This is a genomic window from Luteimonas rhizosphaerae (genome assembly GCF_002849595.1).
Taxonomy (GTDB): Bacteria; Pseudomonadota; Gammaproteobacteria; order Xanthomonadales; family Xanthomonadaceae; genus Luteimonas; species Luteimonas cellulosilyticus.
The window spans coordinates 55,534-112,742 of sequence record NZ_NRQR01000012.1; the positions used below are offsets into that span (position 1 = coordinate 55,534).

Here is a 57,209-nt window from a genome sequence, read left to right on the forward strand (position 1 = left end):
GCCCGAACGGCCAGCGCTTTACGCTGACCCGCCCGTGGTCGCTGCTGCTGCTCGACGATGCCCGGGTGATCCACGAATCGACGCCGATCCAGCCGATTGATGCCAGCGGCCACCGCGACACCCTGGTGCTGACCTACCGCAGCGGCGCGTTCCAGGGCGAGGACTGAGGCGGGTCGCCGCGGTGATTCGTTACACTGGAAACCGAAAGCAGACGCCAACGGAGTACTTGCGATGAAGCTGGGTTCACTGAAAGAGGGCGGCCGTGACGGCACGCTGATCGTCGTCTCGCGCGACCTTGCCACCGCGGTCCGCGCGACCGGCATCGCCCCGACGCTGCAACGCGCGCTGGAGGACTGGACGAACACCGCACCGCGGCTCAACGCCCTCTACGAATCGCTCAATGCCGGCGACGCCGACGGCGTGTTCGACATCGAGATGGCGCGGCTCGCTTCGCCGCTGCCGCGCGCCTACGAGTTCGTCGACGGCAGCGCCTATCTCCCGCACGTCGCGCGCGTGCGCAAGGCCCGTGGCGCGGAGGTGCCGGAGAGCTTCTACACCGATCCGCTGATGTACCAGGCGACCAGCGCGTCGTTCTACGGCCCGCGCGACACGGTCAAGGTGGTGAGCGAGGATTACGGCATCGATCTGGAAGCGGAGATCGTCGTCATCACCGACGACGTGCCGATGGCGGTGACGCCGGAGCAGGCGGCCGGCCATATCCAGCTCGTCGGCCTGGTCAACGACGTATCGCTGCGCAACCTGATTCCGGGCGAACTGGCCAAGGGTTTCGGTTTCCTGCAGTCGAAGCCGCGTTCGACGCTGAGTCCGGTGTTCGTCACGCCTGACGAACTGGGCGGCGCCTGGCGCGACAACAAGCTGCACCTGCCGTTGCTGACCCACGTCAACGGCGACTGGTTCGGCGCGCCCGAAGCGGGCGTGGACATGCAGTTCGATTTCGCCCAGCTCGTTGCGCACGCCGCGAAGACGCGGCCGTTGTCGGCCGGCACGATCGTCGGCTCCGGCACGATCGCCAACGAAGACACCACGAAGGGCGCGTCCTGCTTCGCCGAGAAGCGCACCGTCGAAGCGCTGGAGCACGGCGCACCGCAGACCCCGTTCATGGCCTTCGGCGACACCGTCCGCACCGAGATGTTCGACGCCGACGGCGCCAGCATCTTCGGCGCGATCGAGCAGGTCATCGAACGGCAGGCTCCGCCGGCGTGACCGCGGCCGCAGGCGATGGGCTGACCCTGTTGGGGTACTGGCGCTCCAGCGCGGCCTACCGGGTGCGTATCGGCCTGCGCCTGAAAGGACTGGAGTACTTCGACGCGCCGGTGCACCTCGTCCGCGACGGCGGCGAGCAGCGCCAGCCCACGTTCGCGGCGCGCAATCCGCAAAAGCTGGTGCCGGCCCTGCAGCACGGCGACGTGGTGCTGACCCAGTCGCTGGCGATCCTGGAATACCTCGACGAGGTCTGGCCGACCGTCCCGCTGCTGCCCGCCGTGCCGCTCGCGCGCCAGCGCGTGCGTGCCCTGGCGCAGCTGATCGCCGCCGACGTGCATCCGCTCAACAACCTGCGCGTGCTGCAGTGGCTGGAACACGACGGCGCGCTGCCGCCCGACGTGCGCGCGCAGTGGATCGCGCGCTGGATCGTCGATGGCTTCGACGCGTTCGAGGCGTTGCTCGCGCAGTGGTCCGACGACGCGGGTGTCTGCATCGGCGAGCGCCCGACGATCGCGGACTGCGCCCTGATCCCGCAGGTCTACAACGCGCGCCGCTTCGACGTCGACCTGACGCCGTATCCGCGCATCCGCGCGATCGAGGACGCCTGCCTCGCGCTGCCTGCGTTCGCGGCAGCGCGCCCCGAGGTGCAGCCCGACGCACCTGCCGCCGGCTGAGGCGAGCCCAGCCTCAGTGCTGGGCGGTATCCGCGAAGACGTCCGCGTACGGGTCGTGCTCGCCGACCCCGCCTTCGGACAGGCGGAACTTCAGGTCCAGGCCGTCACGCGAATCGGCCGCGCGCAGCGCGGTCTCGCGCTCGATGCGCCCTTCGCGGTGCAGCCGGAACAGGCACTGGTCGAAGGTTTCCATGCCCGATTCGAGCGTCTCTTCCATCGCCTGCTTGATCTCGTGGACCTGGCCGCGGCGCAGCAGGTCGCGGATCATCGGCGTGTTGAGCAGCACCTCGGTCGCCGGCATGCGGCGGCCGTCGATGCCCTGCACCAGACGCTGCGAGACCACGGCGCGCAGGTTCAGTGCGAGGTTCATCAGCACGTTCTTGTGCGCGGCCTCGGGGAAGAAGTTGAGGATGCGCTCGATCGTCTGGTCGGCGTTGTTGGAGTGCAGCGTCGCGAGGCAGATGTGACCGGTCTCGGCGAACGAGATCGCCGCTTCCATCGTGGTCGCGTCGAGGATCTCGCCGATCAGGATGACGTCCGGCGCCTCGCGCATCGCATTCTTCAGCGCGTTGTGGAACGTCTGGGTGTCGAGACCGACTTCGCGCTGGTTGACCAGCGACTTCTTGTGCCGGTGCAGGTACTCGATCGGATCCTCGATGGTGAGGATGTGGCCGGAGGTGTTGGCGTTGCGGTGGTCGATCATCGACGCCAGCGTCGTCGACTTGCCGGAGCCCGTGGAACCGACGATCAGCACGAGGCCGCGCGGCGCCATGATGATGTCCTTGAGCACGTTGGGCAGCTGCAGCTCTTCGATGCTCGGGATGTTGCTGCGGATCGCACGCACGACCATGCCGACTTCGCCGCGCTGCTTGAACACGTTGACGCGGAAACGGCCGGCATCCTGCACCGAGATCGCCATGTTCATTTCCAGGTCGCGTTCGAACTGCGGGATCTGGCCCTCGTCCATCAGCGAATACGCGATCTTCTTGACCATGCCCGGCGGCAGGCCCGTGCTGCCCAGCGGATACAGCTTGCCTTCGACCTTGATGTAGACCGGCGCGCCCGTGCTCAGGAACATGTCCGACGCGTTTTTCTCGGTCATCAGCTTCAGGAAATAACCGATGTCCATGACCCCACCCCCAATGAACGCCGGGGAGCGTTGCGCATCCCGGGCCTGCTGACGACAATGACCCGGACCGACGCCGAGGCACGATTTACATGATGAACACAAGCTTCGCACAGTTCCGACGATTGCAGCAGGCAGTGCTGCTCGTTTCCGTACTCGCCCTGGGCGCGTGCGCCAGCCTGCCGCCACCGACCGAGGAACTCGCGGCGGCCCAGCTCTCCGTCGCGCGCGCCGGCGATGCCGACGCCGACCAGTACGCCCCGACCGACATCGCCCAGGCACGCCGCGCACTGGAGCAGGCGCAGGCCGCGATGGGCAGCCAGCGCAGCGACGAAGCGCGCACGCTGGCGCTGTCGGCGAGCGCACTCGCCGACCTGGCGCATGCCCGTGCCCGACAGGCCGCCACCGACGCCGAACTGGCCCAGCGCCGCGGTGAGATCACCAGCCTGCGGCAGCGCCTGCAGGTGGAGGAATGAGCATGCGACGTCCCTTGATCGTGTTGCTCGTCGCCGGCCTGTTGTCGCCGATGGTCCATGCCCAATCCGGCGACGTCGGCGCGCCGCAGCTGCAGCAGCGGTTGCAGGCCATCGACGCCGATCCGGATACCGCCGGCCTCGCGGCCTACGAGCGCCTGCAGGCGCGCCAGGCCGTCTCGGCGCTGGCCGAGGTGCGCAGCAGCCAGCGTGCGTCCGCGCTGCAGGTCGCGCAGTGGCGGGTCGAGACCGCGGAGATCGCGTCGCGCACGGAAGCCATGCGCCGCGAGCTGATCGAGCTCGAACGCCAGCGGTCCCAACTGCTGGTCGAGGCGAGCCGCCAGGATGCGGTGCGCGCGCGCCGCGAGGCCGAGCGACTGCGGGTCCAGGCGCAGATCCAGGCTGAAGAGGCCAACCGTCTGCGCGTCGCCGCGGAAGAGGAGTCGTCTGCCCGGCAGCAGGCCGAGACCGTGCTGCAGGGCGTGGCCAGCGACGAGGCGGCGAAACTGCGCGCGGCCCGCGAGCGCGATGCCGAGTTGCGTCGCCGCGAGGCCGAACTGATGAAGAGCCTCGAGCCCTGAGCGCGCGCAGTCAGCAACGTCAAAATGAATCCATTTGGAATCAATGACTTGGCGTCGACCGTGTACTGGAACCGCGCTGTGGCGCGGCGCGGGTCGGGTCACACTGGAAGCGATTACCCGGCGCGGAAGGCGTGGCGACCGCGGGTCGCCCGGCAGCTCTTGTCGACCTGATTTGCGAGGAGTAGGGTCAAAGCCCCGGACGGCACCGTTCCCCAGTTCCCGCCGTCCGGTCCAAGAGCCAGGCCGATGACCGAGATGATCCCCCACGAGGTACCCGACGCAGGCGACGCCTGCTGCGTCAGCCGCCAGATCGGATCGTCTGCTGCCCGTTCCTGGATGGTGTCCCCGTAACGCCCCTGCCGTCGCCGGTTGGGGCGTTCGCATTTCTGTCAGGAGGATTTCATGTTCGAAGCGCAACCACAGGCGGAACTCGAAGAAATCATGAAGGGAAATGTCGAGTTCCGGCAGCTCTACTACCGGCACAAGGAGTTGGACAAGAAGGTGTTGAATGCAGAGCTCGGGGTGCTCGCCGTCGACGAGACCACGCTGTCTCAGATGAAGCGCGAGAAGCTGGCCGCCAAGGATCGGCTCACCCACATGTACGACACGCTTCAGAACTAGCACCAGGTTTCATCAGTCGCGGGCGGTGGCGGTCATCCTCGTCGATCGTCACCGCCCGCGAATGTCTGGCGACGCCGTCGCCGTGATCGGCGCCCCGCGCGGCGCAATGCGATAATCCCGTCCCGTACCTTTCCGGACCCGGACCGCATGCCGATCGCCTCTTCCGTCCTCGACCTCATTGCCGACACCCCCATCGTCCGGGCGGGGCGTCTCGACACGGGCGTCTGCGAGCTGTACTTCAAGCTCGAGAACCAGAACCCCGGTGGCTCGATCAAGGACCGCATCGGCCTGAGCATGATCGAAGCGGCCGAGACGCGCGGCGACCTCCAGCCGGGCGCGACCCTCGTCGAAGGTACCGCCGGCAACACCGGCATCGGTCTGGCGCTGGTGGCCCAGCAGAAGGGCTACAAGCTGATCCTCGTCGTGCCCGACAAGATGAGCCGGGAGAAGATCTTCAATCTCAAGGCGATGGGTGCCGAGGTCGTGCTGACCCGCTCCGACGTCGCCAAGGGACACCCGGAGTACTACCAGGACCTCGCCGAGCGCATCGCGCGGGAAACGCCCGGCGCCTACTTCATCAACCAGTTCGGCAATCCCGACAATCCGGCGGCGCACGAGTTCGGCACCGGCCCGGAGATCCTGCGCCAGATGAGTGAGGTGGGTGGGCTGGATGCGATCGTCTTCGGCTGCGGGAGCTCCGGCACGATGACCGGCCTGTCGCGCTGCTTCGCCGAGCACGCGCCCGACGTCGCGCTGGTGCTGGCCGATCCGGTCGGCTCGATCCTCGCCGAATACATCAACGATGGCGTGCTCAACGACAAGTCCGGCAGCTGGATGGTCGAGGGCATCGGCGAGGATTTCCTGCCGGGGATCTCCGATTTCTCGCGGGTCAAGCAGGCCTACGCGATCAGCGACAAGGAAAGCTTCCTCGCCGCGCGCGAGCTGTTGCAGGCCGAGGGCATCCTCGGCGGCTCGTCGACCGGCACGCTGCTGGCCGCCGCACTGAAGTACTGCCGCGCGCAGACGACGCCGAAGAAGGTGCTGATGTTCGTCTGCGATACGGGCAACAAGTACCTCAGCAAGCTCTACAACGACTACTGGATGCTCGACAACGGCTTCATCGAGCGCGAGCAGTACGGCGACCGTGGTGCTGGCGCCGACCGACCTGCTCGTCACCGCCTACCAGCGCATGAAGCTCTACGAGATCTCGCAGCTGCCGGTCATGGACGGGGACCGCATCGTCGGCATCCTCGACGAGAGCGACGTGCTGCTGCACGTATACGGCGACGAGGCCCGATTCCTCGAGCCGGTCGCCTCGGCCATGGTCACCAAGCTCCGATTTCCTCGATGTCCGCTCGCCGGTCGAGACCCTGCTGCCCGTGTTCGACCGCGGCCAGGTGGCGATCGTGACGGATGGCGACACGTTCCTGGGCCTGATCACCCGCATCGACCTGCTGAACTATCTGCGGCGTCGGGTGCAGTAAGGCGGTCCGACGGTGCGCGCGTGGGGCGGATAGATGGTTCTCGTCCGCGACCTGCGCCGAACATGGCCGAAGCCATGCCGCGCGCCCACCGTTCGGAATCGTTCAGGATCCATGTCGCGTCGCCAGCGGCACGAGGCTGAACAGGGCTCACGCAGAGGCGAATCCGCCTGCATGACGCAGCGACGTGGAAACGGGACCCTGCGGCCGCGATGCTAGAATCGCCGGCTTGTTTGGACAGGATCTTCACATGACCGATGACCGCACCGCGGCCGATCCGGCGTTGTGGGCACTCGGCACCAAGGCGATCCACGCCGGCCAATCGCCCGACCCCAGCACCGGCGCGGTAATGCCGCCGATCTATGCAACGTCGACCTACGCCCAGTCCAGTCCGGGCGAGCATCAGGGCTTCGAGTACTCGCGCACCCACAACCCCACGCGCTTCGCCTACGAGCGGTGCGTGGCGGGGCTGGAAGGCGGCACGCGCGGCTTCGCGTTCGCCTCGGGCATGGCCGCGACCGCGACCCTGCTCGAACTGCTCGACAGCGGCGACCACATCATCGCGATGGACGACCTCTACGGCGGCAGCTACCGCCTGTTCGAACGCGTGCGCACGCGCAGCGCCGGCCTGTCCTTCAGCTACGTCGACATGACCAACGCCGCTGCGTTCGAGGCGGCGATCACCGAGAAGACGAAGCTGGTCTGGATCGAGACGCCGACCAACCCGATGTTGAAGATCGTCGACATCCAGGCGATCGCGGATATCGCGCACAGGCGCGGCCTGATCGTCGTCGTCGACAACACCTTCGCCTCGCCGATCCTGCAGCGCCCGATCGAACACGGCGCCGACATCGTCATGCATTCGGCCACGAAATACCTCAACGGCCACTCCGATATGGTCGGCGGCATGCTGGTCGTCGGCGACAACGCCGAGCTCGCCGAGCAGCTGGCGTTCCTGCAGAACTCCGCCGGCGCCGTGCAGGGACCGTTCGACAGCTTCCTCGCGCTGCGTGGCCTCAAGACGCTGCACCTGCGCATGAAGGCGCACTGCGACAATGCGCAGGCCCTGGCCGAGTTTCTCGACGCGCATCCCGCAGTCGAACAGGTCATCTACCCCGGCCTCGCCTCGCACCCGCAGCACGCGTTGGCCAACCGCCAGATGGACGGCTTCGGCGGCATCATCTCGGTCCGCATCAAGGGCGGCTTCGAGGCCGCGAAGCGCTTCTGCGAGCGTACCGAACTGTTCACGCTGGCGGAGTCGCTCGGTGGCGTCGAAAGCCTGGTCAACCATCCGGCGGTGATGACACATGCGTCGGTGCCCGTGGAGCGGCGGGCGGCGCTCGGGATCCACGACGATCTGGTGCGGTTGAGTGTTGGGGTGGAAAACTACAAGGACCTGGAAGTTGACCTTGCCAATGCGCTGCTGGCTTGAAGCGGTTGCTACCGCAATGAACGAGTCGTCGGAGAGCCGAGTTGAATAATTCGTTCATGCAGCAACTGCGCAACAGCCTGCGGCAACCCGAGTTCTGGGCCTACTCCAGCTGGCTCGATCTCGCCACGAAGCATAGGCGGACACGCCTGGGCGTGCTTTGGCTCGTTCTGCCGACGCTGATGTTCCTGCTGGTGCTGGGGAATGTGTACTCGCATCTGATGGGATATCCAGTCGCCGAGTATCTTCCCTATCTCGGACTGGGCTATATCTGCTGGCGATTCATGATCCAGTGCGTCAACGATTCCAGTTCGGTGTTCCGCACCCACAAGGCCTTCATCATGGATGGGCGTGTGAGGCTGACCGATTTCATCCTGCGCGGCATTGCCAAGGCACTCTTCAATTTCGCGTTCGCATTCATAGTCGTGGTCGGCGTACTGGTCTGGTCGCCAGCCGTGGAGTGGACGGGGCTCGCAAGCCTGGTGCTCACCGTGCCGATTCTTCTCATCAATATGATCTGGCTCTCGTTCTGCATTGGCCTGGTCGGCGCGCGTTTCCCCGACACCAGTGAGTTCATTCACACGATATTGGTCGTCGGCTTCCTGCTCACCCCCATTCTTTGGCATGTCGATCGATTCCCGATCGACACCACCCGTGGTCTGGTCGCACGTCTCAATCCCGCGTTTCACCTGATCGAGGTGGTGCGAGCGCCTGCTCTCGGTCAGATGCCCGAGTTGTCCAGCATTGCGGCAGTCGTCGCAATGACGGCTGGAGGCTGGTTGATGGCGATGTTTCTTTACAGGCGTTATGCGCGCTTTGTACCGCTGTGGATATGAGGAGCGCCGTGACCGACGTAGGGATCGATGTCAGAGGCTTGACGCTCGAAGTGCCGTACTTTCTCCAGGAGAACAGCACGGCGGAGCGCGGCTGGTTTTCAACGTTGCTGGGAGCTGCAACGTCGCCTCCGAAGCGTCGCTTCGCGCGGTTGCTCGATGACGTTTCGTTCCAGATCAAGGCGGGGGATCGGGTTGCGCTTCTCGGGCGCAATGGCGCGGGCAAGACGACACTCCTCCGTGTCCTGTCGGGCGCGTTCGCACCCACATCCGGACAGGTGGACGTCACAGGCTCGCGGCAGGCGCTGCTGAATCTGGGTCTTGGATTCAATGGCGAAGCAACTCTCGTGGAGAATATCTTTCTGCGCGCGACCGCAATGGGGATCGCCCCGGCGCTGATCCGGGGCATGGTCACATCGATCCTGCGTTTCGCAGAGCTTGAAGATGTAGCGGGTCGAAGGCTGTCGACGCTTTCTTCGGGTCAACGTATGCGACTTGGCTTTGCGATCTCCACGTCGATCCAGCAGGACATCATGCTGATGGACGAATGGTTCGGGGCGGGCGACGCTGCCTTCATCGAAAAGGCGAGGAAGCGAATGAACGATCGGGTTGCGGGCAGCCAGATCGTGGTGCTCGCGAGCCATAATTTCATGATGTTACGCAAGGTGTGCACCAGCGGCCTCGTGATGGAAAAGGGCAGGCTTGTCTACAGCGGCCCCGTCAGCGACGCGATCCAGGCCTACAAGGACGTCTATCACGCACGAAAAAAGGAAAAGCCGAAGCCGGTCGCAGGCTCGGAGTGATGCCATGGCGCGTGGACCAGACGCGTGACGAAATTCCGAAAAAAATTCAGGTGAATGAAAATGAGTGAAGGCGAGAAAGCGGGCTCGGACGCGAATCCGGTCGGGACCCTGTCGGTGATCGGTCTGGGCTACATCGGGCTGCCGACCGCGGCCATGTTTGCGTCCTCGGGTATCGACGTCGTTGGCGTCGATATCAGCCAGCGCGCCGTGGATGCCGTCAACAGCGGCAAGGCGCACATCGAAGAAGGCAATCTCGACGAGCTCGTCGAGCACTGCGTCGCCGCCGGTCGACTGCGTGCGACGACCACTCCCGTCGCTGCGGATGTCTTCATCATTGCGGTACCGACACCGGTCGCGCATGACGAAACGCGCGCGCCTGATGTGTCATTCGTGCAGGCTGCGGGGCGGGCGATCGCCCCCTTTCTTCGTGCCGGAAATCTGGTGATCCTCGAATCGACGTCACCAGTCGGCACGACCGGAATGCTGGCCGAGCTCCTCTCGTCCGAGCGTCCGGACCTCACGTTTCCCCAGCAGGCCGGGGAGGATTCGGACATCTGCCTTGCCTACTGCCCGGAGCGCATCATTCCAGGGCAGATGCTGAAGGAGCTCGTCGAGAATGACCGGATCGTGGGCGGCATGACGGCGCGTTGTGCCGAGCGCGCCGCTGCGGTTTACAAGGTGTTCGTGCGAGGCGTGTGCCATCTCTCGACGGACCGGACTGCCGAGATGGTCAAGCTGACAGAGAACGCGTTTCGTGACGTCAATATCGCGTTCGCGAACGAACTGTCGATGATCTGCGACGATCTGGATGTCGATGTGTGGAAGGTGATCGACTTTGCGAATCGCCATCCGCGCGTCGCGATCCTTCAGCCTGGCGCCGGCGTCGGGGGGCACTGCATCGCAGTGGATCCCTGGTTTATCGTGTCGAGCGCGCCGGAGCGATCACGCATCATCCGTGTCGCGCGTGAAGTGAACGACAGCAAGCCCCAGTTCCTCATTCGACAGGTCGAGGCGGAACTCGCAAATAGTCCGGGGAAGAAGATCGCGTGCCTTGGGCTTAGCTACAAGGCGGACGTGGACGACTTCCGGGAGAGTCCTTCTTTGGAGATCGCGACGACGCTTTCCGCTCGCTACCCGGGGCAAGTGCTCTGCGTGGATCCGTTCGCGCACGCGTTGCCTGCGAGCGAAGCGCAATCCCGTGGTCTGACCTTCGTGGATATCGACGTTGCGATGGAGCAGGCGGAGGTTGTGCTGATCCTGGTCCCGCACAGTGCGTTCCGTTCCCGTCCAAGGCCGGAAGACAAGACCGTCATCGATCCCGTCGGTTTCTGGCGTTGATCGCAAGCGCAGCTGGAGCAAGTGATGTCTGACCGTCAGATTCCCGTGGACGCCGTACAGCTGGAAACACAGCCGGTCGATCGTCCGGCTGTGCTTGCCATGGAGCCGACTGAAGTCGACCAGGACAGGTGGCCACGGCTGCTCTGGGCGAGAGACCGTGCTCGGGGTGCCCGCAGTGTGCTGCTGATCGGCGGTGGCGTTTCCCCGCTGGCCGTTCTGCTGGCTCGGGAAGGCGCGCGCGTGACGATGCTGGACGCCAAAGGGGAGGCGCTGGAAGAGCTGGCGGAAGAGCTCGAGGCGGAAGGTCGCGTAGCGGGAAGTGACCATATCCTTCGCAGGTTGAGCTCCGAGGCGTTGCGCGAAGTCCTGTCGACGGAACCGTACGACGCGATCGTCGTGCTGGACGGTTACTGGTTCGAGTTGCCTTCGTTGCTGCCGTTGCTGACGTCCAGCGTTGCCGGCCAAGGTGCCGTCATCATTTCGGTCGCATTCGACGGGCGCGACACACGCGATGGCGCCCCGGTGTTTCCAAGCACTCTGTTGGAAACGCTCCCGGCATTCGCAGCGGAGCAAATGGACTTCGTCAACGGCCAGGTCGAAGCGGTATTCAGACACGCCGGAGTCGACCCGGTTCGGAACCCTGGTGACGCGTTGGCGTTGACAGAGCGGATTGCCTGTCACGAGATGCAGCGTCTTTCTACGGAGGCCAGAGCTGCCGTCCGGGAACTGCAAGACACGCGCGAATCTCTCGCTGAGTCGGAGCAGAAGGCGAGTGAACTCAGAGAGAGCACTGCGTTTCGGCTGGGGCTGGCACTCGTATTGGCTGCGCGCTCGCCTCGTGAGTTCTTCAAGTTGCCCTTGACGGTCATGAGGCTGTTCAGGGGGCGCAGAACTGTCGCTCGGTCGCTGCCAGTCAATCAGAAGCGCACCGGATTCAGCGATTGGGATAAAGAAAGCATCCGGAATCTTGCGCGACAGGTTATGGAAGGTGGCAGCAATGCTGTGATGCAGGCTGTCCGGAATCATCTGGTCGACGCTTCTGATTCGACGCTGTCGTTCGGTTACCTCATCGCTGCCCAAGCCTGCGGTTCCGAAGGGCGACATGACTTGGAGTTTGAGATCGCGTCACACGCAATTGCTTTGAACCGTTCGGTCGGAATGTTGCGCGGCTTCCTCCACGTCGCGCTTCGCTGCCGCAGAATGGTTGAGGCCAGTGAAACCTTGCGAGAGCTGCATAGTTCCGCACGTAGCGGGAACCGAATTGCCAAGGACTTCATCAAGCAGTTTAAGAACACTTCGTCCTACAAGATTGCAGTGCTCGAATCGATTCCGCCGCGACCAACGGAGTGGGCGGCTGCTGATGGTGATCGGTTCGTCTATGTGCTGCATAACAGCCTGCCGTATTCTTCCGGCGGATATGCCACCCGTTCCCATGGCGTCGCTGCCGGTTTGCATGAGCGCGGCCACAACATCGTTTGCCTGACGAGGCCAGGCTTTCCGCTCGATATCAGGAAGGATCTAGCGCCGGTCGACGCGCCTATTGTTGATGTTATAGACGCGATTCCCTATCAGCGCATTCGGCTCCCGAGCCGCGAGGGGATACCCGAATACAGGTACGTACTCTCCTCGGCGAAACAGATGGAAGAGGAACTCCGCCGGCTCAAGCCCGCTTATGTCCAGGCGGCGTCGAACTACGTCACCGGCCTGCCGGCCCTCATTGCGGCACGTCGAATTGGCGTGCCGTTCTTCTACGAGGTGAGAGGCCTCTGGGAGATAACCCGCATGTCGCGGGACCAGCAGTTCGGTGAAAGCATCTCGTTCGATGTCCAGCGTCACATCGAGGGCACCCTTGCCAAGGAAGCGGATCACGTGTTCACGCTCACCGAGCCGATGCGGGAGGAACTGATCGAGCGTGGCGTCGATCCTGAGCGGATTACGCTTCTGCCCAACTCGGTGGATGCGGATCGATTCCAACCGGTGCCAAAGGATCTCGCGCTGTCGCAGGCGCTCGGCCTGCCCGATGGTGTCCCGGTGATCGGGTACATCGGCACCTTCGTCATCTACGAGGGGCTGGAGCATCTCGCCGAAGCCTGCGTGATGCTGCATGCGCGCGGCCATGACTTCAGGCTGCTGCTTGTTGGCAACGAAAACGCGTCGGGCCAGGAACGTGGGCCGATCACGGAGGAGGTGCTACGGATCGCGCGCGAGGGCGGGATCGAAGACAAGCTGATCATGCCCGGACGTATTCCGCACGAGCAGGTGGAGTCCTATTACTCGATGGTCGACATCTGTCCCTTTCCCCGCAAGCCGTGGCCGGTCTGCGAGATGGTTTCGCCGATGAAGCCACTCGAAGCGCTCGCCATGGAAAAGGCCGTCGTCGTCTCGAGCGTGCGCGCGCTGGTCGAGATGATCGAGGATGGGGTGACCGGCCGCGTGTTCGAGAAAGGCAACGTGGAGAGCCTCGCCGATGTCATGGAGGAGCTCATCCTGGATCCGGGTAAGCGCAGCGCCTACGGGCGGGCGGGTCGGGACTGGGTGGTGCGGGAACGGTCCTGGAACCAGATTGCGGACAAGATCGAAGGCGTCATCGCGCAGCACGAAGCGGTGCGCGCCAACGCATCGACCGCAGAGGCCGTGACGTCGTCGTCAACTACCGCGCTGTAGGCGTGTGCGTCAGCGTCGGTAGATAGCCCATGTCAGAAACGGAGCGCGAGCGCGCGGATCGAATCAACCTGCTGCAAGCGCAGGACAGATCCGAGCGCCTGTATCTGGACAAGATCGACGCGGAGCTTTCGCTGGCCAGGTTGCAGCATCGCGTCGCGCTGCTTGAGGACTCGGGTGCATTTCGCCTGGGCGTTGCGCTGGTGGCGGCTTGCAGGTCCATCCGGGGTTTGCTGGGACTTCCCGCGGCGTTGCTGGCGATCTTGGCGCATCTGCGGCAGAAGAGCGGACGGAATATGCCGGACGCCCTGACCGACGACGCGGTGCCCCTGGCGGATCTGTTGCGCGTGCTGCCACCTGCCGATCTGCGACATCCCTTGCGGGAAACCCCGCCGCCGCAGGTTGGCAACCTCAGGGTCGCCGCTGTCGTCGATGAGTTCACCGAGTTCGGTTTCTCGCCCGAATGCGACTTCGTCAATCTCCCTCCTGTCGGCTTCGAACAGGTGCTGGACGACCTGCGGCCGCACCTGCTGTTCGTCGAATCCTGTTGGCGGGGCTCCGGCAACGGTTGGTTGCGGAAGATCCACCCCGTGTCCGGGGCACTGGCGCACCTGATTGGCTGCTGCAGGCGTCGAGGGATCCCGACGGTCTTCTGGAACAAGGAAGATCCTTCGCACTTCGCGCATTTCATCGACGCGGCACGGTTCTTCGATCATGTGTTCACGACCGATGCGGACTGCGTGCCTCGTTACCAGGCGGAACTCGGGCACGCGCGCGTCCATGTGCTGCGCTTCGGTTGCCAGCCGCGGATCCATAATCCTGTGACGGGCGTAGCCCGGCGCGTGGCGGCCAGTTTTGCAGGCTCCTGGTATGCCCAGTACCCGGAGCGTTCCGAAGATCTCCAGCGACTGATTGGCGTAGTCGCGCATGTGATGCCGGTCGAGATCCACGACCGCAACGCCGACAGGGGCGACCCGAAATTCGCGTTTCCCGCGCAGTTCGCCCCGATGATGAAAGGGGCCATTCCGTATGCGGAGATCGCAGTCGCCTACAAGGCGTGCTGGTTCGGGATCAACATCAATACCATCAAGGGCTCGCCGACGATGTTCGCCAGGCGCGTCTACGAACTGCTTGCAAGCAACACGCTGGTCATCAGCAATCGCTCCGTCGGCATGGAGGCGGAGTTCGGCGACGTGGTGCTATCGGAAGCGACCCCCGGACTGCCTGCACGTCTGGCGCAACTTCGTGACTCGGAGCGCGAGCGGAGCCGGCTGCAGGTGGCCGGCTTGCGCAAGGTGTTGTCGTCGCACACCGCCCAGGCAAGGCTGGGCGAGCTGGCATCGATCGTACTGGGCGTCGACTATCGACCCGCACGCGCCCTCGTGATCATGCTCGCGATCGTGCGGAGTCCCGTGGAGGCAGCCCTCGCGCTCGAGACCCATTCGGCGCAGCGATGGCCCCACACGCGTCTGATCCTTCTGGTGCCATCGGAAGACGCTGCATACAGCAGGTTCCTGGCGCCGGCTGTTACGGTGATGACCGCCGACGAGGCCGTGACGCTGCGTACGCCTTGCGCGGATGAAGAGGCTTGCTGGTTCGCGCCGTTAGACATCAACGATTATTACGGACCGCACTACGTGTCCGATCTGGCGCTGGCCACGCTCTATGCCGAGGGGCGGCCGGTCGGAAAAAGCCGGGCGTTCGCGTGGCAGGACAACGCTGGTCTGCAGGTGTTGGACGGTGTCGTACATGCGCCGGCGACGCTGCGCATGCGGTCATCACTGGTACCCGCCGCGTGGCTGGACGGTCCGTCAGGGGACTGGGTCGGAAAGCTGGACGGGGATTTGACGCTTGAGGGGATCGCGACGGATGCGTTCAATTACTGCAGGATGGGGGCGGGGCAACATGTTCAGGATGTCGTGGTGGCTTGACCGGCTCTCACGTCGGTCAGGCGCGAGCGCACCCGCCAGTCCGGTACTGGAAAAAAGCGACTTCGCGATCTTCCATGCCGGTTACGAGGCGCAGCAGGCCAGCGGGTTCCGGCCGCGGAACGGGATGAAAGCGGTCAGGATTGCGCTTCCACTGGACTGGAATGCGGATCCTCTGCACGACCGCAACTGGCGCTTCCAGCTCCATGCGTGGCGCATGCTCGGTCCTGTCTGGGAGAAGTTCTACGATCAGGACTGGGGGCGCCTGCGCGAGGAGGTGCTGCCGTGGATCGAGGACTGGTACCGGTTCCACATCGTGGAAGACAACGCGTCCGAATTCGCCTGGTACGACATGGCAGTGGGCATTCGCTGTCAGCACCTGGCCCTGATCTTGCATCTGCACGACACCCGCCGCATGCCGCTTGGTCACGATCATCTGAAGATGGTGGAGCACCTCTGCCGGCTGCACCACGACAAGCTGCGTGTCGCGGGCTTCATCGCAAGAAACAACCACGGCATTTTCCAGGTGCATGGCCTGCGCCTGCTGGGCGTTGCATGGGCGCATCGGGAGGGCTTCGCCGGGGAGGCGGCCTATTCGTCCAAGATGATGCTCGCGCTGTTACGCACGCAATTCGATTCGCACGGGATACATGTCGAGAACTCGCCTGATTACCACGGGTTGATTCTCAAGCAGTTCGCGAGGATCAGACCGGCGCTCTTTCCTGCAATCGCGTCGCACATCACCCGCACTGTGCGCCTGGCGCGGGAAGCCCTACCTTGGTTCACGCTGCCTGACGGACGGATGGTGCCGCTAGGCGACAGCGAGGGATTGGGGACTGCACTGGGCGCGGCAGCAAAGGCCGACCTCGTCATCGGTGAGGTGGGAGCAGGTGCCACGCTGGTGCGCGACATGAGTGCGAGTGGCTATGTGGTGGTGCGAAGTGAACCCGGTACGGCCGATGAGACCGCTTCAATGCTCGTGGCCAAGGGGGTGGGTCGGTCAAGGACGCATGCGCACGCGGATGATCTGAGCTTTTTCCTCTACGAAGGCGGTAAGCCGCTGCTGGTCGATCCCGGCAAGTACAGCTACGGCCAGGACAAATGGCGGCATTACTTCACCAGCGACCGCGCGCACAACGTCGTGGGCCTCAAAGGCGTGGCCATGGGACCGCAGCATCTGCAGGAAGCAAGAGGAGACTTCTCTGTGGCTCAAGAGCCTGATGGGGTGTTGCGGATCGAAGGCGAGGTAGGGCGCCGCGATTTTTTTGTGCATGCCCGCTCGATCCGGTATGCACCGGGTCGCTTCGTCGAGGTCGACGACCGGATCCAAGCGCGCGAAGACGATGCGCCCATCGTGTACTGGCATCTGTCACCCCATCTGGACGCGGAGCGCTTCAACGGCGGCGTTGCTGTCTACGACAATGGCAGGATCGTGGCCCGGCTGCGGGTCGACGACCCGCGCGTCAAGGCACGACTGGTGCACGGACAGGAAAAGCCGGTGATACAGGGCTGGGTCAGCCCTAGGTACAACGAACGCGTCGCGGCCACCGTCATCCAGTTCCAGGGATCGAGCGACGTTCGCCACGTGCGCACCATGATCGAACTGACCAATCGCAGTAGACTTCCTGCCCACAGGCTGCCGCGGCGACTGACGCACGATGTCAGGTTCCGGTTTCCGTTCGAATTTCGGAGAGACCGCGTATTCCTGCTGCCATCGGGCGCCACCCAGCGCCGCGTTGTCGTGGGGGTGCAGGGCGTCGAGCCGGGCACCGTGGCAAAGCGCCTCGCGAAGGAGCTGGACGGGGCCGGGTTCGTACCGCAGGGGCGTGGAAGGATCGGCTTCGGAGACGTGGGCACCTATGCGCATCCCGACGGGACACGCGTGACCGTGAAGCTGAAAGAAGGTGTTTGTACCGAGGGACGTGACGCGACGCCTCCAACCCTGTATTTCGCATGGTCACGGAGCGGTGCCGCGACGAAGATCGATTGATGCGGATGCGGGCCAGCCCGCGACGCGCTATTAAATCCAATGAGCAGCGCCAAGGGGCATGCGAATGAAATCCGGTGTCATCTCTTACAGGCCAGAAATCGACGGTCTTCGCGCGTTGGCGGTTCTTAGCGTCGTACTATTCCATCTCGACGAACGCCTGCTTCCCGGTGGTTTCGTCGGTGTCGATATTTTCTTCGTGATCTCCGGATTTCTGATCACAGCGATTCTCCGGCGCGAAATGCTTGCTGGCCGATTCTCCTTCGGAACGTTCTATCGCCGGAGAATCCTGCGCATCGCGCCTGCGTATGTTGCCGTCACGCTTGCGACGCTGGTCGCGGGTTGCGCCTTGCTGTTACCGGCGGATATTGCAGAACTCGCAAAATCGGCGTTGTGGAGTGCGCTGTCGCTTCCAAACGTTTACTTCTGGCTGTTCCTCGACACCAGCTATTTCGCGCCCGCGAGCAACCAGATTCCGTTGCTGCACCTTTGGTCGCTCGGGGTGGAAGAGCAGTTCTACATGTTGTGGCCTGCGTTGTTGCTGCTGCTCGTGCGGTGGACCACGCCACGTATCACCATGGCGATCACGATCCTGATCGTGATCGGATCGTTCGTGCTTGCCCAGAGAATGCTGCCGACGGATGGCGCGTTTTCGTACTACATGCTTCCCAGCCGGGCGGGCGAGTTGCTGCTTGGGGCCTTGCTGGCGCTGGCACCTCGGGCGGAGGTGGCCGCTTCGCATCCGCGCGGACTGCGTCGCGCCGCTGCATCCGAGTTGCTCGCGGTGGCCGGGTATGCATTGATCGCGTACAGCCTGTTCGCCCTTGATGGGGAATCGCCTTTCCCGGGGGCGAATGCCATCTACCCGTGTCTGGGCGCGGCGCTGCTGATTCTTGCAGGCGGGATGGGCGCCAGCGTGACGATGGCGCCGCTGCGATGGAAGCCCGTGGTGTGGATTGGACTCATCTCCTATTCGCTTTATTTGTGGCACTGGCCGATCCTCGCGTTCACCCGCTATTTCCTGACCTCGATCGATTTCCAGACCGGAATGATCTGCCTGCTCGCGATGCTGGTCGTTTCGACGCTGAGTTATCGTTTCATCGAGCTACCTTTCCGCGATGGGAGACACTTGCTTTCCGGGTCGCGGCCGTTTGTATTCGCTGGCTACGCGGCGACGGTCGTCGGACTGGGCGTGGTGGCCGGCGTGCTGATCAGGACGGATGGACTGGAGGCACAGGTCGCCGCCGTGACCCCTGGTTACGAGGCCGCCCAATCTTCTATTGATGAGAGGACGCGCGCTGCGCTTTCCTTCGGCTACAACTGCCAGCGGGCCAAGATGGATCGCGCGCTGTTCCGAAGCGACCGCTGTGTCGTGGGGCCGGCGGGAGCGCCAGTCAGGGGAGTTCTCGTCGGCGATTCGAATGCCGCACATTACGTCGGTGTGCTGGGGGCCTTGTCGGAGCCGACAGCGTTCGGCATACGCAACGTGACCCTGTCGTCGTGTCCTCCGCTGTTCGGTGCGAAGGATCGCTACGGCAAGTCGACGGACGTACGCGGTTGCACCCTCTATCGGAACCGGTTGCGGCGCGAGACGGCCCGCTACGAATACGTGTTCCTTGGTGCCCAATGGACAAGTCACGCCAAGCGTGAAGGATTCGAAAGGGATCTGCGACGCACCCTCCACGAGCTGACGAGACAGGGCAAGAAGGTTGTCATCCTGGGGCAGGTCCCGCGGTTCCCGTCGTACGACCGGTCCTGCGAGTTGCGGCGGGTGCGACTGCCCATGGTGGACTGCAGCACGCGCTCTGCGGTGGGGGGGCGCGTCGACAGCAAAGTCAACGCGATCCTGCAGGCGGCGGCACGTCGCAGTCCCGGGGTGGAGTACATGGACGTCAGTGACCTGCTCTGCCCATCAAGACAGCAATGCTCCCCATACCTTGATGGCCAGCCGATCTATTACGATCCGGGCCATCTGAGCATGACCGGCTCATGGGAAGTCGGACGCGCCATGCTGACGCACGGCATGGTGCCGCGCCCGATCCTGCGCACCTTCCAGAGCCCGGCTGTCGAAGGTCGTGTCGCGAGGTAGCCCCATCGGGGCGCAGGCGACGTAGCTGACGCCTGCCTCAGTGCCGGAATCCGGAGCCGCCTGTGCCGCGGGCTCTGTAGAGGATCAGGCGGCGGGGCCCCCGCCAGTTCCTGCGGGCGCGTGTCCCGTCCGTGGATCGGGGCGTAAGCAGGGGTCGACGCCCCGTCTGGCGGTGTCTGTCGACGCCTCGCCGTCGTCAGGTCAGTTGGCGCCGGGTCTGGCGTCCAACAGCGGAGCGAAAGTGCGGGGACGCCTCGCGCCGAGCCCAGCTGAAGTCCGCGGCACAGGCTAGCCCCCGACGGTGGATGGGGGGGCGCTGTCACCGATCCGGCGTGCGTTTACTTGGAAGCGTGCACGCGCCTCGGGAACCAGATCTCGATGTACGACGCACGCTGCCAAGACATTGCCGTTCTGGTCACGTTGGATTCGAGCGTGATCGACATGGTGTGGCAGTCGCCCGACATCCCGCTTGCAATCGCGTTGTCCACGCGGATGCGCTGCATCGTGTCGCGGCGATTGCGGTAAGGAATCGGGACGCGCCTGAGGGCCTGACCGTCGACAGACAGGGTCACGGTGAACGCTTCGCGCACGCCGACGCGCTGGTAGGGCGCAAACAGGAAGAACTCGATCCCGTTACGCGTCTCGACGTCACAGAGGGCACGTTCGATCGAAATGCGATCTCCTTTGGAGATGGGCGCAGCGAGCTGCAGTGCGGTGTAGAGCCTGTCGGCACGCTCGTGGATCCGTGCGCCGTCCTGATCGGCGCCACGGAGCACGAAGCTCCGGCGGTCGTCCACGTAATGCTGGGGCAGGAACGCCTGTGTCTGGGCGGAAAGAAGCGTCTGCTCCCAGGCATTCGGCGGCGTCGATTTCTGTGCGATTTGCATGTCCCAGCCGTCTATGACAAGCCCCCTGTCCTCGTCATAGGCGAGCTTTGGCAGCGCCCAGACGAGCAGTCCGGCGACGCACAGCACCAAAGCGCCTGCGGCCAGCGATCGCAGGATGCGCCATCCCGTCGCGCTCACAGGGCTATCGGCGCCCGGCATTGTCGGTGCCGAGAATGCCCAGGCGATGATCCAGCAGTAAACCAGCCACGCCGGGAAGAGGTTGGAAGGCTTGTTCTCGAATGCCGCAAGCAGCATCAGCGACAGGGCGCAGACAAACAGCATGCCGAGAAGGATCGGGAACGGCGGCGCCGTCCTGGCGCCTGCCAGGCGAAGCAATGCGTAGATCAGTGCGAAACCGAACATGGTTCCGAACACGCTGATGTGAAAAAGCAACGCGCCGCGGGTGGCTGTGCTCATACCTTCCGGACGCCGCAGGACTGTGTCCCAATCATTCGGATAGCCGAGATCGAAGAGCCGGCCGGCATGGCTGAACATGCTCTCGAGTTTGCCCTCCGGCTGGATGACCCAGGTCGACAATGCGACGGATCGGGAAAAGTCGCTGGCGTCCTCTGCGCTCGCGCTCTCGTAGGTAGGAAACCGGTCGCGAAACCTCGCGTACCACGCGCTCTGGGCCGTCCCCATGGAGCCGGCGTGCGCCGCAAGCTTCATGGAAAGCTGCGATGACTGGGCCGGTTGGGCCGTGGCATGGAGACCGGAGCGTGTTCCAGCCTCAGCCAGCGCAAACTGCAATAGGAGGCATACGCCGGCGACGATGACAAGGTCGCGCGCGCCATGCGGTGATGCCGAGTGATACGTTTCGCCGCTGTATTTGCAGAGGAAGAAGAACGCGATCGCGGCGATCAGCAGGACCAGCGCATAAAGCGTGCCGATGCTGCGCTGCAGTTCGAGGCAATAGGCGGACACGGCGCAGAGCAGCGTCAGCGCACCAAACAGAGGCAGTCGCAGAGCACCTAAGCGAAGATGGAGGACGCGGGTTGCCGACCACGCGGCGATGCTGAAGAGCACCAGGCCCCAGAGATCGTGGCTGGGAATCAGGGCGGAATAGGCCACCATCGGCAACGCGAGCATTAGGATCGAGGTCGACTGCGCAGCTTGATGATTGCGGACAAGGCGCATGACGTCGTACGCGATGAGCTGCGTGACCAGCAGCATCAGGACGTTTCCCCACTTCAGCGCGGTCGTCGCATCGGGACCGAACAGCTCGACGATGGGATAGGGCACCAGCAATGCCCGCTGATGGTAGATTCCCGGGACGCGCAGCTGATCCTGTGCTGCCATCTCGACGGCACGCTGCCAGTAGCGCAGATAATCGGTACTCCAGGCAGGCTCGACCATGCCGATCAACAGCGCCCGCGCCACGAGTGTCGCGAGTACCAGCAGGCCGAGGAACGCGGCTGGCTTCACGGGCGTACGTCGAGTGCCCAGCCACCAGGCGAAGGCCAGGCACAAGGCGGCCACCAGGATGGCCGCCAATCCCTGCAGTGCACCAATGAGGGTGCTGAACTGCGCGCCCGCCTGCGCCGTCAGTTCCAAGACGGTCCGGCGCGTGCCCAGTACGACGCCCAGGATCAGGAATACGGCGGCTGCGCTGACACCAAGCCGCATCAACGCCGCTGACGCGGAGGTGGCCCACGGCACGGCCCTCGCGGGCCACGCGGCAGGACGCGTCAACATGAGGGGTCGGCGAGTGCGTTGTGGCAAGCCGCGATCACGCTATCCAACTCGTTGGCCAGATCGAGACCAGGCCACAGAGGTAGACGCACCAGCTGCCTGCTGGTGGCATCCGTGACTTCCATTCCTCCGTGGCTGCGTCCATAACGTGTGCCGGCCGGAGAAGAATGCAGTGGGATGTAATGGAAGACGCTTGCCACTCCCTGCGCTTTCATGGACGCGATGAGCGCATCCCTCGACGCCTCGGACGGCAGGAGCAGGTAGTACATGTGCGCGTTGTGCGTGCAGTGCGCCGGGATGGTCGGACGACGCAACCTGCCCGCACTGTCGAATGGCGCCAGAGCGTCATCGAAACGTTGCCAGCTGGCGAGCCGGCGCGCCGTGATCGCCTCGATCTCCTCCAGCTGCGAATAGAGCAGCGCTGCGACGACCTCGCCGGGCAGGAACGAAGAGCCGATGTCGACCCAGGTGTACTTGTCGACTTGGCCGCGGAAGAACTTGCTCCGGTCGGTGCCCTTCTCACGGATGATCTCGGCGCGTTCGACCAGATCGGGCCGATTGACCAGCAGAGCGCCGCCTTCTCCCGAGATCACGTTCTTGGTCTCATGAAAGCTCAGCGCGCCGAGATGCCCGATGCTGCCCAGCGGCTTGCCCTTGTAGGCGGCATTCACGCCCTGTGCCGCGTCCTCGACCACGGCGAGTCCGTGGCGTTCGGCAATCGCCATGATGGCGTCCATCTCACAGGCAACGCCGGCGTAATGGACCACACAGATCGCCCGGGTACGCGACGTGATCGCGGCTTCGATCAAGGTCTCGTCGATGTTGAGCGTGTCCGGCCTGATGTCGACGAAGACCGGAACCGCACCTCGGAGCACGAAGGCGTTGGCGGTCGATACGAAGGTGAAGGAGGGCATGATCACCTCGTCCCCGGGGGCCAGGTCGAGCAGCATCGCCGCCATCTCCAGTGCGCCGGTGCAGGAATGAGTCAGCAGCGCCTTCCGGCAGCCGGTCGACTGTTCCAGCCAGAGGTGGCATTTCTTGGTGTAGGGGCCATCGCCCGATAGATGGCCGCTCTCCAACGCGGTGCGGATGTATTCCAGGGCGTTGGGACCGACGTAGGGCTTGTTGAAGGGGATGCGCATGCGTGGATTCCAGGTGCGTGGGACGAGGCCGATCGTGTCGAGCGGGTGACAGGTGCCGGATCCCGATTCGGGCGGATGCCCGGCGCGATCGGCTAACGACAGGGCGTTCCTGCCCGCCGTCGGCCTGCGCGCGGTCAGAGGCGCGAAGCGGATTCGTCGGATCGGGCGAGCTGCGCCGCCGCGAGGATTCCGGCGATGCGGGCGGCGGCGTGTCCGTCACCGTACGGGTTGTGCGCGCGGGACATCGCGGCATAGGCCTCGGGCTGATCGAGGAGACGCGTGGCCTCGGCGACGATCCGCGCATGCGAGGTGCCGACGAGCACTACCGTGCCTGCTTCAACTGCTTCCGGTCGTTCGGTGGTGTCGCGCATCACGAGGACAGGCTTGCCAAGGGACGGAGCCTCTTCCTGGATACCCCCTGAATCGGTGAGGATCAGGTGCGCACGGGACATCAGATAGACGAATGGGAGGTAGTCCTGGGGCTCGATCAGGTGGATGCCCTGGTGTCCCGAGAGGATCCGGTTCACAGGCTCCTGGACATTGGGATTGAGATGGACGGGATAAACCACCTGGGTGTCGCCGCGATCGGCAAGATCGGCAAGTGCGCGGCAGATCTGCTCGAATCCGTCGCCGAAATTCTCACGCCTGTGTCCGGTGACCAGGATCAGTCGTTTGTCCGGGTCGAGAAATGGAAACGCGTTCGCAAGTGTCGCGGCCAGCGCTGCGTCATCGCGGATTTTGGCCGTCACGTCCAGCAGCGCATCGATCACGGTGTTGCCGGTGATGTGCACCGTGTCGGGAGTCGTGCCTTCGGCGTGCAGATTGGCTGCCGCCATGGACGTCGGTGCGAAGTGGAAGCTGGCGAGCGGGGCGACGAGCTTGCGGTTCGCCTCCTCGGGCCAGGGCGCGAAGATATCGCCCGTGCGCAGGCCTGCCTCGACATGTGCGACCGGTGTCCTGGCGTAGAACGCCGCCAGCGCGGTGGCGAGCGGCGTGCTCGTATCACCATGCACGAGCACGAGATCCGGCTGGCGACGCGCGATCACCTGCGACATGCCGAGGAGGATCCTGCTGAAAAGATCGGGCAGCGTCTGGCCCGGCTGCATCACGTCGAGATCTTCGTCCGGGACGATGCCGAAGAGGTCGAGGACCTGGTCCAGCATATGGCGGTGCTGCGCGGTGACCGCGACGATGGTTTCGAAACCGGGGGTGGCTTTGAGCGCCGCGACGACGGGCGCCATCTTGATTGCTTCCGGGCGGGTGCCGAACACCACCATCAGTTTCGTTGTTTTCACTGGGATACCTAAATCGCGGAATGGGTCGGGAGGTCACGGGCCAGGTTGCAACGCAACGGCCCGGTGGTACGGCGTTACTCGCTGCTGATCACGATCAGCCCCGCGATCACCAGGAAGATGCCGATGATCTTGTGGCGGGTAATAGCCTCCCCGAACAGCGGAATCGCGATGATACCGACCAGAAGGAAGTTGAGCGCCATGAAGGGATACGCGCGGCTCAGCTCGAGGCGGGACATGGCCACCATCCAGCACAGCGACGCGAGAAAAGCGGATGCCAGCGCTGAAATGACCCACGGTCGGAAAAGCAACAAAAGCAGCGGCGGCCAACCATTCATGGCCTGAAACGGAGGCGCGGCGGCAGTCATGACCTGCCATTTAAGGACGATCTGGCCGTACGTGGTCAGCACGACGGTTGCGGCCACCATCAGCCAGGGAAGTGCTGCATGCATGTCTAGACACCTGAAGTGGATGCGGGTCGCGAATCACGCTGAACTGCGTACGGTCGTGACGTCAGGCGCGCTCCAACGCGCGCCTCAAGGCGCGGCCTGTACGCCGGCAGGCGCGCGGGACGTGTCACGCCAGCCCCAGATGAAGTCCTGCGCCGCGTCTCCGACGTTGAAAAGAAGATCGAGAATGCTGACGTCATGCAGGAACGGGGCGTGCTTCTGGGGATATTCCGGATAACCACCGTAATCCTTGTAGACAAGCGACGTGCCGATCGCGGCGAAACGATCCGCATCGATATAGCTGGCAGCGGATGGTCCCGAGACGTACGTGCTGGCGCCGGACTTGACGACAAGGTCGACCAGGCGGTCGAGCTTCTTCCCCGTCGCGTTGTACTCGCGCGAGTCCCGGAACTCTGTGGTGATCCCGAGGATGTCCCTTGAAATCATCTTGATGAGTTCCTGGTTCAGCTCTGAAAGGGAGGTCCACGTCCTACCCAGGTAAACGGATTCGAGCCTGTCCTTGTAGAGTGGAAAACAAGGTGCCCTGGCATAGGATTGCTGGATCGAGCGCCAATGTTTGGCCTGCCAACGCCCATCCTTGATTTCGACTTCGTGGATCAGTCGGTCGATGTCGCTGCCCGTCGGGACGGTCAGCCAAAGTGGGCCGTTGGGCGTGACGATCCGGTTGCGCGAGCGCCAATCCTGATAGGTGAATTGCACGTCATCGTAGAAAATAAACGTGTCAACATCGTGGATGATGTCGAAATAGCCCTTCCACGGGATGTAGCTCGACTGCAGGATCGCAATGCTTTTTTTATCGGTCATTTGCCGCTCTCCTGCCAATACGAGTGCCGGCCTTGACGAAGGCATGCGCATCCAGTGAGGCGCCATCAACGATGACGCTGCCGGCGCCGATGAAACTGGAATGGCCGACGTGCGCAAAGCCGCAGATCGTGGCATTGGGGCTGACGAAGGTGTTCTCCCCGACTGTCGTGTCGTGGCTGACAATCGCGCCGGGCCAGAGGACGCATGCAGCGCCCAGCTTGGCGAAGGCGTCCACATTGCAGCCCGCCATCAGGAAGCTTCCGTCGCCGATTGTCGCCTCCGCACTGACGATCGCGCGCGGGTGGACAAGAGGCGGAAACGAAAATCCAAGCGAAGTCGCGTCGCGATAGAGCTGGATCCGGGCATCGAGATGCCTGTAGCCAATCGCCAGCGCGAGACAGACATTTTCCGGCTTGAAGCGTGTGCCGAGCGCATGGCGCGTGCCGACGATCGCTTCGCCTTCGTTGAAATCGTCAAGGAACCCAAGACAGTCGTAGCCTGCGTCCCGTGCCAGGAGGCGGATCAAACGTCCGAAGGACGATGCGCCAATGACGAGGAGGGGCTTCAACGACCGCACTCCCTGTCAATGAGGAACAACGGCATGGAGCCCGTCCTGAAGTTGATGCGCGCCAAGTATTCTCCGAAGATTCCCAGTATCAGCAACTGGATACCGCCGAAGAACATGATGGCAGCCATCAGCGAGGTATATCCGCTGACGCTGACGGCGCCCGTGAGTCGGCTGATGAGGATGAACACTCCCCAGATGCCGCCCCCCACCGAGGCGCCGATCCCAAGCCATGTGGCGAGTCTCAACGGCAAGTCCGAGAACGTGACGAAGATATTGACCATGTGCGTTACCAGCTTGCGCAGGTTGTAATTGCTGCGCCCCTCGCCGCGCTGGCTATGTGGCACAACCACCGTGCCGTAGTTTGTCGTGATCCAGGACAGATAGCCGTCCACGAAGGTAAAGGGCGACTGGAACCGGCTGAGCGCCGTGGCGGCGGTCTTGTGGATGGCACGGAACGAGGTGTACTCGCGATTGAGCGAAGGAATAGCGAACTTGAACAACGAGCGCCCGATTTCGGAGGTCGCGTTGCGCCAAGCGGCATGCGTCCGCGATTCGTAGACGCCGTAAACCAGTGCGAAACCTTCCTCGCCTTTCATGATGAGGCCTGGTACGGATTCCGGCGGCTGCTCGAGGTCATCATCAATCGTGACGACCCATTCGCCCCGCGATCGGGAAATCCCGCATAGCGTCGCGGCGTGCTGACCGAAGTTCCGACTTAGTTTGATACCGCGCACGCGCGGCGACGAGGTGGCAATCGACTGGATCACGTCCCAGGATTCGTCTCCACCGCAATCGTCTACGAAGATGATCTCGTGGGTCATTCCGGCTCCATCCAGGGCCGTGGTGAGACGTTCGAAAAGCCGCTCGATCGTCTTTGCGCTGCGATAGACCGGCACCACGACCGAAACGAGGAGAGGGGCAGCCGCTTGCTCTGAATTCATGATCTGTTGGTCCAACTGCACAAATCCCCAAACTGGCCGCGAAACCAGCCGTTCCCTTTACAGGGCCGCTTCCAGCTCCGGCAACACCTTGAACAGGTCGCCAACCAGTCCGATATCCGCAATCTCAAAGATCGCCGACTCGGGATCCTTGTTGATCGCGACGATCGTGCCCGCGTCCTTGATGCCGGTCAGGTGCTGGATCGCACCGGAGATGCCGATGGCGATGTAGAGCTCGGGTGCGATGATCTTGCCGGTCTGGCCGACCTGCATTTCGTTGGGCACGTAGCCGGCGTCGACCGCGGCGCGCGAAGCGCCGACGGCGGCGCCGAGCTTGTCGGCGAACTCGAAGATGATCTTGAAGTTCTCTTCGGAACCGACGCCCCGGCCACCGGAGACGACGCGCTTGGCGCTCTGCAGGTCGGGACGGTCGCTGCTGCCCGCTGCGAGGCCGACGAAACGGGTGTGGCCCGGCAGAGTCGCTTCTACGGCAGCCGTTTCGACCGTGGCGCTACCCCCGCGCGCGGCTTCCTGCCAGGACGCGGTGCGTACGGTGGCGACCACCACCTGATCGGCCGGCGCTTCGACAGTGATGATCGCGTTACCGGCGTAGATCGGGCGCTTGAAGACATGGCTGCTCTCGACCGTCATCAGGTCGGACACCTGGTTCACGCCCAGCAGCGCAGCGACGACCGGCATCAGGTCCTTGCCGAAGGTCGTCGAAGGCGCGAACACGTGGCTGTAGCCCTCGGCGAGCTTGGCGATCTGCGGGCCGAGCACCTGGGCGAGGGCCTGGGCATTGGCCGGATTGGCGACCGCGAGGACCTTCGACACGCCGGTGATCGTGGCGGCCTCGGTCGCGGCACCTGCCGGATCGGCGGCGAAGACCGCGATGTCGATGGAAGCGGGTGACAGGGCCTGCGCGGCGGCGACCGTTTTGGCGGTGGCGCTGGCATTCAGGACGCCGTCGAGATGTTCGGCGATGACGAGGACGTTGGACATGGTGACAGTTCTCCGGATGACATCGGGCGGGTCGCGCTTCGGTTCGTAACGTCGCGCCCTCGCCTCGGCCCTCTCCCGCTTGCGGGAAAGGGGGCTGGACGCGTTACAGCAGGCCCTTGGCCTTCAGGGCTGCGACCAGTTCGGCCGCGTCCTTGACCATGACGCCCTTGCCGCGCTTGGTCGGCGCTTCGTAATGCGTGGTCTTGAGGGTATCGGCCGAGTCGACGCCGAGGTCGGCGAACGGGATCGATTCCATCGGCTTGCTCTTCGCTTTCATGATGTCGGGCAGCTTGATGAAACGCGGCTCGTTGAGGCGCAGGTCGGTCGTGACGACGGCCGGCAGGTCGACTTCCAGCGTTTCCAGGCCGGCGTCGACCTCGCGCGTGACCGTGGCCTTGCCGTCGGCGATCTCGACCTTCGAGGCGAACGTGGCCTGCGGGCGGCCCCACAGCGTCGCCAGCATCTGGCCGGTCTGGTTGGCGTCGTCGTCGATCGCCTGTTTGCCGAGGATCACGACGTCCGGCTGCTCTTTCTCGACCAGCTTGAGCAGGGCGCGGGCGGCCGTCAGCGGCTGGATCGGCTGGTCGCAGACCACGTGGATGGCGCGGTTGGCCCCCATCGCCAGCCCGTTGCGCAGATGCGCCTGGGCATCGGCGGGCGCGATCGTCGCGACGATCACCTCGGTCGCCACGCCCTTGTCGCGCAGCCGCAGCGCTTCTTCCAGCGCGATCTCGTCGAACGGATTGGCGGACAGCTTGACGCCATCGGTGACCACGCCGGACCCGTCCGGCTTGACCTGGATGCGGACTCTTCATCGTTCGGGAATTCCTGTATCTGATGGATATCCCGGCTGCCACCGCAGGCCCGGAATTGAGTTCGCGATTCTACCGGGGGCGGGCTTCCTTCGCGAACGTGCGTTCTGGTCGGCCCGGGCCAGAGTTGTTCAGATTGCGCCGATCCACGGGCTTGGACCCGATATCCTGTCCGAGTCTGCCCAGCGGCGGATCGACCTAATTCGAGGAGACGTGATTGTGCCAACCTGGCTCGTGACCGGCGGCGCCGGCTTTATCGGCGGCAACTTTGTGTTGGAGGCGGTGCGCCTGGGCGTCCGCTGACCTCACTGGAAAGCAATCCTGATCATCTCTTCGTGCACGGCGACATTGGCGATCGGAATCTCGTGGCCCGGCTGCTGACCGAGCACCAGCCCGATGCCATCCTGAATTTCGCGGCCGAGAGCCACGTCGACCGCTCCATCGACGGCCCAGGCGCCTTCATCCAAACCAATGTGGTGGGCACGCTGGCGTTGCTCGAATCGGTGCGCGATTACTGGAAAGTGCTGCCGGAGACCCGTCGTGACGCGTTCCGCTTTCTGCATGTCTCCACCGACGAGGTCTACGGCACGCTTGGCGAGACAGGCAAGTTCAGCGAGACCACGCCTTACGCCCCCAATTCTCCGTATTCGGCGTCCAAGGCCGCTTCCGACCATCTGGTGCGCGCGTTCCACCATACGTACGGCCTGCCGGTGCTCACCACCAACTGCTCCAACAACTACGGGCCGTATCACTTCCCCGAGAAGCTGATTCCCTTGGTGATCGCCAAGGCGCTGGCCGGCGAGCCGCTGCCGGTCTATGGCGACGGCAAGCAGGTGCGCGACTGGCTGTTCGTGACCGACCACTGCGCGGCGATCCGGACCGTACTCGAGAAGGGTCGCGTCGGGGAGACTTACAACGTGGGCGGCGACTCCGAGCGCCAGAACATCGAAGTGGTCGAGACGATCTGCCGCTTGCTGGATGCGCGTCGTCCACGCGAGGACGGCAAGTCGCGTGCGAGCCAGATCACCTACGTCACCGATCGCCCCGGCCATGACCGCCGGTATGCGATCGATGCCTCCAAACTGCGGGGCGAACTCGGCTGGAAGCCCGAGCACACCTTCGAATCCGGCATCGAGACCACCGTCGACTGGTACCTCGACAACCAGGACTGGGTGCAGCGCATCCTGGATGGCAGCTACCGTCTGGAACGCATCGGCACCTCGGCCTGACGGCCGCGCATCTCTGCTCACATCGCGAGGCACGCATGACACAACGCAAGGGCATCATCCTGGCTGGCGGCTCCGGCACGCGGCTGTATCCGATCACCAAGGGCGTCAGCAAGCAGCTGCTGCCGGTGTACGACAAGCCGATGATCTACTACCCGCTGAGTGTGCTGATGCTGGCGGGCATCCGCGAGGTCCTCATCATCAACACGCCGCACGAACAGGCGCTGTTTCAGGCCCTGATCGGCGACGGGTCGCAGTGGGGCATGGACATCCACTACGCCGTGCAGCCCAGTCCCGATGGATTGGCGCAGGCGTACTTGATCGGCCGTGATTTCGTCGGTGGCAAGCCGAGCTGCCTGGTGCTGGGCGACAACATCTTCCATGGCCACGGCCTGATCGAGATGCTGAAGAGAGCCGACGCGCGCAGCAGGGGCGCAACCGTCTTCGGGTACTGGGTCAGGGATCCCGAGCGTTATGGCGTCGCAGACTTCGATGCCTCCGGCAAGGTGGTGGCAATTGAGGAGAAGCCGGAGAAGCCACGGTCCAACTATGCCGTCACCGGCCTGTATTTCTACGATGGAGACGCCAGCGACTATGCCGCCACGCTGAAGCCATCTCCACGTGGTGAGCTTGAGATCACCGATCTCAATCGCATCTATCTCGCCAATGATGCGCTGCATCTTGAGGCGTTGGGTCGAGGTTATGCGTGGCTCGACACGGGCACGCATCAATCGCTTCACGAAGCTGCAAATTTCATCGAAACCATCCAGAAGCGTCAGGGCCTTCAGGTCTGTTGTCCAGAGGAAATCGCATTCGGACAGGGCTGGATCGACGCGGACCAGCTCACCGCCCTGGCGGCACCGCTGCTCAAGAACGATTACGGGCAGTACCTGGCCTCTCTGGCACGGCGGGGTGTGGGATGAAAGTGCGGAACACGTCGTTGCCGGGATGCGTGATCATCGAACCTGATGTATTCGGTGACGCCCGCGGATTCTTCTTCGAGACCTGGAATGCTGCGCGATTCGGGGATCAGGGGCTTCCCACGCAGTTCGTGCAGCACAATGTGTCGTCGTCATCACGCGATGTCCTGAGAGGTCTGCACTTCCAATGGCCACGTCCACAAGGGAAGCTCGTCAGCGTGATCGAGGGCGAGGTCTACGATGTGGCGGTGGATATCCGTCGCGGCTCGCCTCATTTCGGGCAGTGGACGTCGACCATCCTGGATAGCAGGACGAAGCGACAACTCTGGATTCCCGAAGGCTTCGCGCACGGCTTCGCCGTGCTGTCGGAGCGCGCGGTCTTCAGCTATCTGTGCACGGATGTCTACGTCAAAGAAGCCGACGCGGGGATCCGATGGGACGATCCTGCACTGGGCATCGACTGGCCCGTCCAGGCGCCGGTGCTGTCGGACAAGGATGCGAGCGCACCTCTCCTGGCGGACGTGCCCGAGGCGCGCCTGCCGGTCTTTGCCCCATGACGGTGCTGGTGTTCGGGGCGAACGGGCAGGTCGGCCAGGAGCTGCTGCGGGCGGCGGCAGCGCTCGGTCCGGTGGTCGGTACGACGCGTAGTGGCGAGCTGCCGGATGGCGGGGCCTGCGAGCAGGCCGATTTCGCGAAACCGGACGCGCTGCCGGCCTTGCTGGACCGGATCCAACCCCATGTGGTGCTCAATGCCGCCGCCTATACCGCGGTCGACAAGGCGGAAACGGAGGCCGAGGCAGCGCGGCTGGCGAACGCGGAGGCGCCCGGCGTCATCGCGGCGTGGTGCGCCGAGCACGCAGTGCCGCTGGTGCATTACTCCACCGATTACGTGTTCGACGGCACCGGCACTCGCCCGTATCGCGAAACGGATCCGACGGCGCCGCTTGGCGTGTACGGCGCGACCAAGCTGGCGGGCGAGGACGCGATCCGCGCGGCGCGTGGCCGCCACCTGATCTTCCGAACGGCTTGGGTCTATGCCGCCCACGGCCAGAATTTCCTGCGCACGATGTTGCGCGTCGGCGCCGAGCGCGACGAACTGCGTGTGGTCGCCGACCAGATCGGCACGCCCACGCCGGCTGCACTGATTGCCGATGTCACGGTTCAGGCGCTTCAATCCGGTGACGGGCGATCGGGAACCTGGCACCTGACCGCCGAAGGTGACACGTCGTGGCACGGCTTCGCCGAGGCGATTTTCGCGCAGACGGCCGAGGCGGGGCTGATCGCGAACACGCCCCGGGTCGTCGCGATCGGAACCGCGGACTATCCGACCCCGGCACGCCGGCCGGCCTATTCGCGGCTGGACACCACGCAACTGCGCCAGGAGTTCGACATCGTCTTGCCGAGGTGGGAAGACGGGCTGGCCCGGGTCATCGCCACGTTGGCAGCGGCGCGTCGCTGAAGGGCGCGCCGAGGTAGACCCGACGCTGCAACGGATAGACTATCGGGCCACGTCACCGGAGCCCGACCGATGCACGACCCGTCTTCCACCGCCGATCAGGCCCGGCAGGGCAAGGTCTTCGACAGCGCCAAGACCGCACTCACCGACATCGTCGCCGACGGCCAGACCTTCGCCGTCGGCGGCTTCGGCCTGTGCGGCATTCCCGAGGCGCTGATCGCAGCCTTGCGCGATTCGGGTGTCAAGGACATCACCGCGATCTCCAACAATGCGGGCGTCGACGGCTTCGGCCTCGGCCAGCTTCTCGAGACCCGGCAGATCCGCAAGATGATTTCGTCCTACGTGGGCGAGAACAAGGAGTTCGAGCGCCAGTACCTCGGCGGCGAACTGGAGCTGGAATTCAACCCGCAGGGCACGCTGGCCGAACGCCTGCGCGCCGGCGGCGCGGGGATCCCGGCGTTCTTCACCGCGACCGGCTACGGCACGATCGTGGCGGAAGGCAAGGAGACGCGCGAGTTCGACGGCAAGCATTACGTGCTGGAAACCGCGCTGGTCGCCGATGTCGCGCTGGTCAAGGCGTGGAAGGCCGATACGGCCGGCAACCTCGTGTTCCGCAAGACCGCGCGCAACTTCAACCCGGCCTGTGCGATGGCAGGCAAGGTCTGCGTGGCCGAGGTCGAGGAACTGGTCGAGATCGGTGACATCGATCCCGACCGGGTGCATCTGCCGGGTATCTACGTGGACCGCATCGTCGTCAACGCGACACCCGAGAAGCGCATCGAGCAGCGCACCGTGACCGCCGGAGGAGCGAACTGATGGCCTGGACCCGCGATGAGATGGCCGCGCGCGCGGCGCGCGAGTTGACCGACGGCGCTTACGTAAACCTCGGCATCGGCCTGCCGACGCTGGTGGCCAACCACATCCCCGACGGGGTCGATGTCTGGTTGCAGTCGGAAAACGGCCTGCTCGGCATCGGCCCGTTCCCGACCGAGGACGAGGTCGACGCCGACCTGATCAATGCCGGCAAGCAGACCGTCACCGCGCGCAGGGGCGCGAGCTACTTCGGCAGCCACGATTCGTTCGCGATGATCCGCGGCGGACATATCGACCTGGCGATCCTCGGTGCGATGCAGGTCACCGACCAGGGCGACCTCGCGAACTGGATGGTGCCCGGCAAGATGGTCAAGGGCATGGGCGGTGCAATGGATCTCGTCGCCGGCGTCAAGCGCGTCGTCGTGCTGATGGAGCACGTCGCGAAGGACGGCAGCCACAAGATCCTGCCTGCATGTACGCTGCCGCTGACCGGCGTCGGCGTGGTCGACCGGATCATCACCGACCTGGCGGTCTTCGATGTCACCGCGGACGGGTTGGTGCTGATCGAGTCGGCGGCCGGAATGTCTCTAGAGGCGCTGCGGGATGCGACCGGGGCGCCGTTCTCGGTCGCGGTAAAAGACTAGCTGCCGGTAGCGACGCGACCGCGATTCGCACGGAGCGTGTCACCGCTTGGTAGCGGCGACGAGGCAACTCGCGCCGAACCCGATCCGCTCCCCCGCTGCGATACGGCTGGCCTCGTTTCTCAGGAGTCGGTTGACCACGTCCACAGCCAGGCCGCCATTCGATCCATGCTCCGACTCCGTCGAAAGAGCCGCTCGCTCGCGACCCAGATGCAGCCGGTAGGGCAATGCCCGCAGCAGATATTGCGGAAGCACCAGCGGTCGGAAGAAGAAGCTGAGGTAGTCGATCGAAAACAGAGGGTCGAGCAGTTGTTTCAGGCTCGAAGCGGTGTGCCGCCTGAAGTGGCCCGCGTCGACGTCAGCTTGCGACCAGAGCCACTGATGACATGGCACCGTGAGATAAAGACGACCGTTGGGCCTGAGAAGGGGTGATATCCGCTCCAGAAACGAGGTGTCGTCCTCGATGTGCTCGATGACGTCGAACATGCCAATCGCACCGAAAATCCCGGGCAGAAACCCTGCGTCTTCCACTGTGGCTCGTACGACGTGCTGCAGATTGCGGTGGAGTCGCGCATTCCGCGCGCCATCCATGCCGGGCTCCAGCAGGACGACTTCCCACCCGTCGCTGACCAGGCGCTGGGCGACGTAACCATTTCCGCCCCCGATGTCCAAGATTGGGCCATGCTCGGGAGGGTGATGCTTGACAACGCTGGAGATGCAATTGTTTCGATGGACGAACCAGAACGAACGATCTTCCACACCGAAACACTCGGCATGTCCGTGCGACGCATACGAAACCTCACGGGCGCCGGATGAGGCGTAGATTCCCGAGCTATCGCGGCGTAGCAGCGTGCTGATGTCTTCGATCTGCATCGGGATGCTCCGGTGGAGCCCGGGTTATAGCACGGCTCATCTGCTTCGGTTCTGCAGCGATGGAATGTTTCGGCTTCTGAGGAGTGCGCCATGAGTACTGCTCCCACGCTCCTGACTCAAGCGGAGGTGAGGCTGGTCGATTCGTGGCTGGAGGGTGCGAGCAGTGACGCCCTGCTCCATACGCTTGAGGCATCCATCCCCTGGACCCAGCACCACATCCGCCTGTTCGGGCGCTCGGTCGCATCGCCGCGGCTGAGTTGCTGGATCGGCGATCCGGGAATGGCGTACGCCTATTCGGGCGCGCGCTTCGAGCCGCACCCGTGGCCCGGCGCGCTTGCCGCGCTCCGCGACGCGGTGTCGGACGCGGCCGGCGTGCGGTTCAACAGCGTGCTCGCGAATCTGTATCGCGACGGACGCGACGGCATGGGCTGGCACAGCGACGACGAGCCCGAGCTCGGGCCGCAGCCGGTGATCGCGTCGGTGAGCCTGGGCGCGACGCGCCGGTTCGCGTTCAAGCACCGGACGCGGCCCGGTGTCGGCCTGACGCTGCCGCTGACGGCGGGGAGCCTGCTGGTGATGGCGGGCGACACCCAGCGGCATTACCGCCATGCGGTACCGAAGACGACGCGACCGGTCGGGCCACGGATCAATCTGACGTTCCGGACGATCCTCGGCTGAGCGGCTTCAGCGGGCGCGTGTCGGGTTCGCCGCCGCGGCGCCGCCGTGGCTGGTTTCGTGCGCGTTGCCGGACTCGAGCAGCCAGCCGACCATCTCCCGGGTGATCGTGCCCAGCGAGACAGTGAACGCGTCGACGACCTGCGGCACGTCGGTGCCGTTGGCCGGCGTGGCGGCCAGGAACGTCCGCGAGCCGACCACGGTCTGGTCGATGTTGTGGATCAGCTTGACGTTGGCTTCGATCGTCGCGGCCGGCAGCGGGTTGCCCGCGTAATCGGCCTCGAACCGGCGCAGGTCCATGACCAGCTTGTAGTCGGCGGTGATGCCGGCGCCCTGGCGGGCCACGGCCGGGATGCGGTCGGAATCCTCGAGCGCGCGCAGCACGCTGTCCTGCAGCATGTCGGTCGGCGTCTTCGCCCAGCTGGCGCCGCCGTAGACCTGGAATTCCGACGGCGTCGGGCGCACCGCGATGCGGAAGCTGTCGATCATGCGCGCGGCGGTCGGCGGGCTCATCGTCAGCTGCCAGTCGGCGCGCGGCCAGGCGGCGTCGGTCTCGACGCGGGGGTCGGGCGCGTAGATCGTCGAGCGCTCGCGATCGCCGCTGCCGCCGCCGAGCAGCGAGGAGCAGCCCGACAGCGTGAGGGCGAGCGCCAGGACCGCGAGGCGAGGCGCGGGCCGCAACGGACCCGCGGTCGTGTGGGGAGAACGGACGGACGTCATTCGGGTTCGAACTCCTTCGGTGCGTCGCGGCCCAGCAGGTAACGCGCCGGGTTGGCGTCGAGACGGTCGCTGATGCGGCGCAGGTCGCGGACCAGCGCACGCAGCTCGCCGAGCGTCGGGCCCAGCTGCGACAGGCCGTCGTTGGCGAAGCTGCTGATGGCCGCGCGGTTTTCGTTGAGGATCGTGTCGGCGCCGCCGGCGGCGGAGTCCATGCGTGCCAGCGTGCTTTCCAGGTTCGCGACGAGACCGGGCAGCTTCTGCACCAGCTCGCGGTCGAAGCTGGTCATCGCCCGGTTGGTCGTCGTCAGCGTCTGCTCGAGCTGCTCGCTGGCCTCGCGTGCGTTGACGATCATCGCGCCGATGTCTTCGCGTTGGCCGGCGACCGCGCCGGTCATGCCTTCGATGTTCTCGAGGGTCGCGGCGATCCGCTCGACGTTCTCTTCGCTGAGCACGCGGTCCAGCCGCTCGACGAGGCGGTTCGCGGTGTCGGAGATGTTCTGCAGCGCCGAGGCCTCGGTGAGGATGATCGGCGGCTGGTCGCTGTCTTCCGACGTCAGCGGCGGCGCGTCGGGCGACCCGCCGGTCAACTGGATGATCGGCGAGCCGGTCAGGCTGGTCATCGACATCCGGGCGCGGGTGTCGGTCTTGACCGGCGCATTGGCCTGGATGCGCAGCCGCGCGATGACCTGGCGCGGGTCCTGCGGCGCCAGCATCAGGCTGTCGACGGTGCCGACGGCGATGCCGTTGTACTGCACGCTGCTGCCTTCGGTCAGCCCGGTCACCGGCTCGCGGAAGACGACGTCGAACTCGTTCCAGCTGCGCTCGGACGAATACTTCGCCGCCCACAGCGCGAAGCCGAGCAGGCACAGGCTCACGATGATCGTGAACGCGCCGATGAGGACGTAGTTGGCTCTGGTTTCCATGGCTCAGTTGGCTCCCGGGCCGTCGGCCCTGGCGTCGCGGGCGGCGCGGCCGCGCGGCCCGTGGAAATAATCCTGGATCCACGGATGCTCGAGGCGCTCGATCTCCGCGATGGGGGCCACGGCGACGACCTGCTTGTCCGCCAGCACCGCGATGCGGTCACAGATAGCGTACAGGGTGTCGAGGTCGTGTGTGATCAGGAACACGGTCAGTCCCAGCGCTTCCTGCAGCGTCCGGATCAGCCGGTCGAAGGCGGCCGCGCCGATCGGATCGAGGCCCGCCGTGGGCTCGTCGAGGAACAGCAGCGGCGGGTCCAGCGCCAGCGCGCGGGCCAGGCCGGCGCGCTTGCGCATGCCGCCCGACAACTGCGCCGGCAGCTTGTCGATCGCATCGGCGGGCAGGCCGGCCAGCTTCACCTTGAGCAGCGCGAGTTCGTAGCGCAGCGAATCGCGCAGGTCGGCGTGGTGTTCCTTCAGCGGCACCTGCACGTTCTCGCCGACGGTCAGCGACGAGAACAGCGCGCCGTCCTGGAACAGCACGCCGGTGTTGCGTTCGATGTGGGCGCGGTCGCCGGCATCGCGCGACAGCGCGTCGACGCCGAGCACTTCGATGCGGCCGTCCTGCGGCGGCCGCAGCCCGAGGATCGCCCGCATCAGCACCGACTTGCCCGTGCCGGAGCCGCCGACGACGCCTAGGATCTCGCCGCGGCGCACGTCCAGATCGAGGTTGTCGTGCACGGTCTGCGCGCCGAACCGCGTCACGAGGCCGCGGACGCGGATCGCGATGTCGGCGTCGTCGCCGGGCACGTGCGCGGTGGTGTCGGAATCGCTCATGTCACCAGCCCATGTGCATGAACCAGATCGCCGCGACCGCGTCGATGATGATCACCAGCGCGATCGTCTGCACCACGCTCGAGGTCGTGCGCTCGCCGACCGACTGCGCCGTGCCCTCGACCTGCAGGCCTTCGAGACAGCCGATCAGCGAGATGACCAGCGCGAAGATCGGCGCCTTCGACATGCCGACCAGGAAGTGGCGCACGTCCATCTGTTCGTACATGCGCGCCATGTAGGCCTGCGGCGGAATGTCGAGCCCGAAGGCGCCAACCGTCAGCCCGCCGGTCAGGCCGGCGAGCATCGCGATGAAGGTCAGCAGCGGCAGCATCAGCAGCAATGCGACCACCCGCGGGATCACCAGCAGATCGATCGGGTCGAGGCCCAGGGTGCGGATCGCGTCGACTTCCTCGCGGCTGACCATCGCGCCGATCTGCGCGGTGAACGCACTCGCGGTGCGGCCGGCGAGCAGGATCGCCGTCAGCAGCACGCCGAACTCGCGCAGGAACGCGATCGACACCAGTTCGACGACGAAGATCGTCGCGCCGAAATCGGCGAGGATCGTCGAGCCGAGGAACGCGATGACCGCGCCGACGAGGAACGACAGCAGGGCGACCAACGGCACCGCGTCGAGGCCGACCTGTTCCATGTGGTGCACGGTCGAGGTCAGCCGGAACCGGCGCGGCGACGCGACCAGGCGCAGCAGCTTGACCAGGGTTTCGCCGAAGAAGCTGACCAGCGCGACGACCTCGCGCCAGTTGTCGTGCATCGCATAGCCGAGGCGGCCGAGCGCGGCGGCGACGCCGTACTCGCGCTTGCGCGCCGGACGGTCGTCCGCCACGTCCTCGATCGCGGCGACGAGCGCGTGGTGGTCGCGGCGGAATTCGAAGTCGCCGAAGTCGAGTTCGCGCTTCTCCGCGAAGCGCAGCAGTTGCAGCACGCCGACCGAGTCGAGCCGGTCGATGTGGCTGGCGTCCACGCCGCGCACGCCGTCGCGATGGTCGCGCAGCACCGCCTCGATCTCGCCCGCGTGTTCCAGCGTCCAGTGGCCACGCAGCCGCAGCCTGCCGTCGTCGGCAGGCAGGTCGGCGCTGGGCGTGGCGTGTTGCGGAACGGACATGCAGGCAGGTCGCCGGGCGGGTGGCAAACAGGGGCGAGGATACAGGGAACCCGTGTGACGCCGCGCATCACCGGCGCCGGCTGAATCGGTCGGCGCGCCGGCCCGACGCGTCGCTTCCGGCGGTGCGGGGCGCATGCGATCCTGTGCCGATGTCTTCGCCGCTTCCCGCCACCGCCGCCAGTTACGCCGCACGCATCGCCTTCGTCGTCGAACTGGCCGAGCATCTGCACGCCTACGGGACGACCGCCCAGCGGCTGGAAGGCGCGATGATCGCGGTGACCCAGCAGCTGGGCCTGGACTGCGAGCCGTGGGTCAATCCGACCGGCATGGTGCTGTCCTTCAGCGATCCGCTGCGGCCGCCGGGCGACAGCGACACCACGCGCGTCATCCGCATGTCGCCGGGCGAGGTGGATCTCTACAAGCTGTGCGAGGCCGATCGCATCGTCGAGGCGGTGATGGCCGGCGACATGGATCTCGCCGAGGGCCACGCCGCGCTGCGCGCGCTGGAACAGCGCGAACACCGGTGGCGCGGCAAGCTGCTGCAGGTGCTCGGGTTTCCGTTGGTCGCCGCGGGCGTCGCCGGCCTGTGGCGGCTCCCTTGGGCGGACATCGGCACGGCAGCCGCGATCGGTCTGCTGATCGGGCTGCTGGACCTTGCCACGCGCAACGGCGTGCGGCTGAAGGAGGCCAGCGATGCGCTCGCGGGCATGCTCGCCGGCGTCGTCGCCATCCTGGTGTCGGCCTTCGTCGTGCCGCTGAACCTCAATACCGTGATCATCGCGTCGCTGATCGTGCTGCTGCCCGGCATGGCGCTGACCAATGCGATCAACGAGCTGACCAGCCAGCATCTGGTCTCGGGCACGGCGCGTTTCGCCGGAGCGGTCACGACCGTGCTGAAGGTGACCGTCGGGACCGCGATCGCGCTGGTGCTGGCGCAGCTGCTGGGCATCGAGCCGCAGGTCCGCGGTTCGCGTCCGCAGCCGGACTGGGTGGAGTGGGCGGCGCTGGCCGTGGCCGCGTTCGCGTTCTCGATCCTGTTCCGCGCCGCGCGCCGCGACGTGCTGCTGGTGATGGCCGCCGCGGCATCGGGGTATCTGATCTCGCGCTTCGTCGGTGTCGCCTACGGGGCGAACGTCGGGCTGTTCGTCTCGGGCCTGGTCATCACCGCGGCCGGCAACGGCTACGCGCGCTGGGCCAACCGCCCCGGGGCGCTGATCCGCGTGCCCGGCATCATCATGCTGGTGCCCGGCAGCACCAGCCTGCGCGGGGTGATGAACCTGATCCAGCGCCAGGACGTGGTCGCCGGCCAGGAAGCGATGCTCGCGGTGACCAACATCATCCTGGCGCTGATCGCCGGCCTGCTGTTCGGCAACCTGCTGCTGCCGGCGCGCAAGAATCTCTGAATCCCGTCCGGCCGTGCCGCCGTGCGCGGCCGATCGGCGCAGCGTGTCCTGTTCGCTCCGCCGCAAACAAAACAGGCGCCCGGAGGCGCCTGGATGACTCGACGGTCGGGCCGGGTCTGCCGGCCCACCGAAGCGGCATTACTTGATCAGGAATTCCTCGATCTTCTTGCCCTTCTTGATCTGCGCGGCCAGCCACAGCGGCTGCTTGCCACGACCGGTCCAGGTCTGGGCCTTGTCCGCCGGGTTGCGGTACTTCGGCGCGACCTTGCCGAGCTTGCGGCCCTTGGCCGGGCTCGGTGCCTTGCGCGTGGCGGTGCGTCCGGCGCCGGCGGCGGCATTGCCACCGAAGAGCTCGGCGACGCTGTAACCCTCGGCGGCGGCGAGATCCGTCAGCTTCTTGCGCACCGATGCGATCGGCTTGCGCTTCTTCAGGGCGGTCTTGCGCTGCTTCGCCTGTTCGATCAGCGATTCGAGTTCTTTCGGAGAAAATGCGTTCAGATCAAAAGCCATCGATGACTCCGGCGTGAAAGTGAGTGGAGAAAACCGGTCCCTGGCCTGGGCGCATCTTAATCCGCGGGAATCGAATGCACAAACCCGGCCGAAATGAAACCCGGGGAAACCCGCGGTCGGGGGTGCCGAACGTCATGGTGCGCAGGACGTCCGGCGTGGGGCCGGATCAGCCGGCCAGGCGCGCGAAGACTGCTGAGCGGTCGAGATTCTCCGATTCGCCGGCGTTGCGCGCGCGATATTCGAACGTGCCCGCGGCGAGTCCGCGGCTCGACACCACGACCCGGTGCGGGATCCCGATCAGCTCGATATCCGCGAACATCGAGCCCGGACGCAGGCCGCGATCGTCGAGCACCACGTCGTGGCCGGCTGCGGCCAGTTCGCGATACAGCGCGTCGGCGGCCTCCAGCACCTCCGGCTCGTTCTTGGGATTGATGATGCAGACCGCGACCTGCCACGGCGCCATCGCGGCCGGCCACAGGATGCCGTTGTCGTCGTGGTTCTGTTCGATCGCCGAGGCGACGATGCGCGACACGCCGATGCCGTAGCAGCCCATGAACGGCACGACCGCCTTGCCGGTCGCATCGAGCACCTTGCAGCCCATCGCTTCGGCATATTTGCGGCCCAGCTGGAACACGTGCCCGACTTCGATACCGCGGACGAGTTTCAGTTCGCCGCCGTCCTCGGCGCGATCGCCCGCGACGACGTTGCGCAGGTCGCCGACGACGTCGGGTTCGGGCAGGTCGCGGCTCCAGTTGACGCCTGCGAGATGGACGCCGGCCGCATTCGCGCCGACGACGAAATCCGCCATCGCGGCGACCTCGCGGTCGGCCACCACGCGGATCGGCTGCGCCGGCGACACCGGGCCGAGGAAGCCGGGCGCGCTGCCGAGAAACTCGAGAATCTCGGCCTCGGTCGCCATGCGGTAATCGGCGAGGCCGTCGAGTTTTGCCAGCTTGATGTCGTTGACCGAATGGTCGCCGCGCACCAGTGCGAGGACGAACTGCTTGCCGGCCATCAGGGCGACGGATTTGACGGTGCGCGACAGCGGGATGTCGAGCAGCGCGGCGACGTCCTCGCAGGTCTTCTGCGTCGGCGTGTCGACGCGGCGCAGAGCTTCGGTCGCGGCCGGGCGCGCGGCCGGCGTCGCGGCGCGAGCAGTCTCGACGTTGGCCGCGTAGTCCGAGCCGGTCGAGAAGGCGATCGCGTCCTCGCCCGAATCGGCGAGCACGTGGAATTCCTGCGACGCGTCACCGCCGATCGCGCCCGAATCCGCCTGCACCGCGCGGAACTCCAGGCCCAGGCGGGTGAAGATGCGGGTGTAGGCCGCATGCATGGTCTGATACGACGCGGCCATGCCGGCCTCGTCGATGTCGAACGAATACGCGTCCTTCATCAGGAATTCGCGCGCGCGCATGACGCCGAAACGCGGCCGGATCTCGTCGCGGAACTTGGTCTGGATCTGGTAGAAGTTCACCGGCAGCTGCTTGTAGCTGGCGAGCTCCGCGCGTGCGAAATCGGTGATCACTTCCTCGTGCGTCGGGCCGTAGCAGTACCAGGCGTCCTTGCGGTCCTTGATCTTCAGCAGCTGCCCGCCGAATTTCTCCCAGCGTCCGGTTTCGTCCCACAGCTCCTTCGGCTGCACCGACGGCATCAGCAGTTCGACCGCGCCGGCGGCATCCATTTCCTCGCGCACGATCGTCTCGACCTTGCGCAGCACCCGCAGGCCCAGCGGCGGCCTTGAGCATCAGCTTGTGGCTGATGACTTCGGCTTCGGCGGGCGTTTCCTTTTCGGTACGGAGGTGGAACTGCGACAGGCGCATCGGCGGCATCTGGCTCGGACGAGGGCCGGCCATTGTGCCACGCGACTCCGCCGCGACCCGCGCTGCGGCGCGGATGGACGACGCTCCTGCCGGGTCAGCTGCAGTAGGCGCGGACCGCGGCCTGGGCCAGCTCCAGCTGGTTGCTGCGTTCGGCCGGATCGAGCGTCCGCGCCGTGCCGTCCGCGCCGGTCTGGCTGACCGGTGCCTCGCCCTGCAGCGCGACGATGTTGGCGCGGGCGAGTTCGCACTGCGACGTCGCCTGGCCCGCGGCGTCCGCCACGCTGGCGACCGGCGCCGCGGCGGGCGTGGCCGCGGCGGTGGCGGTCGACGCGCCGCCGGCGCTGACGTTGCGCAGCGTGAACTTGGTGCCGGCCGGTGGCGGTGTCTGCGAATAATGGGTCACGCCCCGCGCATCCTTCCAGCTGTAGACCTCGCTGGCGGCGAGGGGCAGGGCGGCGACGGCGAGCAACGCGACGACGAGGCAGGGCAGACGACGCATGGCGGGCTCCGGAGGCGCGCAGGAAAGTCGCGATTCCAGCACTCCCGGGCGACGCGCGCAACCGCCGCGGCGACGCCGCGCTCCCAGGCGCTACACTCGCCGGATGAGCGCACCCGATCCGACCCCCCGCCGTGGCCGCGGCATCTATCTGCTGCCGAACCTCTTCACGACCGCGGGACTGTTCGCGGGTTTCTTCGCGATCATCGCCGCCTCGCAGGGCCGGTTCACCGCGGCGTGCATCGCGATTTTCGTCGCCGGCATCCTCGACGGCATCGACGGCCGCGTCGCGCGGCTGACCAATACCCAGAGCGAATTCGGCGTGCAGTACGACTCGCTGGCCGACCTCATCAGTTTCGGCATGGCGCCGGCGCTGGTGATGTATCACTGGGCGCTGCTGTCGCTGCGGCTCGACGGCACGACCCTCGGCAAGATCGGCTGGCTCGGTGCGTTTCTCTATGCCGCGTGCGCGGCGCTGCGGCTGGCGCGCTTCAACAGCCAGGTCGCGACGGTCGACAAGCGTTATTTCATCGGTCTCGCGAGTCCGGCCGCGGCCGGCGTGATGGCGAGTTTCGTCTGGACCTGCCACGAACTCGGTTTCGTTGGCGAGGAACTGCGTTTCTTCGCGCTGGCGGTGACCGTGGTCTGCGGCCTGCTGATGGTCAGCCGGATCCGCTACAGCAGCTTCAAGGGCGGTGGCACCGGCCCGCGTTCCGATCGCGTGCCGTTCGTGGCGCTGGTCGTCGCGGTCGGCGTCCTGATCGCGCTGTGGATCGATCCGCCCAAGACCCTGCTCGCCGCGGCGACGCTGTACGCGCTGTCGGGCCCGGGGCTGTGGCTGTACCGCCGTCGCCGTACGCCACCGGCCGAGCCGACCGCGTGAGCTGGGACGGCCTGCAGTGCGCGGTGCTGGATGCGCTCGGGCACACGCGCTACACCGTGCAGTCGGGCGCGCCCGACGCGCCCCCGTTGCCGGACGATCCGCTGCTCGATGCGCTGCTGCAGGCGGCGGGCCGCGACCGCGCGGCCGACGATGCCGGTGCTGTCTACCGCAGCGTCGGTTCCCTCGCGGCGCTGCGGCAGGCGCCGGCCAAGCGCGCGCTGTGGCCCACGCTGCGGCGTCTGCGCGCCGCACGGGGACGCGCCCCGCAATGAGCGCGCGCGCCAGCGGAACGCCGGCCGCCGCATCGGCGCTGCGGCCGATGCGTGTCGACGATCTCGACCTCATCATGCCGATCGAGCGGCGCGCGTATCCGTTCCCGTGGACGGTCGGCATCTTCCACGACTGCCTGGCGGCGGGCTATCCCGCGTGGGTGCTGCACGACGCCGACGGCATCCTCGGGTACGGCGTGCTGAGCATCGCCGCCGGCGAAGCGCACGTGCTCAACGTCTGCATCGATCCCGAGGCCCAGGGGCGCGGCCACGGCCGGTTGCTGTTCCGCGCGCTGGTCGACATCGCCCGGCGCCACCAGGCCCAGCGCGTGTTCCTCGAAGTGCGACCGTCGAACCCGCATGCGATCGCGCTGTACCACGACGAAGGGTTCAACGAGATCGGCCGGCGCCCGCGTTACTACCCGGCGCACAACGGCCGCGAGGACGCGATCGTCATGGCGCGGGAACTGTTCGAAGGCCCCTGGACAGCCTAGGCGCGCCTGCGCCCGGTCCCGTGTCGCGGCGCATGCGTCCGCGGCCGCGCCTACACTGTGCGGTGCGCCAAGCGCCTCTTTTCCGCACGACAGGACTGACATGAGCGACCCCCGCCTCGATTCCGAAAAACGCATCGCGCTGCTGATCGATGCCGACAACGCGCCCGCCGCGAAGATCGACGTGATCCTCGCCGAGGTCGCCCGCCACGGCGTCGCCAACGTGCGCCGCGCCTACGGCAACTGGAAGAGCCAGCACCTGTCGGGCTGGGAGAAGGTGCTGCACGAATACGCGATCCGGCCGATCCAGCAGTTCGCCTACAGCACCGGCAAGAACGCGTCCGACATGGCGATGGTCATCGACGCGATGGACCTGATGTACGCGCGCAACCTCGACGGTTTCGCGATCGTGTCCAGCGATGCCGATTTCACGCCGCTGGTCATGCGCCTGCGCAACGACGGCTACAGCGTCTACGGCTTCGGCCAGGAAAAGACGCCGACGCCCTTCGTCAAGGCGTGCTCGACGTTCCTGTATCTGGAGAAACTCGGCGCATCGGTCGACGACGACAGCGGCGGCGCGATCAAGCCCAAGACCGCCGCGCAGCTGCAGGCCGATCGCGAGCTGGTGCAGCTGCTGCGCAGCGCGGTGTCGTCGGGCGCCGACGATGCCGGCTGGTCGCATCTGGGCACGGTCGGCAGCCACGTGCGCAACCAGGGCTCGTTCGACGCGCGCAACTACGGCTACCGCAACCTCAGCGCCCTGATCGAGGCGATCGATCTGTTCGAGGTGCGACGCGCCGGCCAGGCGGTGGAAATCCGCGAGGCGCCGAAGGCCGCGGCGACGTCCGCGTCGCGATCGCGCGGGCGCAGGACGAAGAAGGCGACCGACTGAACGTCAAGTGCCATCGAGCCCGCTGCGCATGAGTCGGAGCTCAGGTTCCGATAGGAGCGCCCTCGCGCGCGATTGCCTCGCTTGATGGGACGCAGGTCTGGCGGCGTCGCGCCTGCATGCCGCAGCACGAGGCGTGCCTCAGTACAGATCCACCGGATCGACATCCAGCGACCAGCGCGTCTTGCGCGCGGTCGGCAGGGCGTGGATGTCGACCAGCGCGGCGTCGAGCACGCCGTGCAGGTCGCGACGCTGCGCGGCCGTCAGCAGCAGTTGCGCGCGGTAGAGGCCGGCGCGGCGCGGCATCGGCGCGGCGACCGGGCCGTCGATCCACACGGCGGGCTGCGCGGGATCGCCCGTGCGCGCGCGAATATGCGGCGCCAACGCCTGGCGCACCGCGTGCAGGAATGTCATCGGCGGCTCGGCGTGCGTGGACTCGGCGCGCAACAGGGCCAGCGGCGCGAACGGCGGGAACCCGGCGGCCTCGCGTTGCTGCAGTTCCTCACCGGCGAAGGCGTGGTAACCGCCCTGGATCAGCGTCTGCAGCAGCGGGTGCTCGGGATGATGGGTCTGCAACAGCACCAGACCCGCCTTGTCGGCGCGACCGGCGCGGCCGGCGACCTGGATCAGCAGTTGCGCGAGTTTCTCACTGGCACGGAAATCCGCCGAGAACAGGCCCTCGTCGATGCCGACGACGGCGACCATCAGGATGCCGGGCCGGGTGCCGAGATCGTCGAAGATCTTCGCCAGCGCGTCCTTGCCGCGGGTGCTGCCGCGATCGATGCGCAGCACCGGTACGTCCGTGAAGCGTGCAGCGAGCAGTTCCTCGATGCGTTCGGTGCCGACGCCCTGCGGCTGCAGGCCCAGACTGGCGCAGTCGGGGCAGGACAGTGGCGCGCTCGCGCGGTGGCCGCAATGGTGGCACTGCAGGCGGCGCCCGCTGGCGTGCACGGTCATCGGCCGCGCATGCTCGGGCGTGCTGCAGCGCGGACAGTGCGCGCTCCAGCCGCAGTCGTGGCACAGCAGGACCGGCGCGTAGCCGCGGCGGTTCTTGAACACCAGTACCTGGCCGCCGGCCGCGAGCGCGCCGGCGATCGCCGTCAGCAGGTCCGGCGACAGGCCGGCCTCGAGCGGCCGCTTGCGCACGTCGAGCACGCGCACGACCGGGGGCCGCGCCGCGCCGGCCCGATGCGACAGCCGCAGGTGCCGGTAGCGGCCCGCGACCGCGTTCTGCAGCGATTCCAGCGACGGCGTCGCGCTGCCTAGCAGCACCGGCACGTCCAGCGCCTTGCCGCGCACCAGGGCGAAATCGCGGGCGTGGTAGCGGATGCCGTCCTGCTGCTTGTAGCTGCCGTCGTGCTCTTCGTCGATGACGATCAGGCCGGCGTCGGGGAGCGGGACGAAGATCGCCGAGCGCGTGCCGACGACCACCCGCGCCTCGCCGCGCAGCGCAGCGGCCCAGACGCGCGCGCGTTCGGCATCGTTGAGGCCCGAGTGCAGGGCGTGCACGGGCACGCCGAGGCGCGCGCGGAAGCGCGCCAGTGTCTGCGGCGTGAGGCCGATCTCGGGCACCAGCACCAGGGCCTGGCGACCGCGCGCGAGGCAATCGGCGATCGCCTGCAGGTAGACCTCGGTCTTGCCGCTGCCGGTCACGCCGTCGAGCAGGAGCGCGGCGAAGCCGCTGCAGGCGCGCACCGCATCGGCCGCCGCGCGCTGTTCGTCGTGCAGGGCGGGGCCTGCCTGCGGCACCGGGACCAGTTGCGAGGCGGGGATCGCGATCCGTTCGACCAGGGCACGCGCCGCCAGGGTGCGCGCCGCGCTGCGCCAGCCGGCGAGCAGGGGATCGAGCGCCTCCTCGTCGCGCGGCGCGGCCTGCAGCAGCTCGGCGAACCGGCGTGGGCGGCCGCCGGCCTTGAGCCCGGGCAGCGCGGTCGAGCCGGCTTCGGTCAGCCGCCACGCCCAGGCATGGGTCTCCGGCAGCGCGTCGCCGCGCCGCAGGCTGGCAGGGAGCGCGGTCGCCAGCACTTCGCCGAGCGGCGCATGGGTATAGCGCGCCAGCCAGCGCAGGGAGTCGGCCAGCTCGCCGCGCAGCAGGGCGGCGTCGTCGAGCCAGGCCAGCGCCGCGCGCAATGCCGGCGCATCGGGGCCCTGCAGCGCGACACCGGGCGGCTCGACCGCGGCGACGACTCCCACCAGCTCCCGCGGCCCGAACGGCACGCGCACGCGGCGGCCGACATCGGCCGCAGAGGGGACATCGCCCGCCGTCGGGGCGCGGTAATCGAACAGGCGCGGCAGCGGCACCGGCAGCGCGACGCGGAGGATGCGATCGGGGATGGACACCCCCGGATTCTAGCGACTGGGGCCGGCGTCGCGGCACGCGTGGCAGCTTGCAGGCCTTACCTGTCGGGCTCCGCATGTATCGGCCGCAAGTGCCGGATGCGAAAGGAGGTTTGTGCTTATCCACACGACCTGTGGATAAGCCTGTGCATGAACGCCTGCGCGAGGATCGAAGTGCCGGATTGCAGGCCCTCGCCGATGGTTTGGACAAAAAAGTGCCAAACGGAATATCCTTATTTCTATCAACAGGTTATCCGTGAAACATGATTGTCATGCGGCGGCGCAAGGCTTGGACTTTCAGCGAAATGACAGGGTTGTGAACCCTGTGCACAACGTTTCCCCTAGAAAACAGCTGTGGAACGTCATCGGTCCGGTCTGTCAAGGCGCGGATGCGACCGCGGTCTCGTTATGATTCCCCGTCCGCACCGCAGTTCCCGATGACCACAGCCACCCCGTCGCCCCCGCCCGGCCTGTCCTCCGCCGTCACCGCCTTCCTGCGCGGCGTGGAGCGGCGCGCGGCGTTGTTCGCGCAGTGGCAGTGCGGCGACATCGAGACCGGCGATGCCGCGCTGGCCAACGCGATGGCCGATTTCACCGGACTCGCGGCGACCGCCGTCTTCACCGAATGGCCGCGGCGTTTCTGGGGGCTGCTGCTGGCCGCGCCGGCGCTGCGCGCCCCGGCGCCGCTGGCCGGCGACGGCCTGCCTGCGCTCGAGGGCCTCAGCGGCGGCCCGCGGGTCACGGTGCTGCTGCGTCTGGTCGCGGGCCTGACCGAACACGACGCGGCGACGGTGCTCGGTGTGTCACGTGCGACCTATCGCCTGGGCCTGCAGCGCGCACTGCCGCACCAGGGCGACGGCGCCCCCGATGCCGCCGCGTGGCGGGCGCTGGCCGACACGGTGCAGGGCGCGATCCGCGCGCTGCCGCCGGACCGGCTGACCCGGCTGGCGGCGATGCGCGAGGCCGCGTTGCACGGCGCGGTTCCGGAGTTGCGGCGGTTCCCGATCGCACGCCCGCAGGCGGACACGCCCGATGTGTCGACGACCGACATCGCCCCGCCCGTCGACGCGCCGCGTCCGCGCTGGGTGTTGCCGGCCGTGGCCGCCGTCGCCGTCGCGACGGCGCTGGCGCTCGCGGCGACCTGGTGGTGGCCCTGGAGCGCGGCGCAGCGCGGCGACGACGACATCATCCGGGTCGAACCGCTGGGCGAGGCCGCCGAGCCGCAGGCGCGTTTCGACGACGCGCTATCCCTGTTGACCGAGCGCGACCTGGAACTGCTGCTCGAACCCGATACCGCTGCCTGGCGCACCGACCCGGCCTTCCATGCATGGCTGGCCGTGCATCTGGACGTGCCCGTGGTCGTCGAGGACGTCGACACGGCCGCGCCGCCGCCGACCGACACCGCCGAACTGGAGACCACCGATGCCGGCCTCTGACCTGCGGCGCCCGCGTCTCGCGCTCGCGGCCGTCGCGCTGCTCGCGTGCACCGGTGCGTTCGCGCTGCCGGCCACGATCGCCGGCTGGGACGCGCTGCCGGCGCCGGACCGGACGCGCCTGACCACGCGCGCCGCGCGGCTCGATGCGATGACGCCGGCGCAGCGCCAGGCGCTCGCGGCGCGCGTCGCCGAATGGCACGCGCTGCCCGATCCGGAACGTGCCCGCCGCCGCGAAGCCTGGCAGGCCGTGCAGGCCCTGCCGCATGCCGAGCGCATGCGCCTGCAGGCCGCGGAAGCGCGCTACGCGGCGCTGCCCGGGGACGAGCGCCTGGCGCTGCGCGCGCGTTTCGACGCACTCGATCTCGGCATGCAACGCGGCTGGTTGCTGGGGCCGACGCTCGGCGCCGCGTGGCCGGGCCTGCATGCGCTGTTCACGGCGATGCCGGCCGACCAGCACGACGACGCGGTGCTGGCGCTGCGGGCGATGTCGGCGCAGGCCCGCGACGATCTGGCGGTGCTCGCGCAGCGCACCCCGCCGCAGGAGCGCGAGGCATTGCGACGCGAGTGGCTCGCGGTCCCCGTGGACCAGCGCGACGCCTGGCTGCGCGACCGCGTGACGCCCTGAGCCGACGCTACAGCGCGTACAGCGCGTAGCCCGCCATCGGCACCGCGACGCTGAGGAACAGCGCGAAGTAGAGCTGGCCGATCACCGCGAACTTCACCAGCGTCCACGGCCACGACTGGCCGTAGACCCGCTTCTGCATCACCAGCAGATACACCGGCATCGCCCACAGCAGCAGCGCCTGCAGCCAGCCCAGGCCACGCGCGGCCCAGGCGGCGCGCGGGGTCAGCCACGGCGTGACGAGCGCGCAGACGAACACCAGCAGCAGGCCGAGCATCAGCGCCGCGTGGCTGTAGAGGCCGATGACCACGTGTTCGAGGTAGAGCCGCCGCTGGAACACGTAGAACAGTTTCAGCAGCACCGCGAACAGCGGCATCAGGATGAACAGCGCCGTCGGCGCGACGCCGAGCAGCGCGGCGCTGAAGGCGCCGGGGTCGTTGCGCAGGCGCGCCAGGTTGCGTTCGATGCGCTCGCCGACGGGGCCACCGATGGTCGGCGGGTTCCGGCGTCCGGACGCCGCGTCGCCATCGGGTGCAGCGGTCGGGGTGGATCCCGCCTCCGCGGACGGGGTGGCCTCGGGCGTCGCCGTCCCGGCCGCGGCGGCCGCGATCTCGTCGCCCGGTGCCAGCGCCTCGATGCGCTGGCGCGCCTGGTCGCGGACCAGGTCTTCTGCGGCGGCGAGCTGCGGCGTGGCGCCGGGAATGGCACCGGTAATGCGCCGCGCTTCGGCGATGTCGGCCAGCGCGGATTCGCGCAGCGCGACGACCTCGGCGACCGTTTCCGCCTGGTCGAAATCCTCGCGGGTGTCGGTGGTCTGCACCACGCTGCCGGGATCGAAACCCAGCATCGCGTCCTGCACGACGAACTTGGCGACGAAGAAGGTCAGCAGGGTCAGGATCACGAACAGCCGCATCGGCGCGACGTAGCGCACGCGGTGGCCGGCGAGATAGCGCTCGGCGATGCGGCCCGGTACGAACAGGTCGCGCACGGTGCGGAAGATCCGCCCGTCCAGATGCCAGAAGGATTCGAACACTTCCTCCACCGCATGCCCGACGTGGCGCACCGGACTGTGCGTGGACTGGCCGCAGCGGTGGCAGAAGTCGCCCTGCAGCGGCGTCTGGCAGTTCTCGCAGGTCGCGGCTGCGGCATCGGTGGCGGGCGCGTGGGACATGCGGAGGCGGTTCCTGGGCAAGGTGGCGCGGGGCGAGGGCCGCGTGGCGGCCGCCGGAGGCGCGGGCCGATCCGGTGGATTCCCCCGGCCTGCGCATTCACGCTTAAAATACCGGTCCTGCGCGCCCCGGCGCCAGCGCACGCACCGGTCCGTACGCGCTGCCGAAGTCGCCCGATCCGCCTGTCCTATGTCCGCCTCTCCCGATTTTCCGCGCTTCGGCTCCGAAGTGCGCCGCACTGCCGTGCTGGCGGCGCCGCTGGTGCTCGGCCATCTCGCCACCGGCCTGATCGGCTTCGTCGACAGCGTCATCGCCGGCCACCACGGCACCACGACCCTGGCCGCGGTCGCGGTCGGCACCGCGATCTTCTGGCTGCCGATGATGATCCCGATGGGCACGCTGATGGCCCTGCCGCCGTCGGTCTCGCAGCTCGACGGCAGCGGCCGGCAGGCCGAGGTCGGCCCGCTGTTCCGGCAGGCCCTGTGGCTCGCGGCCGCGCTCGGCCTGCTGCTGTTCGCGATGCTCACGCTGCTGGTCGGCGCGCTCGGCCCGCTGGGCATCGCGCCGGAAATCCTGCCCGGCGCGAGCGCCTTCCTGCACGGCATCCGCTGGGGCGTGCCGGCGCTGACGCTGTACTACTGCATGCGCTACCTCAGCGACGGCCTGCACTGGACGCTGCCGACGATGGCCTTCGGCTTCGGCGGTCTGCTGCTGCTGATCCCGATGGGCTACGTGCTGGCCTTCGGCTGGGGGCCGTTCGCCGAGCGCGGCGCAGGCGGGCTGGGCCTCGCGTCGGCGCTGATGATGTGGGCGCAGGCGCTGGCGTTCGCGGTGTATCTGGCGGTGTCGAAGCGCTTCGCCGCATTCGGGCTGTTCACCCGATTCGATCCACCGCGGTGGCCGCCGATCCGCGGGCTGCTGCGCACCGGCCTGCCGATCGGCGTGACGGTGACGATGGAAGGCAGCCTGTTCGTCGTGACCGCGCTGCTGATCGGCCGGCTCGGCCAGATCGAGGCCGCCGCGCACCAGATCGCGATCAACGTCGCGGCGCTGTGTTTCATGATTCCCTTCGGCCTCGCCGAAGCGACGACGGTGCGCGTGGGGCACGCGCTCGGACGCGGCCTCGGCGCGCGCGGCGTGCGCCAGGCCGGGTTCGCCGGTCTGGTGCTGGTGCTGGCGACGCAGACCGTGTCCGGCATCGCGCTGCTGCTGGGGCACGACCACGTCGTGCGGATCTACACCCAGGACGCCGCGGTGGTGACGCTCGCCGGCGCGCTGCTGCTCTACGCCGCCGCGTTCCAGTTTCCCGACGGCATTCAGGTGCTGTCGGCCGGCGCGCTGCGCGGCCTCAAGGACACGCGGATGCCGATGGTGCTCGCGGGCATCGCCTACTGGGGCATCGGCATGACGCTCGGCGCGTGGCTCGGGCTCGGCCTGGGCTGGGGGCCGCAGGGCATGTGGATCGGCCTGATCGCCGGCCTCACGGTCGCCGCGGTGTTGCTGGGCGCGCGCTTCCTGCGGTCGAGCCGCCGGGTCGCGGCCGGCGTGCCACCGCACTGAATCCCAGCACCGTGCCGCCGCGGCACGGTGACGTCAGGCCCATGCATTCGGCGTGGCGGCCCGGTACGCTGCCTGCGTGGATCGGCCATCGGGGCCGGCGGCCGTCGTCGCGACGCGCCAGGCCACGCCCCCGCCCGCCACACGTCATCCAATGGAGTCGCACCCCCGCATGAGTACCGTCCCACCCCCCCGCGCCCCGCTGTCGCGTTTCTTCGTCGGCCTCTGGGACGGCATGAACTTCATCCGCCGGCTGGCGCTGAACCTGCTGTTCTTCGGCCTGATCTTCCTGGTCGCGCTGATCGTGCTGTTCGCCATCATCGGCGGCGGTTCCCGCCCGGCGCCGCTGCTGGAACGCTCGACGCTGGTGCTCGCGCCCGAAGGCGCCCTGGTCGAGCAGTACCGCACCGATCCCTTCATGCGCGCGCTGGCCGAGAACAGCGGCAGCGGCGTGGGCGAAGTGCAGCTGCGCGATCTGCTGCGCGCGCTCGACGCCGCGCGCGAGGACGACCGCATCGAGCGCGTGCTGCTGCGGACCGACCGCCTGACGTTCTCCGGCTATGCATCGATGCGCGAGGTCGCCGACGCGATCGCCGCGGTGCGCGCGGCCGGCAAACAGGTCGTGGCCTACGGCGAGTACTACGGCCAGCAGCAGTACCTGCTCGCCGCGCAGGCCGACGAGATCTATCTCGATCCCGAAGGCGGACTGATGCTCGAGGGCCTCAGCGGCTACCGCCAGTACTACCGCGAGGCACTGGCCGACAAGCTCGAAGTCGACATGCACCTGTTCAAGGTCGGCGAATACAAGTCCGCCGCCGAGCCCTACATTCTCGACGGCGCGTCGCCGGAGGCCAAGGAAGCCGACCTGTACTGGATGAACGACATCTGGCAGCGGCACATCGCCGACATCGCCGCCGCGCGCGGTCTCGATCCGGCGACCATCAATGCCGACATCGACGCGCTGCCGGCCGGCATCGCCGCGGCGGGCGGCGATCTCGCCCAGTACGCGCTGGACCACAAGCTGATCGACGGCCTGAAGACGCGCGAGGAGATCGAGAACCTGCTGGTCGAACGCGGCGTCGCCGACGAGGACGCCGAAGGCGGCTTCCGCCAGATCTCGATGGGCGAGTACCTCGCGCATGTCGAGCCGACGCTCGGGGCTGCCGACCGCCGCGACACCGTGGCCGTCGTCGTCGCCGAGGGCGGCATCACCGGCGGCGAGCAGCCGCCCGGCACGATCGGCGGCGAGTCGACGTCGGCCCTGCTGCGCGAAGCGCGCGACGACGAGCACGTGAAATCCGTCGTGCTGCGCGTGGATTCGGGCGGCGGCGAAGTCTTCGCATCCGAGCAGATCCGCCGCGAGGTCGAGGCACTGCAGGCCGCCGGCAAGCCGGTCGTGGTGTCGATGGGCGACGTCGCCGCATCGGGCGGCTACTGGGTCAGCATGAACGCCGATCGCATCTACGCCGACGCGTCGACGATCACCGGCTCCATCGGCATCTTCGCGCTGGTGCCGACGTTCCCGCGCACGCTGGAGAAGATCGGCGTGCGCACCGACGGCGTCGGCACGACCCGCTTCGCAGGCGCCTTCGACCTGTCGCGTGAGCTCGATCCCGAGGTCGGGCAGGTGATCCAGTCGGTCATCGACCGCGGCTACCGCAACTTCATCGGCAAGGTCGCCGAGGCGCGCGAGCGCGACGTGGCGCAGATCGACGAGGTCGCGCGTGGCCGCGTCTGGAGCGGGACCCAGGCGCTGGAGCGCGGGCTCGTCGACGAGCTCGGCGGCCTGCGCATGGCGACGGACAAGGCCGCGGAACTGGCCGGTCTGAGCACCGAAGGCAACTGGCGCGTGCGTTACGTCGAGAAGGCCGCGACGCCGTTCGGGCGCTTCCTGTCGGGTTTCATCGGCGGCAGCCTGGGTCAGGCGCTGCTGGGCGGCGAGAGCGCATTCGCGCGCGACCTGCTGGCGCGCGTCGTGCCTCGCGCCGAGTACGACCTGCAGTTGCTGGAAGGCGTGATGACGCCGACCCCGGGCAAGCCGGCCAAGGCGATCGCCTACTGCTTCTGCGAGCTCTGAGACGACCGGACCGCGCGCTGCAACGGCGCGCGGTCCAGGGCCTGCGCGCGCGTCGCGGCCGGACTCAGCGCCTGACGTCGAGGCGCCCGTCGCCGACCAGCGCGGCGACATCGTCCACGCCGACGAGATTGAAATCCCCCGGGATGCTGTGCTTCAGGCGCGCCGCCGCGTGACCGAACGCGAGCGCCGCGGCATCGTCCATGCCCGACAGCACCCCGTGGAGCACGCCGGCGGCGAATGCGTCGCCACCGCCGATGCGGTCGACGATGCCGTCGACCGGCTGCGGCGCGATGCGGTGCACGCTGCCGTCGCGATGGACGAGCAGGGCGCCCAGTGTCTGCGCGTCGACGGTGTGGATCACGCGCTGCGTGCAGGCCAGCCGCTGCAGGTGCGGGAAGGCTGCGAACGCACGCTGCGCGGCCGCCAGGGTGCGCTCGATCGACGGCGCACCGGCATCGGCGTCCGCCTCCACGCCGAGCACCAGGTCGATGTCGCGATGGTCGATGAAGGCGAGATCGGCCTCCGCCAGCAGGGCGCGCAGCAGCTGGTCCGGGGCGCCGTCCCAGGTCGCCCACAGCCGCGGACGGAAATTGCCGTCGAACGAGACCAGTGCGCCCGCCGCCCGCGCCGCGCGCACCGCATCGACCGCGGATCGCGCGCAGAACGCACCGACCGCGGGCGTGACGCCGGACACGTGCAGGCAGTCGACGCCGTCGACGAGCGCCGGCCAGTCGTAGGCATCGGGCGAGGCATGCGCGAACGCGGAACCCGCGCGGTCGTAGACGACGTCGCTCGGGCGCACGCCCGCGCCGGTCGCGAGGAAGTACAGCCCCATGCGACCGGCGACCTGGCGCACGCGCGAGACATCGACGCCGTACCGGCGCAGCTCGCCCAGCGCCGCGACACCGAGCGCGTTGTCGGCGACGGTGCCGGCCATCGCGCTGTCGTGCCCGAAGCGCGCCAGCGAGACCGCGACGTTCGCTTCTGCGCCGCCGACGTGCACCTGCAGGGCGCGCGTCTGCAGCAGCGGTTCGCGTCCCGGGGCGCCCAGGCGCAGCAGCAGTTCGCCGAAACACAGGATTCGTTTGCCCATCGCTGTCGTCCTTTCGAGTCGAGGCCGACAGTGTGCGCGGCCTGGAGGATGTCGCGCCGCAACATGCTTCCCCGGAAGCCTTCTGCTAGCGTTTGGCCCGCGGTGTCATTCGGGCGCCGGCGAACACCATAGCAAGCGCGATCCGGCCGTCAAGGCGCGCGCTCGTCACGTTGGAACCCTGGGAGGGGAACACGATGCGTCACGCACTCCGTACGAAAAAGACACCGGTTACCTTGCTCGCCACGGGCATCGCGCTGGCCTTGCAGGTGGCCGCCATGCCGGCCTTCGCGCAGACGCCCGCGCCGGCGCCCCAGGACGCCGACACCGACATCGCGGAAACGGCGCCGCAGGACGGCGCGGTCCAGCTGGAGACGGTGCGCGTGCAGGGCTACCGCGCGTCCGTCGAGCGCGCGCTGGACATCAAGCGCGGCGAAGCCGGCGTGGTCGACGCGATCGTCGCCGAGGACATCGGCAAGTTCCCCGACCTCAACCTCGCCGAATCGCTGCAGCGCATTCCCGGCGTCGTCATCACCCGCGACGCAGGCGAGGGTCGTGCGATCTCGCACCCGCGTGCGCATCAACGGCATGGAAGCGCTGACCACGGTCGGTGCGTCCGACCAGTCCGGCGGTTCCAACCGCGGCCGCGGCTTCGACTTCAACGTGTTCGCATCCGACCTGTTCTCGCAGCTGATCGTGCGCAAGACCGCATCGGCCGACGTCGAGGAAGGCTCGCTCGGCGCGACGGTGGACCTGCGCACTGCGCGTCCCTTCGACTACGACGGTTTCACCCTGGTCACCAGCGGCCAGGCCAGCTACAGCGACATGGCCGGCAAGGCCGATCCGCGCCTCGCGGGCCTGATCTCCAACACCTGGGCCGACGGCAAGTTCGGCGCGCTGCTCTCCGTGGCCTACACCGAGCGCCAGGCGCTCGAAGAGGGCTCCGGCAGCGGCCGCTGGGCCAACGGTCCGAGCAACGGCGGCTTCAGCCCGGACTCGCCGTTCACACCGGCGCTGTCGGAAGACACCTTCCATCCGCGCTTCCCGCGTTACACGCTGATGGAGCACGAGCAGGAGCGCACCGGCGTTACCGCGTCGCTGCAGTTCAAG

The 57,209-nt window shown here is 66.8% G+C and carries 49 protein-coding genes and 4 pseudogenes (2 of these 53 only partly in view); 32 read left to right on the forward strand and 21 right to left on the reverse strand.

The genetic code is table 11. The features are described from left to right. From CJ022_RS05305 to maiA, 3 genes are all read left to right on the forward strand, one after another. Window positions 1–167 carry the end of a 2OG-Fe dioxygenase family protein gene (locus tag CJ022_RS05305; protein WP_101925634.1) on the forward strand. Its footprint begins 568 nt before the window's first position, so the window shows 167 of its 735 coding nt (coding positions 569–735); its start codon lies beyond the left edge, outside the window; its stop codon occupies window positions 165–167. Between the two features lie 64 nt (window positions 168–231). After that, window positions 232–1,224 (forward strand): fumarylacetoacetate hydrolase family protein, encoded by a 993-nt coding sequence (locus CJ022_RS05310; RefSeq protein ID WP_101925635.1) that lies wholly within the window; start codon window positions 232–234, stop codon window positions 1,222–1,224. Further along, on the forward strand, window positions 1,221–1,898 hold the full coding sequence (maiA, locus tag CJ022_RS05315) for a maleylacetoacetate isomerase (RefSeq protein WP_101925636.1): 678 nt from the start codon (window positions 1,221–1,223) through the stop codon (window positions 1,896–1,898). Before CJ022_RS05310 ends, maiA begins: the two co-directional genes overlap by 4 nt. A gap of 13 nt (window positions 1,899–1,911) precedes the next feature. Here the strand turns inward: maiA and CJ022_RS05320 are convergent, their stop codons facing one another. Continuing rightward, the gene (locus CJ022_RS05320; RefSeq protein WP_101925637.1) at window positions 1,912–3,027 is read right to left on the reverse strand and encodes a PilT/PilU family type 4a pilus ATPase; all 1,116 of its coding nucleotides are present in this window, start codon (window positions 3,025–3,027) and stop codon (window positions 1,912–1,914) included. Window positions 3,028–3,119: 92 nt separating this feature from the next. Here CJ022_RS05320 and CJ022_RS05325 point away from each other — a divergent pair, with 92 nt between their 5' ends. The 12 genes and pseudogenes from CJ022_RS05325 (at window position 3,120) to CJ022_RS05380 (ending at window position 19,248) form a co-directional block, all read left to right on the forward strand. Then, window positions 3,120–3,500, forward strand: coding sequence for a DUF4398 domain-containing protein (locus CJ022_RS05325; RefSeq protein ID WP_158238354.1), 381 nt, complete (start codon window positions 3,120–3,122; stop codon window positions 3,498–3,500). A 2-nt stretch (window positions 3,501–3,502) separates the two neighbouring features. After that, window positions 3,503–4,078, forward strand: a complete 576-nt coding sequence (locus CJ022_RS05330; RefSeq protein ID WP_143703891.1) for a hypothetical protein — start codon at window positions 3,503–3,505, stop codon at window positions 4,076–4,078. A gap of 402 nt (window positions 4,079–4,480) precedes the next feature. After that, entirely contained in the window at window positions 4,481–4,699 is a 219-nt protein-coding gene (locus CJ022_RS05335) for a YdcH family protein (RefSeq protein ID WP_101925640.1), read from the forward strand. Between the two features lie 147 nt (window positions 4,700–4,846). Next, a pseudogene (locus CJ022_RS05340) lies at window positions 4,847–6,183 on the forward strand (pyridoxal-phosphate dependent enzyme). Window positions 6,184–6,430: 247 nt separating this feature from the next. Continuing rightward, on the forward strand, window positions 6,431–7,612 hold the full coding sequence (locus CJ022_RS05345; protein ID WP_101925641.1) for a cystathionine gamma-synthase: 1,182 nt from the start codon (window positions 6,431–6,433) through the stop codon (window positions 7,610–7,612). 41 nt (window positions 7,613–7,653) lie between these two features. Next, on the forward strand, window positions 7,654–8,445 hold the full coding sequence (locus CJ022_RS05350) for an ABC transporter permease (protein WP_158238355.1): 792 nt from the start codon (window positions 7,654–7,656) through the stop codon (window positions 8,443–8,445). A gap of 8 nt (window positions 8,446–8,453) precedes the next feature. Then, on the forward strand, window positions 8,454–9,245 hold the full coding sequence (locus tag CJ022_RS05355) for an ABC transporter ATP-binding protein (RefSeq protein WP_158238356.1): 792 nt from the start codon (window positions 8,454–8,456) through the stop codon (window positions 9,243–9,245). Between the two features lie 60 nt (window positions 9,246–9,305). Then, on the forward strand, window positions 9,306–10,583 hold the full coding sequence (gene wecC / locus CJ022_RS05360) for a UDP-N-acetyl-D-mannosamine dehydrogenase (protein WP_101925747.1): 1,278 nt from the start codon (window positions 9,306–9,308) through the stop codon (window positions 10,581–10,583). Between the two features lie 24 nt (window positions 10,584–10,607). Then, complete coding sequence (locus CJ022_RS05365) at window positions 10,608–13,247, forward strand: glycosyltransferase family 4 protein (protein WP_101925644.1); 2,640 nt, start codon at window positions 10,608–10,610, stop codon at window positions 13,245–13,247. Between the two features lie 29 nt (window positions 13,248–13,276). Further along, a complete protein-coding gene (locus tag CJ022_RS05370) occupies window positions 13,277–15,175 on the forward strand; it encodes a CgeB family protein (RefSeq protein ID WP_101925645.1) in 1,899 nt (632 codons plus the stop codon). Beyond that, a complete protein-coding gene (locus CJ022_RS05375) occupies window positions 15,150–17,162 on the forward strand; it encodes an alginate lyase family protein (protein WP_158238357.1) in 2,013 nt (670 codons plus the stop codon). Before CJ022_RS05370 ends, CJ022_RS05375 begins: the two co-directional genes overlap by 26 nt. Before the next feature lie 64 nt (window positions 17,163–17,226). Further along, the gene (locus tag CJ022_RS05380; protein WP_158238358.1) at window positions 17,227–19,248 is read left to right on the forward strand and encodes an acyltransferase family protein; all 2,022 of its coding nucleotides are present in this window, start codon (window positions 17,227–17,229) and stop codon (window positions 19,246–19,248) included. A gap of 338 nt (window positions 19,249–19,586) precedes the next feature. On the opposite strand, the gene CJ022_RS05385 is transcribed toward CJ022_RS05380, so the two are convergent. The 9 genes from CJ022_RS05385 to CJ022_RS05425 all read right to left on the reverse strand — a co-directional run bounded on the left by CJ022_RS05385 (window position 19,587) and on the right by CJ022_RS05425 (window position 28,845). Further along, window positions 19,587–21,794, reverse strand: a complete 2,208-nt coding sequence (locus CJ022_RS05385) for a hypothetical protein (protein WP_143703893.1) — start codon at window positions 21,792–21,794, stop codon at window positions 19,587–19,589. Between the two features lie 29 nt (window positions 21,795–21,823). Then, entirely contained in the window at window positions 21,824–22,969 is a 1,146-nt protein-coding gene (rffA, locus tag CJ022_RS05390) for a dTDP-4-amino-4,6-dideoxygalactose transaminase (RefSeq protein WP_101925649.1), read from the reverse strand. 134 nt (window positions 22,970–23,103) lie between these two features. Beyond that, window positions 23,104–24,264, reverse strand: a complete 1,161-nt coding sequence (gene wecB, locus CJ022_RS05395) for a non-hydrolyzing UDP-N-acetylglucosamine 2-epimerase (protein WP_343125127.1) — start codon at window positions 24,262–24,264, stop codon at window positions 23,104–23,106. Window positions 24,265–24,338: 74 nt separating this feature from the next. Further along, window positions 24,339–24,713 (reverse strand): EamA family transporter, encoded by a 375-nt coding sequence (locus CJ022_RS05400; RefSeq protein ID WP_101925651.1) that lies wholly within the window; start codon window positions 24,711–24,713, stop codon window positions 24,339–24,341. Window positions 24,714–24,797: 84 nt separating this feature from the next. After that, entirely contained in the window at window positions 24,798–25,535 is a 738-nt protein-coding gene (locus CJ022_RS05405; protein WP_101925652.1) for a WbqC family protein, read from the reverse strand. Continuing rightward, window positions 25,525–26,103 carry a PglD-related sugar-binding protein gene (locus CJ022_RS05410; RefSeq protein WP_143703894.1) on the reverse strand — a complete coding sequence of 193 codons (579 nt, stop codon included), beginning with the start codon at window positions 26,101–26,103 and terminating at the stop codon, window positions 25,525–25,527. The genes CJ022_RS05405 and CJ022_RS05410 overlap by 11 nt, the downstream gene beginning before the upstream one ends. Then, a complete protein-coding gene (locus CJ022_RS05415) occupies window positions 26,100–27,059 on the reverse strand; it encodes a glycosyltransferase family 2 protein (RefSeq protein ID WP_143703895.1) in 960 nt (319 codons plus the stop codon). Before CJ022_RS05415 ends, CJ022_RS05410 begins: the two co-directional genes overlap by 4 nt. Window positions 27,060–27,101: 42 nt before the next feature. Beyond that, a complete protein-coding gene (locus CJ022_RS05420) occupies window positions 27,102–28,043 on the reverse strand; it encodes an electron transfer flavoprotein subunit alpha/FixB family protein (RefSeq protein WP_101925655.1) in 942 nt (313 codons plus the stop codon). A gap of 103 nt (window positions 28,044–28,146) precedes the next feature. Continuing rightward, window positions 28,147–28,845, reverse strand: coding sequence for an electron transfer flavoprotein subunit beta/FixA family protein (locus CJ022_RS05425; RefSeq protein WP_101925656.1), 699 nt, complete (start codon window positions 28,843–28,845; stop codon window positions 28,147–28,149). Between the two features lie 229 nt (window positions 28,846–29,074). On the opposite strand from CJ022_RS05425, the pseudogene rfbB reads away from it, so the two are divergent. From rfbB to CJ022_RS05455, 6 genes and pseudogenes are all read left to right on the forward strand, one after another. Next, a pseudogene (gene rfbB, locus CJ022_RS05430) lies at window positions 29,075–30,084 on the forward strand (dTDP-glucose 4,6-dehydratase). A 35-nt stretch (window positions 30,085–30,119) separates the two neighbouring features. After that, on the forward strand, window positions 30,120–31,004 hold the full coding sequence (gene rfbA / locus CJ022_RS05435; protein WP_101925657.1) for a glucose-1-phosphate thymidylyltransferase RfbA: 885 nt from the start codon (window positions 30,120–30,122) through the stop codon (window positions 31,002–31,004). After that, the gene (gene rfbC / locus CJ022_RS05440) at window positions 31,001–31,558 is read left to right on the forward strand and encodes a dTDP-4-dehydrorhamnose 3,5-epimerase (RefSeq protein WP_101925658.1); all 558 of its coding nucleotides are present in this window, start codon (window positions 31,001–31,003) and stop codon (window positions 31,556–31,558) included. Before rfbA ends, rfbC begins: the two co-directional genes overlap by 4 nt. Further along, on the forward strand, window positions 31,555–32,460 hold the full coding sequence (gene rfbD / locus CJ022_RS05445; protein ID WP_101925659.1) for a dTDP-4-dehydrorhamnose reductase: 906 nt from the start codon (window positions 31,555–31,557) through the stop codon (window positions 32,458–32,460). Before rfbC ends, rfbD begins: the two co-directional genes overlap by 4 nt. Before the next feature lie 69 nt (window positions 32,461–32,529). After that, the gene (locus CJ022_RS05450) at window positions 32,530–33,273 is read left to right on the forward strand and encodes a CoA transferase subunit A (protein WP_101925660.1); all 744 of its coding nucleotides are present in this window, start codon (window positions 32,530–32,532) and stop codon (window positions 33,271–33,273) included. Then, window positions 33,273–33,914: a CoA transferase subunit B gene (locus CJ022_RS05455; protein ID WP_101925661.1), complete on the forward strand. Its 642-nt coding sequence runs from the start codon at window positions 33,273–33,275 to the stop codon at window positions 33,912–33,914. The genes CJ022_RS05450 and CJ022_RS05455 overlap by 1 nt, the downstream gene beginning before the upstream one ends. 39 nt (window positions 33,915–33,953) lie before the next feature. Here CJ022_RS05455 and CJ022_RS05460 read toward each other — a convergent pair whose 3' ends face one another. Then, window positions 33,954–34,784, reverse strand: coding sequence for a class I SAM-dependent methyltransferase (locus CJ022_RS05460; protein ID WP_101925662.1), 831 nt, complete (start codon window positions 34,782–34,784; stop codon window positions 33,954–33,956). A 90-nt stretch (window positions 34,785–34,874) separates the two neighbouring features. Here CJ022_RS05460 and CJ022_RS05465 point away from each other — a divergent pair, with 90 nt between their 5' ends. Next, window positions 34,875–35,462: an alpha-ketoglutarate-dependent dioxygenase AlkB family protein gene (locus tag CJ022_RS05465; RefSeq protein ID WP_101925663.1), complete on the forward strand. Its 588-nt coding sequence runs from the start codon at window positions 34,875–34,877 to the stop codon at window positions 35,460–35,462. 6 nt (window positions 35,463–35,468) lie between these two features. On the opposite strand, the gene CJ022_RS05470 is transcribed toward CJ022_RS05465, so the two are convergent. The 4 genes from CJ022_RS05470 to CJ022_RS05485 are packed head-to-tail and all read right to left on the reverse strand — an operon-like array spanning window position 35,469 to window position 39,050. Further along, window positions 35,469–36,179 (reverse strand): ABC-type transport auxiliary lipoprotein family protein, encoded by a 711-nt coding sequence (locus CJ022_RS05470; RefSeq protein ID WP_101925664.1) that lies wholly within the window; start codon window positions 36,177–36,179, stop codon window positions 35,469–35,471. Further along, window positions 36,176–37,102 carry an MlaD family protein gene (locus CJ022_RS05475; protein WP_101925665.1) on the reverse strand — a complete coding sequence of 309 codons (927 nt, stop codon included), beginning with the start codon at window positions 37,100–37,102 and terminating at the stop codon, window positions 36,176–36,178. Before CJ022_RS05475 ends, CJ022_RS05470 begins: the two co-directional genes overlap by 4 nt. A 3-nt stretch (window positions 37,103–37,105) precedes the next feature. Then, on the reverse strand, window positions 37,106–37,933 hold the full coding sequence (locus tag CJ022_RS05480) for an ABC transporter ATP-binding protein (protein ID WP_101925666.1): 828 nt from the start codon (window positions 37,931–37,933) through the stop codon (window positions 37,106–37,108). Window position 37,934: 1 nt separating this feature from the next. Beyond that, window positions 37,935–39,050 (reverse strand): ABC transporter permease, encoded by a 1,116-nt coding sequence (locus CJ022_RS05485; protein ID WP_101925667.1) that lies wholly within the window; start codon window positions 39,048–39,050, stop codon window positions 37,935–37,937. A 143-nt stretch (window positions 39,051–39,193) separates the two neighbouring features. Between CJ022_RS05485 and CJ022_RS05490 the strand changes: the two genes are divergently transcribed. Further along, entirely contained in the window at window positions 39,194–40,453 is a 1,260-nt protein-coding gene (locus CJ022_RS05490) for a threonine/serine exporter family protein (protein ID WP_101925668.1), read from the forward strand. 138 nt (window positions 40,454–40,591) lie between these two features. Here the strand turns inward: CJ022_RS05490 and CJ022_RS05495 are convergent, their stop codons facing one another. The 3 genes and pseudogenes from CJ022_RS05495 to CJ022_RS05505 all read right to left on the reverse strand — a co-directional run bounded on the left by CJ022_RS05495 (window position 40,592) and on the right by CJ022_RS05505 (window position 43,282). Next, window positions 40,592–40,963, reverse strand: a complete 372-nt coding sequence (locus CJ022_RS05495) for an H-NS histone family protein (protein WP_101925669.1) — start codon at window positions 40,961–40,963, stop codon at window positions 40,592–40,594. A gap of 166 nt (window positions 40,964–41,129) precedes the next feature. Further along, a pseudogene (locus tag CJ022_RS05500) lies at window positions 41,130–42,783 on the reverse strand (proline--tRNA ligase). A gap of 94 nt (window positions 42,784–42,877) precedes the next feature. Further along, window positions 42,878–43,282, reverse strand: coding sequence for a DUF4124 domain-containing protein (locus CJ022_RS05505; protein WP_101925670.1), 405 nt, complete (start codon window positions 43,280–43,282; stop codon window positions 42,878–42,880). A gap of 103 nt (window positions 43,283–43,385) precedes the next feature. Here CJ022_RS05505 and pssA point away from each other — a divergent pair, with 103 nt between their 5' ends. The 4 genes from pssA (at window position 43,386) to CJ022_RS05525 (ending at window position 45,814) form a co-directional block, all read left to right on the forward strand. After that, the gene (pssA, locus tag CJ022_RS05510) at window positions 43,386–44,162 is read left to right on the forward strand and encodes a CDP-diacylglycerol--serine O-phosphatidyltransferase (RefSeq protein WP_101925671.1); all 777 of its coding nucleotides are present in this window, start codon (window positions 43,386–43,388) and stop codon (window positions 44,160–44,162) included. Then, window positions 44,159–44,434, forward strand: coding sequence for a hypothetical protein (locus CJ022_RS05515; protein ID WP_101925672.1), 276 nt, complete (start codon window positions 44,159–44,161; stop codon window positions 44,432–44,434). Before pssA ends, CJ022_RS05515 begins: the two co-directional genes overlap by 4 nt. Further along, window positions 44,431–44,925 (forward strand): ribosomal protein S18-alanine N-acetyltransferase, encoded by a 495-nt coding sequence (rimI, locus tag CJ022_RS05520; protein ID WP_101925673.1) that lies wholly within the window; start codon window positions 44,431–44,433, stop codon window positions 44,923–44,925. Before CJ022_RS05515 ends, rimI begins: the two co-directional genes overlap by 4 nt. A gap of 100 nt (window positions 44,926–45,025) precedes the next feature. Beyond that, window positions 45,026–45,814 (forward strand): NYN domain-containing protein, encoded by a 789-nt coding sequence (locus CJ022_RS05525; RefSeq protein WP_101925674.1) that lies wholly within the window; start codon window positions 45,026–45,028, stop codon window positions 45,812–45,814. A 138-nt stretch (window positions 45,815–45,952) separates the two neighbouring features. On the opposite strand, the gene CJ022_RS05530 is transcribed toward CJ022_RS05525, so the two are convergent. Beyond that, the gene (locus CJ022_RS05530) at window positions 45,953–48,151 is read right to left on the reverse strand and encodes a primosomal protein N' (RefSeq protein WP_101925675.1); all 2,199 of its coding nucleotides are present in this window, start codon (window positions 48,149–48,151) and stop codon (window positions 45,953–45,955) included. A gap of 434 nt (window positions 48,152–48,585) precedes the next feature. Between CJ022_RS05530 and CJ022_RS05535 the strand changes: the two genes are divergently transcribed. Then, the gene (locus CJ022_RS05535) at window positions 48,586–49,584 is read left to right on the forward strand and encodes a hypothetical protein (protein WP_101925676.1); all 999 of its coding nucleotides are present in this window, start codon (window positions 48,586–48,588) and stop codon (window positions 49,582–49,584) included. Beyond that, the gene (locus CJ022_RS05540) at window positions 49,571–50,209 is read left to right on the forward strand and encodes a DUF3106 domain-containing protein (protein ID WP_158238359.1); all 639 of its coding nucleotides are present in this window, start codon (window positions 49,571–49,573) and stop codon (window positions 50,207–50,209) included. Before CJ022_RS05535 ends, CJ022_RS05540 begins: the two co-directional genes overlap by 14 nt. A 7-nt stretch (window positions 50,210–50,216) precedes the next feature. Here CJ022_RS05540 and CJ022_RS05545 read toward each other — a convergent pair whose 3' ends face one another. After that, a complete protein-coding gene (locus CJ022_RS05545; protein ID WP_101925678.1) occupies window positions 50,217–51,377 on the reverse strand; it encodes a DUF3667 domain-containing protein in 1,161 nt (386 codons plus the stop codon). A gap of 187 nt (window positions 51,378–51,564) precedes the next feature. Between CJ022_RS05545 and CJ022_RS05550 the strand changes: the two genes are divergently transcribed. Together CJ022_RS05550 and sppA are read left to right on the forward strand one after the other, a co-directional pair. Further along, complete coding sequence (locus CJ022_RS05550) at window positions 51,565–52,935, forward strand: MATE family efflux transporter (RefSeq protein ID WP_101925679.1); 1,371 nt, start codon at window positions 51,565–51,567, stop codon at window positions 52,933–52,935. A gap of 169 nt (window positions 52,936–53,104) precedes the next feature. Next, window positions 53,105–55,009, forward strand: a complete 1,905-nt coding sequence (gene sppA / locus CJ022_RS05555; RefSeq protein WP_101925680.1) for a signal peptide peptidase SppA — start codon at window positions 53,105–53,107, stop codon at window positions 55,007–55,009. A 64-nt stretch (window positions 55,010–55,073) separates the two neighbouring features. Here the strand turns inward: sppA and CJ022_RS05560 are convergent, their stop codons facing one another. Further along, window positions 55,074–56,102: a sugar kinase gene (locus tag CJ022_RS05560; RefSeq protein WP_101925681.1), complete on the reverse strand. Its 1,029-nt coding sequence runs from the start codon at window positions 56,100–56,102 to the stop codon at window positions 55,074–55,076. A gap of 194 nt (window positions 56,103–56,296) precedes the next feature. Between CJ022_RS05560 and CJ022_RS05565 the strand changes: the two are divergent. Beyond that, window positions 56,297–57,209: pseudogene (locus CJ022_RS05565) on the forward strand (TonB-dependent receptor) (it continues 1,860 nt past the right edge of the window).

What these genes read in the sequence shown, in the direction of transcription:
- CJ022_RS05460 (WP_101925662.1), bottom strand. Translation starts at nt 34,784, where the DNA reads ATGCAGATCGAAGACATCAGCACGCTGCTACGCCGCGATAGCTCGGGA.
- CJ022_RS05330 (WP_143703891.1), top strand. Translation starts at nt 3,503, where the DNA reads ATGCGACGTCCCTTGATCGTGTTGCTCGTCGCCGGCCTGTTGTCGCCG.
- CJ022_RS05465 (WP_101925663.1), top strand. Translation starts at nt 34,875, where the DNA reads ATGAGTACTGCTCCCACGCTCCTGACTCAAGCGGAGGTGAGGCTGGTC.
- CJ022_RS05365 (WP_101925644.1), top strand. Translation starts at nt 10,608, where the DNA reads ATGTCTGACCGTCAGATTCCCGTGGACGCCGTACAGCTGGAAACACAG.
- wecC (WP_101925747.1), top strand. Translation starts at nt 9,306, where the DNA reads ATGAGTGAAGGCGAGAAAGCGGGCTCGGACGCGAATCCGGTCGGGACC.
- CJ022_RS05525 (WP_101925674.1), top strand. Translation starts at nt 45,026, where the DNA reads ATGAGCGACCCCCGCCTCGATTCCGAAAAACGCATCGCGCTGCTGATC.
- rfbA (WP_101925657.1), top strand. Translation starts at nt 30,120, where the DNA reads ATGACACAACGCAAGGGCATCATCCTGGCTGGCGGCTCCGGCACGCGG.
- sppA (WP_101925680.1), top strand. Translation starts at nt 53,105, where the DNA reads ATGAGTACCGTCCCACCCCCCCGCGCCCCGCTGTCGCGTTTCTTCGTC.
- CJ022_RS05545 (WP_101925678.1), bottom strand. Translation starts at nt 51,377, where the DNA reads ATGTCCCACGCGCCCGCCACCGATGCCGCAGCCGCGACCTGCGAGAAC.
- CJ022_RS05535 (WP_101925676.1), top strand. Translation starts at nt 48,586, where the DNA reads ATGACCACAGCCACCCCGTCGCCCCCGCCCGGCCTGTCCTCCGCCGTC.
- CJ022_RS05550 (WP_101925679.1), top strand. Translation starts at nt 51,565, where the DNA reads ATGTCCGCCTCTCCCGATTTTCCGCGCTTCGGCTCCGAAGTGCGCCGC.
- CJ022_RS05405 (WP_101925652.1), bottom strand. Translation starts at nt 25,535, where the DNA reads ATGACCGATAAAAAAAGCATTGCGATCCTGCAGTCGAGCTACATCCCG.
- CJ022_RS05450 (WP_101925660.1), top strand. Translation starts at nt 32,530, where the DNA reads ATGCACGACCCGTCTTCCACCGCCGATCAGGCCCGGCAGGGCAAGGTC.
- CJ022_RS05475 (WP_101925665.1), bottom strand. Translation starts at nt 37,102, where the DNA reads ATGGAAACCAGAGCCAACTACGTCCTCATCGGCGCGTTCACGATCATC.
- CJ022_RS05310 (WP_101925635.1), top strand. Translation starts at nt 232, where the DNA reads ATGAAGCTGGGTTCACTGAAAGAGGGCGGCCGTGACGGCACGCTGATC.
- CJ022_RS05505 (WP_101925670.1), bottom strand. Translation starts at nt 43,282, where the DNA reads ATGCGTCGTCTGCCCTGCCTCGTCGTCGCGTTGCTCGCCGTCGCCGCC.
- rfbD (WP_101925659.1), top strand. Translation starts at nt 31,555, where the DNA reads ATGACGGTGCTGGTGTTCGGGGCGAACGGGCAGGTCGGCCAGGAGCTG.
- CJ022_RS05370 (WP_101925645.1), top strand. Translation starts at nt 13,277, where the DNA reads ATGTCAGAAACGGAGCGCGAGCGCGCGGATCGAATCAACCTGCTGCAA.
- CJ022_RS05480 (WP_101925666.1), bottom strand. Translation starts at nt 37,933, where the DNA reads ATGAGCGATTCCGACACCACCGCGCACGTGCCCGGCGACGACGCCGAC.
- CJ022_RS05470 (WP_101925664.1), bottom strand. Translation starts at nt 36,179, where the DNA reads ATGACGTCCGTCCGTTCTCCCCACACGACCGCGGGTCCGTTGCGGCCC.
- CJ022_RS05420 (WP_101925655.1), bottom strand. Translation starts at nt 28,043, where the DNA reads ATGTCCAACGTCCTCGTCATCGCCGAACATCTCGACGGCGTCCTGAAT.
- CJ022_RS05335 (WP_101925640.1), top strand. Translation starts at nt 4,481, where the DNA reads ATGTTCGAAGCGCAACCACAGGCGGAACTCGAAGAAATCATGAAGGGA.
- CJ022_RS05400 (WP_101925651.1), bottom strand. Translation starts at nt 24,713, where the DNA reads ATGCATGCAGCACTTCCCTGGCTGATGGTGGCCGCAACCGTCGTGCTG.
- CJ022_RS05495 (WP_101925669.1), bottom strand. Translation starts at nt 40,963, where the DNA reads ATGGCTTTTGATCTGAACGCATTTTCTCCGAAAGAACTCGAATCGCTG.
- CJ022_RS05375 (WP_158238357.1), top strand. Translation starts at nt 15,150, where the DNA reads ATGTTCAGGATGTCGTGGTGGCTTGACCGGCTCTCACGTCGGTCAGGC.
- pssA (WP_101925671.1), top strand. Translation starts at nt 43,386, where the DNA reads ATGAGCGCACCCGATCCGACCCCCCGCCGTGGCCGCGGCATCTATCTG.
- CJ022_RS05325 (WP_158238354.1), top strand. Translation starts at nt 3,120, where the DNA reads ATGAACACAAGCTTCGCACAGTTCCGACGATTGCAGCAGGCAGTGCTG.
- CJ022_RS05485 (WP_101925667.1), bottom strand. Translation starts at nt 39,050, where the DNA reads ATGTCCGTTCCGCAACACGCCACGCCCAGCGCCGACCTGCCTGCCGAC.
- rffA (WP_101925649.1), bottom strand. Translation starts at nt 22,969, where the DNA reads ATGCGCATCCCCTTCAACAAGCCCTACGTCGGTCCCAACGCCCTGGAA.
- CJ022_RS05320 (WP_101925637.1), bottom strand. Translation starts at nt 3,027, where the DNA reads ATGGACATCGGTTATTTCCTGAAGCTGATGACCGAGAAAAACGCGTCG.
- CJ022_RS05380 (WP_158238358.1), top strand. Translation starts at nt 17,227, where the DNA reads ATGAAATCCGGTGTCATCTCTTACAGGCCAGAAATCGACGGTCTTCGC.
- CJ022_RS05455 (WP_101925661.1), top strand. Translation starts at nt 33,273, where the DNA reads ATGGCCTGGACCCGCGATGAGATGGCCGCGCGCGCGGCGCGCGAGTTG.
- rimI (WP_101925673.1), top strand. Translation starts at nt 44,431, where the DNA reads ATGAGCGCGCGCGCCAGCGGAACGCCGGCCGCCGCATCGGCGCTGCGG.
- rfbC (WP_101925658.1), top strand. Translation starts at nt 31,001, where the DNA reads ATGAAAGTGCGGAACACGTCGTTGCCGGGATGCGTGATCATCGAACCT.
- CJ022_RS05540 (WP_158238359.1), top strand. Translation starts at nt 49,571, where the DNA reads ATGCCGGCCTCTGACCTGCGGCGCCCGCGTCTCGCGCTCGCGGCCGTC.
- CJ022_RS05560 (WP_101925681.1), bottom strand. Translation starts at nt 56,102, where the DNA reads ATGGGCAAACGAATCCTGTGTTTCGGCGAACTGCTGCTGCGCCTGGGC.
- CJ022_RS05345 (WP_101925641.1), top strand. Translation starts at nt 6,431, where the DNA reads ATGACCGATGACCGCACCGCGGCCGATCCGGCGTTGTGGGCACTCGGC.